Source organism: Paenirhodobacter sp. (assembly GCF_041916475.1).
In the GTDB taxonomy this organism is placed as follows: Bacteria; Pseudomonadota; Alphaproteobacteria; order Rhodobacterales; family Rhodobacteraceae; genus Rhodobacter.
In genome coordinates this window covers 1-51,191 of record NZ_JAYRZN010000030.1, presented here as the reverse complement: position 1 = coordinate 51,191, position 51,191 = coordinate 1, and the positions used below count along the sequence as shown (strand labels likewise).

Below are 51,191 nucleotides of genomic sequence, written 5' to 3'. Positions count from 1 at the left end.
CAATAGTCCCATGTGGATCACTCCGTTGCCCCCGCCGCTCACCGCTTTGGGGGAAGGTTCACATGGCTCAGTTCTCAGTGAAAATTATGCGCCCAACCGGCTCAGTTCTGGGTGAAAATCAACAGAAGCGTGCCCGCGCCGAGGGATGGGAGCACCGCGTGGGCATGTCCCGGCCGCGTAAGGCGGTTGGCGGCGGGCTGGAGTTTTCGATCGAGCTGCTGCCCGCCGAGGCAAAAGCCGAAATCGTGCGGCGCGAGGGCGTGAACATCGAAGTTGACGAGGGGGCGGTGGCCGCTCTCACCTTGCGCGCCACTGACCCTCTTTCGGCAGCGGAGCGCGAGCGGAGGGATGCGCGCCTGCACGTCCTGGCCATGTTCGATGCCTTCCGCCGGGAAAAAGCGCTGACGGTGCGTGATGCCCGCACATTGTTCCCGGAAGCCTGGAACGCTGGCCAGATGCCAGTGCCGGGCTGGGTGAAACTGGCCATTCCGACCACTTCAAAGAAGGTTCTTGACAGCTGGCGTGCGATGCTCCGCGAGAAGGGTGCCGATGCGCTCGGTGTCGATCGCCGCGGGCGCCCTGCGATTTTGGACAAGGCGGCGGATGGCAGGGCCAGAACTGTCGCTCTGGCAGCTATCGCAAAGCAGGAATTCCTGCCCGCCAAGGATTTGGGCGCCTATCTGCAAAATCGGTTCGGCGACGACCTGCCCGGAAGTTTGAGCCTGCGCACGGTGCAGCGCGCCCGCGCGCAGCTCGAGGCGCGAAACCGCAACGTACTGATGAAGCTGCGCGACCCCGACGGGTATCGCTCCAAGATCGAGTTTGCGGCCACCAATGCCACTTTCGCGGCGGGCCTGAATGACCTGTGGGAGTTCGATGCGTCGCCTGCGGACGTCATGCTGAAGGGCAAGAGGCGCCACTCGATCTATCTGTCGATCGACATCTGGTCCCGCCGGGTGAAGATCACGGTTACGGAAACGCCGCGGGCCGATGCGGTGGCAGATCTGACCCGGAAGTGCATTCTTTCATGGGGCGTCCCGAGCCGGATCAAGACCGACCAGGGCAGCGACTTCAAAGCGAAGGCGACGGCGCGCCTGATGACCGCGCTCGGTATCGAGCACGAGATCTGCGACGCCTATGATCCGACCTCGAAGGGGACTGTCGAACGCGCGATCAAGACCTTCCAGCATGACCTCGCGATCTGCCCTGGCTTCATCGGCCACAATGTTGCCGACCGGAAGAAAATCGAGAGCCGCAAGGCGTTCTCGCGCCGTCTTGGCATGGACGACGAGCAGCTGTTCGACGTGGACATGGAGCTGGCGGAGTTTCAGGACTGGTGCGACACATGGGCCGACGAAATCTACGGCCAGCGGCAGCACGAGGGCCTGCGTCGCACCACGCCATTCTTGAAGGCGGCGAGCTGGCAAGGCGAGGTGAAGCGCATCTCGGCGCCGGAAGCGTTGAATGTCCTTCTCGCACCGATCGTCGGCAAAGACGGGATCCGCACCGTCACCAAGAAGGGCATCGCGATCGGCCGCGAGCATTACCAGACTGCGGCCGCCTTCCCGGGTGATGAGGTGTTCGTGCGTCAGGATCCCACGGACCTCGGCCGCGCACTTGTCTTTGCGATCGACGGCGAAACCTACCTTGGCGAGGCGATCTGCCCGCCTCTGGCAGGCCTCGACCCGATCGAGGTCACCGCCCGGGTGAAAGCCGCGCAGAAGGCGCACGAAAAAGCAGGCGTCGCCGAGTTGCGCAAGGAGATGCGCGCAATTGGCCCGCGCGATTTCATGGACGCGACGCTCGCGCAGGCGCGGAAGAAAGCGGCTTCGCTTACCTATCTGGAGCGCCCGGCCGCACCTTACACCACGCCTGCGATCGAGGCGGCGCAAGAGGCCGTCAAAGCCGGGCAGCCTGACGTCCCCGCCTACACGCCCGAGCAGCGCGCTCAGGTTTCGGCGGCGGTCGTGCCGCTGCCGGCCAAGCGGCCAGCAGCCCAGACGACCCCCGAGCAACGGTTCCGGCGCGCGCTGGATATCGAGGCGCGGATCGAGCGCGGTGAGCCGGTCAGCATCGACGATGAGGTGTTCCTGCGCGGGTACCGGCCCAGCTCCGAATACAAGGGCTGGCTGCGCGTCTTCGAACAACGAGGCCCGGGAATGTTCGCGGGCTGAGGGGTGCCGCCCCGGAGGATGGACCCCTCCGGAGCGACGAATGTCAACGAGAAGTCAACGAGGAGAGCATGGCAGATAGAGAGAATGCAGGCAACGGTATCGCGGCGCTGCGCAATGTGATGTCCATGGTGACGCTGGTGCAGAGGGTGATCGACCGCGCCGAGTCGCTGCCGGGGATGGCGACCTATTACGGGCCGTCTGGCTACGGCAAATCGTCCGCGGCAGCCTATGCGGCCAACGTGTTCAACGCGATCCATATCGAGACCCGCTCGACCTGGACGAAGAAGACGTTCTGCGAGGTTCTGATCCGGGAGATGGGGCTGCCGCCGATGCGGACAGTTGCGACCATGGTCGAGGAGATCTCGAAGGAGCTGCGCAAGTCTGGGCGCCCGCTGCTGATCGACGAAGCCGACACGGCCGTTGACCGCGGCTTCCTCGAGATGATCCGGGACATCTATGAGATCTCGGACGGCGCGGTCATCCTGATCGGCGAGGAGGATCTGCCGACCAAGCTGACCCGCTCCGAGCGTATCCATGGCCGGATGCTTGACTGGGTGGCGGCCGAACCGGCGGTGATCGACGATGTCGACCACCTCTCGCCCTATTATGCCGACGGGATCGAGATCGATGCCGCGCTGAAGGAGCAGTTGCTGACCGAATCCGGGCATTCGATCCGCCGGATCTGCGTCAATCTGGCGTCGCTGCGGGAGCACAGCCTCACCCACGGCCTGAGCCGGATCACGAAGAAAGACTGGGGGGCCTCGGGCAGGCACTTCTTCTCGGGCAAGCCGCCCCGCCCGCGGGGGCTGAAATGAGCCGTGTCGCCGGGGTGCGCCCGGCCGATATCGCGCGCGACAACCGCCAGACCATCTGGGACGCCCTGCGCAAGAGCGATGGCGCCTGGATGACGCTGTCCGACCTTTCGGAGGCGGTTGGCGTGCATCGCAGGACGGCGATGGATTACCTCACCTGCCTCACGGCCGGCGGCCTGATCGAGAGCCGGAGACCCGAGGGCGGCGCCGCCGCGCTGGAGGCGCGCCTGCTGCGCGACGTGGGCTATCACGCCCCGCGGCTGCGCAAGGATGGCTCGGCTGTGACGCAGGGCGCGGGCGTCACCAATATGTGGCGCACGATGCGGATGCTCGGGACGTTTGGGGCGGTCGAGGTTTCGTTGCATTCGACCACGCCGACGGTCACCGTCCCGGTTGAGACCGCCCAGTCCTACTGCAGCATGTTGCTGGCGACGGGCTATCTGCGCGTGGTGACCAAGGCCGACCCGGTGAAAGGGCGCAAGGCGGTCTACCGGCTGATCCGCGATGACGGCCCGAAGGCGCCGATGATCCAGCGCGTAAAGCAGGTTTACGACCCGAATACACGCAAGGTGTATCGGAAGGCAGGTCAGGAATGATGACGCCGATCGATATCGCCCGCGCAGCCTGGGATCCGCTTCCCGACTGGATCGAGGTGCTCGCCGGAAAGTGCGCGGAAATGAGCCAGCGTCAGGTGGCCGAGCGCATCGGTTATTCGGGCGGCATGGTCAGCCAGCTGCTGCGCAACCGTTACCGGGGCAATCTGGCCGCGATCGAGGACGCCGTGCGCGGCGCCTGGATGGGGGCAACGGTGCTCTGCCCGGTGATGGGCATCATCCCGACCGACACCTGTCAGGACTGGCAGCGGAAATCCCGAGAGTTCGTGCCGAGCAACCGCTTGCGCGCGCGGATGCAGACCGCCTGCATCCGCTGCCCGCGGTGCAAGAAGGAGGGTTCGTAATGTCCCGTAAGACGCTCGTCGAGCAGCTCGACGAAATCCAGTTCTCGCAAGAGGCCCTCGATCTGGCCCATGAACTGTCCCGCTATACTGCGACTGATGAAAAGGGCGTGGTCGTGCTGACGGCCGCTGCACTCCTTCTGGCTGGCGAATGCCCCGGGCGCTTTGGCACTCCGGCAAAAGAGCTAGACCGGCTGGCGGGAGAGTTCTGGGCGTTGATCTACCGCATGCACGCCGAGCTTGAGGAGAGCCTTGGCTCCCGGCCGCTGCTGCGCGTCGTGGGCGGCACAGACATGATCGGCGGTGCGGCATGATCCCCGCGCATCTGATCATCCAGGCCGTCTGCGAATTCCATGGGGTGCAGCTTGCGGATCTGACCGGCGCGGGCCGCGCGCCGCAGATCTGCTGGCCGCGCCACGAGCTGGTCTACATGCTGCGCGGCAATGCCGGGCTCTCACTCTCCGAGGTCGGACGCCTCGTCGGCGATCGCGATGCGAAGACGGTGCAGAACAGCCTGAACCAGGTGACGCGCCGGATTGGCGAGGATCTGGACTATCGCGCCCATGTGCAGCGCCTCAATCAGTTCGTCCTCGCATTTGAGGACCGGCCATCCGCTGCAGCGGCCATCGACCGCGCCCGCCGCGTGATCAGCGCGCCGGCCGCCCCCCTCGAACATGCGCAGGGCTGCGCCATCGCGCTGCTCGCCGCCGCCTCGATCCTATCCTCGCCGGCATTGACCGACGGCGAGGCCCGCCGTGCCGCCCTGCAGGCGCTCGGCCATTCCGCCATCTGACAAGGATTTTCGATATGAACGCCCAGGACGAAAAAATGTGGAAGGACAGCGAGGGGCGCATGGTGCCCGCCTCGCTCGTCAAGCCCGCCGACAAGATGAAGGACGAAGTGGCGCGCAGCCTGCTGCCGCGCGCCCGTGAAATCCGCGACATCATGGCGGGCTTCAAAGCCGATGCCATGGCCGAAATGTTCGCGGCCAAGGATCTGATCTTCGAGCAGTACGGCGCGAAGATTGGCGGCAAGAAAGGCAATTTCAGCATCACATCCTATGATGGGACGCTGGAGGTCGAGGTGTCGGTAGCCGATCGCATCACCTTCGGCCCCGAGCTGCAGGCCGCGAAGGCGCTGATCGACGAGTGCATCGCGTCCTGGTCGCCGGGTGCCAACGACAACATGATCGCCCTCGTCGATCATGCCTTCCAGGTGAATAAGTCGGGCCGCATCGATACCGGCCGTGTCCTCGGCCTGCGCAAGCTGGAAATGAAGGATGCCAACGGGGGGCCGGATGCGAAGTGGCAGGCAGCGATGCAGGCGATTTCCGACGCGGTCAAGGTGCATGGCACCGCCACCTACATCCGGTTTTACGAGGCGGACGAAGCCGGAAACCGGAATGCCGTCGTTCTCGATTTCGCCAAGCTGTGAAGAGGTAATCATGACCTATCGTCATTTCGACCTCGCCGAAGTCGAGCGCCACATTCGCGATGCCGCTGAACGGGGGCTCATGCAGGCGATGCAGTCTGCAAAGACCGACGCCGCTCGCCACGGCTATGAACTTCAGCTGCAGATGTTCGAAGCGCAAACAGCGATGCAGCTTCAGGTTTTCGCCATGGTCAACCAAGGCGAAAGCGCGGACATGATCGCCCAGACGGTCGGGATATGTATCAGCAACCTGATTTGCGTTGCGATTTCCGTTTCGGATCAGCGTCACCACACCGCCTCGGTGATTGGTGGGGTCATCAGCGATGCCTTCGAAACCCTCGCGGGAAACGGCGACGGCAGCATCAATTTCGCCGAAGCAAAAATCACGCCTACTCAGGGAGGCCGGGCATGATCTCTGCTGTCCTGCGCTTCCTGCGGAACATGTACGCCGCCTTCGCGCTCCGCATCGACCGCGAAATGGAGCTCGCCGAGCAAGGCGCGGCGATCCTCGACAGTGGCCGCGAGCCCGAGACGGACGAGGAGCGCCGCGCGGTCGATGCCTATTGGGACCGGGTGCTGTGATGTGCCGGGCCACCATTTATGCGTTTGCGGTGGGCGCGGCATGCGCGGTGTCGGTGGCGATCGCCGCCTCCGGCCTGCTTGGCGCCACGGTGCAGGACCCGGAGCGCCCGGGCCTGCTTGATGCAGACGGCCGCCTGCTGGGCGACCGCGATCATGTGACCCTCACGCCCTGGCCGACGCCGCCAGAGGACCGCGAGCCGCTTTACATCGTCGCGGTCGATGGGGCCGAGCGTGGCTTCGCGCGGGGCGGCGATCAGTGCTGGACGGGCAAGTACGGCGGCAGGGTCGTGGCCTGCGAGGGCGATACGGCCAGCGCCGTTGCCAATGTGCTGCGCCTCGAGCCTGAAAAGGAGCAATATGCAGAAAATGCAAAGAACCCTCTGCCGGACTGGGCGGGCACGCCGCTGCCGACCACGGTGATCGGCGACACCATCCATGTGACCGTCCCCGCGCCCCCGCCGCTTCCCGATCCCAACCTCCCGGCCGTCAGTCTCGCCTCCGGGCGCGAATACCTGGCCGGGGCGCTGATGCTGATGGGGCTCGCCGCCCTGGTGTCGAAATGGAGGAACGTGTGATGACGAGAACAGCCACGATGCCCGGCGCCGTCGAGGTCTGCCCCATCTGCGACATTGCGGGCTGCCGCCACATTCGCGAGCGGCAGGCACAGTCCGGGCGGCCGACGAAGCCGGGCTTCTACTGGGGCCGCTGGCACACGCCCGCACCCGGCACCGCCGACGACGGCGAGATGTGCGGCGGCACCGAGTGGGAGGTGCATAGCGTCTTCCACGACGGGTTTGGCGGCCCTGACGACGAGCTCCTTGCTTTCGTTCCGGGGGTCGAGAAATCCCAGCCGCTCGATGCGTTCGAGTGGGGGGCGGAGGTGGTGCGGAGATGAGTGGGTGGTTTTATCTCACAGGCGACCCGAATGCAGAGCTGCGCCTGAAATCCTTCAGTGGCGTCTCGAAGAATGGCAAGCATGTGATCCGGATCGATATCGAGGCGTCGGATGCGTTCCGCTTCGGTCATGCGCTCGAGCAGCTTGGAGAGGTCCAGGCGGGGCAGAAGCCGCGCAAGGCTCCGGCCGCAAAGAAGCCTGCGAAGGCCCCGTTGCTGGCGCTTCCCGCGCCCAGGCTGGCCTTGCCGGAGCCTGAGGATGAGTGATGTCCGAAAAATGGCGATGCCGACTGTTCTGGGGCAACCCGTACACATCCCCGCCGGCGGGAATGCCGCGTATCGTCATGACACTCCTAACCGATCGCCCGCATCCAATTCCTTCAGAAATCGAACAGATGAGCATGCCCGGAACGGATTATGCGCCGGGATCAGGCTGGACCATCGGCTGGGAGCGCATCGATCAGCGCCCTATCCGCAGATGGAGCCAGGAGGCGCGCGCTCGTGTTCGTCAGAACAACCTTCGCCGCCGGATCGAAAAGAGGTTTCCGCTCTTCGCCGAAGATTTCATCGCCGAGGAGCTTGCCCGTCGCCCTCAGTATTACGCAGGTTCAAATGACTGCCAACCGTAACCTCCAGCGCATGATCCACGCCGGCTGCAAGAAGCTCGGCCTCGACGATGATACCCGCCGCGATCTTCAGCTGGTCGCGACGGGCAAATCCAGCATGGCCGACATGACCGAGGCCGAGCTGAAGAAGGTCGTTGAAGCCCTGAAACAACGGGGCTTCAAGGCGGGTTTCAAGGGCGGTGAAAAGGGGCGCCGGAAGGCCGCGCCGCGCGCGGATCTGCGGTTCGTCCATGTGCTGTGGCGCCTGCTTGGTGAGGCTGGCGCAATCCGCGAGCCCGGCCGGGAGGGGCTGAACGCGTTCATCCGGTCGCGCTTCGAGGGGCACTGGTCCTTCGTGCCGATCGACGTGGACGCGCTGCGCGATCCGGCGCAGATCAACGATGTCTCTCGCGCCCTTCAGGACATGTGCCGCCGCGCCAAGGTGCCCCTGAAATGACCCGCAGCCCCATCATCACCGATCATGCCATGCTGCGGTACCTCGAACGGGTGATCGGCATCGATGTCGATCTGCACCGGCGCGCCGTCGAGGCCATCGTGGCGCAGGGCGTCGCGCGTGGCGCCTGCGCGGTGGTCGTGGGCGGGCACCGCTATGCCATCATCGATTGCCATGTCGTCACCGTGAAGCCGGTCAGGACGGAGGTTCCCAGAGGCTGGGCGCGCCCGGTGGATGAGCGGGAGGCGCGCCGCGATGATGGCTTCTGACTGGCCCTTCGAGGGGCTCATACCCATGAAATACGGCGCGATCCTCGCCGATCCGCCCTGGGCCTATGCGATGCGCTCCGCGAAAGGCCATGCGAAATCGCCGGAGGCGCATTATGCCACCATGTCGGCAGAGGCGCTGCGCGCGCTGCCGGTGGCGCAGCTGGCGGGGCCGGACTGCCTGCTGTTCCTGTGGTCGACATGGCCGCATCTGGGCCAGGCCTTTGAGCTGCTGCAGGCATGGGGCTTTACCTATGTGACCGGAGGGGCATGGCTGAAGCGCACGCAGCACTGGAACGTCGGATTCGGCACCGGCTACGTCCTGCGCTCCGCCACGGAGCCGTTCCTCGTCGGCAAGATCAATGCGCCGGAGATCGCCTCGCGCTCGGAGCGCAACGCCATCGTGGCGCCCGAGGACGTGCCGGATTCGATCGAGGCCGTGCGGCGCGAACATTCGCGCAAGCCGGTCCAGATGCGGGAGATGATCGCCCGCTTGCTGCCGCGCGCGCATTGCTGCGAGCTGTTCGCGCGGGAGCCGTGGCCGGGCCATGACGTCTGGGGCAACGAGACGGGCAAATTCGCGGAGGCGCTGGCATGACGGAGATTCGCCCGCCCGCGCATATCGCGCCCTATGTCGAGGCTCTGGGCCGGGATCTGGCGATCCGGTTCCTGCTGGAGTTCGGCGGGGCCGAGCTCTACATCCCCGCCGCGCCGAAAGGTCGCTCGCGCCTAATCGAAGTCATTGGCCGGGAGGGCGCACTGGCGCTGGCCCAGATCGCCCACAGGCTGCCGAAGCGGGTGCCAACGGCGAAGCCCTGGATTGCACTGTGCCTGCGGGCGGAGGGCCAGAGCGTCGCCGGCATCGCCCGGCAGCTGCACGCCAGCGACGTCTCCGTGCGCAAGTGGCTCAAGCGCCTGCCTGTGGCGGCGAAGGAGGATCCGCGGCAGATGCGGCTGTTTTAGCGGCATGAGCGGACCACTATTGTGGCGAATTTCGGCAAAAAAATGCAGGGCAGGCCGATATTTGGTTTTTATTTATGTTCGTTCAGCCTATCTGGCGGCATCCTCGTGGTGTGAGGCTTCAGCGGAAAACAAGATTCCAGCATCGACATAGTGGAGACCGGCGGAATGAGCGTACTTTTCACGATCGGCTATGAGGGCACCGATATTGATCGGTTCATCAAAACGCTGAAGGAAGTGGGGGTGCAGCAACTTGTGGATGTCAGGGCCGTTACGGTGTCGCGCAAGAAGGGGTTCTCGAAGCGCGGTCTCGCTGCGCGGCTTGAAGAAGAGGGTATTAGCTATCTTCACTTGGTTGACCTCGGCGACCCTAAGCCGGGTCGAGAAGCAGCTCGAGCTGGAAAAATGGAAGAATTCCGGCGTATCTATACCGCGCATCTCAGCGGGCAGGAGGCCCAGGCTGCGCTTCATGAGCTTACCTTGTATGCCGCACTACGCGCTACATGCTTGCTATGTTACGAGCGGAATCCTGTCGAGTGCCATAGATCGATAGTTGCGGCTGAGGTTTGTGAGGCTCTAGGGTGGGAACAATTTCCACTCTATGCCGACGATCCGAGCCGATATGTCCGTAACTCCAAAGACCTCCCGCGTTTTTATCCTCGTCAAGGCGTTGCCGCGGCCGAGTAACAAGCACAGCGAGACGGTCTGTTGTGCGGGCATAGATGCGTACGGGCAGTTTCGGCGTCTGTATCCCGTCCGATTCCGTCAGCTCAAGGAAGGCTCATCCTTCAAGCGATGGGATGAGGTCGAGTTCGGGTATCGCCGCCCTACCACAGACACGCGAAGCGAAAGTTGCCACGTCTTCGAAGACACGATCCGGTTGACCGGGAGTGTGCTTAAGAGATCTGAGCGCGCAAAGGTTTTGCATCCGCTCGTCGTTGGTTCCGCAAACGTTCTTGCAGACACCAAACGTTCGCTTGGCATTGTCCAACCACGATCCACAAAGTTCTTCTGGCGTAAGAAGTCATCCTCACAGATAGAAGCAGAGCGAGCTGCCTACTCAGCAGCTGCGCTTCAAACCTCTATGTTCGATGCCGAGCTCGATGCTATCGAGCCCACGCCATATACTTTTCAGTTCAAATTTTCTGATGACGGCGGTATCCATCACTGCAGTTGCGCGGATTGGGAGCCGCACGCGACCTTTTTTCGTCAACGTCAAGCGACATCCGAAGCCGAAGCCCTTCAGTTTCTTTCGGATAAGTTCAATGATGAATACCCGAAGAAGGGCATGCTATTCGCCTTGGGGAACATGCAAAAGCGCCCAAAAATCTGGCAACTTCTGGGCGTTCTCCGGGTTGACCCGCTTACTCAAGGGTCACTTTTTTAATGTCTATCACCTAGCTAACCTATCCACCCACTGCATGCCGCTTGGCACGGGTTTTTGCGCGCGACACCCTGCCGGGCGAATCCACACTCAAATCCGAATAGCTAAAATGCACATGACCCGCGCAGATGTTCCTGTTAAGTTCCTTATCGGTAACGTCAGGACATCCCCATGCATAACACCTTTGAGCCGGTCTCCCCGACCGCTCCTGTCGCCCCATGGCTGGGCGGCAAACGCAACCTCGCCAAGCGGATATGCGCAATCCTAGATGGGACGCCATGCGCCGCCTACGCCGAGCCTTTCGTGGGCATGGGAGGCATCTTCCTGCGCCGTCAGGCCCGGCCGAGGGCCGAGGTCATCAATGATCGCGGGCGCGACATCGCCAACCTGTTCCGCATACTACAGCGGCACTATCCACAGTTCCTGGACACGCTGCGGTTCCAGCTGACCACGCGCGCCGAATTCGAGCGCCTGGTGGCCACCAATCCCGACACGCTGACCGACCTCGAGCGCGCGGGTCGGTTCCTCTACCTCCAGCGCACGGCCTTCGGCGGCAAGGTCAGCGGACGCAACTTCGGCGTGGACCGGGGGCGCGGCGGGCGCTTCAACCTTACCACGCTGGAGCCCATGCTGGAGGACCTGCACAGCCGTTTAGCCGGGGTGGTGATCGAGTGTCTGGATTGGGCGGACTTCATCCCGCGCTATGATGGTGAGGGCACGCTCTTCTATCTCGATCCGCCTTATTGGGGCTGCGAGGCTGACTATGGCAAGGCCATGTTCAGCCGGGCAGACTTCGGCAGGCTTGCCGAGGCGCTGCGAGGGATCAAGGGGCGCTTCCTCCTCTCGATCAATGACGTGCCCGAGATCCGGGAGACCTTTTCCGGGTTCCAGCTGACCGAGGTTCGCACGAGCTACAGCATATCGAAGGGCTCAGATTCGCCGGGCGCACGGGCCGAGTTGCTCATCGCGAACTGGTCTGTCGATGGCGCGAAGCATGCCCCGTGAAGATATGCGCCGCATGCATGCCTCTTGGCCCCCTTTTTTTGTCGTTTTGGCCCCTTATTTTTGGCGCGCTACAATTCGCGACACGCTGCGATCGACCACTTCAAAGACAGGCCCTGACTTGTCGCTGCGCGTCGTATTCGAGCTCAAAATATGAGGCGATACGCTGTCAGGCATAATCGCCAAGCTATATATTTCAACTTGATTTCAAGGATTTATGGCGGAGACGAAGGGATTCGAACCCTCGAGACCCTTCCGGGCCTGCACCCTTAGCAGGGGTGTGCCTTCGACCACTCGGCCACGTCTCCGCTGACCCGTATATTGGGCTGCGGCACGGGGAACAAGGGAAATTTCCATGCCGGAACCGATACAAGGAAAATCGCCTCGTGATCCGGTGACCTGCCACTGGTCTTTCATCCAGCCGCGACCGGAGCCGGTAGCTGATTTACGCCTTTCGGCGTGGGATGAGCAATCGCCCGGCGCGCGGAACCCTCATCGCGTGCAGCGGGTCGGGCGATTGCGGTTGTCAGGTGCCGGGCGAAGCCTGCGGGGGTCTGGTAGCCGAGGGCCGAGTGGGGCCGGACCCGGAAGCCAATAGCTCGCGGTCGCCACTTCGCGGCGCAGATCCCCGACAGGAACCAGCGCGCCGCCGTCATCCTCATGCAGCCAGCGCCCGCCCGCGTTAAGCTCGACCTTGTGTCGCGCTTCCATGATGCAGCCGCAATGCGGGCAGAACATATGCACCCGGGCCGCACGCTCTTCCGGCGTTCCGTGCTCGGGATAGGCCAGTTGCTCCACTTCGGGGCGGAACGGATCGCCACAATCCGGGCACGTCCAGTAGAGCCGCCCCCGCGATCCCGCATTGTAAATCGCCACGATGCCTTCGCACGGCGGCGCCTCATGCGGGCTCGAAGCCACCCAATCGTCATTGAGGGGCGGAAAGCGCGGCGAGCTTTCAACAATCGTCATCGCCCGCGACCCGGCGTCTTCCGTCCGCTTGCGCATCAGGGGGAACGCCTCGCCATCCCCCTCAATATCCCGCTTGAAGGCATCGTAATCGGTGCCGATGCAGAGCGCGATTGACCTTTGCGCCAGCTTCGATTTCACCGGCCAGTCAATCGTTAACCGGGTTCCGCCCTTGAAACGCTTCGTGAAAATGTTGTCCGCCCCGCGCCCGGCCGCCAGCCTTGCGGCAAGCTCGGGCGAATTTGCCACCAGCGGGTCAAGCGTGCCCTCGGACCATTCTTTCGCCGCATCCTTCGACGGGCTGAACACCGCGACCACGCGCGGTTGCGCAAGGATCGCGTGAACCAGCGGCGCAATCACCAGCCCCTCGGATTTCGAGCTTCGGGCCGGGCCGACGAAAGCCACACTGTCAAAGCGCCGCGATCCGGTCATATCCATCGGCTCGGCCATGTATGGCGCCACGTCCGGCCGCCACGGCACCCACCGCCCGCCGACACGGATATTCCGGCGGGGTGCGGTTTCCGAGACCGTCACCCGGGAAACCGGAGCCAACACCGGCAGCGCCTCGCGGATCACCTCTTCGGGGCGGCGGAATGGCGGCAGGGGTTCGACATGGAAAAGGGCTTCACCCTTCGCATTCGTCCCCAGCGTCTTCATCGCCAATCACCTTCCGCACAGCCAGGCGCGCGCCGCGCATCGTGTCGTCACAGGCCCGCACCACGACTTCAACCGCGCGCGCATCCAGCCCCAATTCTCGCGCCAGCCGGTCGGGCAGCGCGTCGTTTGCGTCTCGGATCGCGGCGAAGACCTCTTCAAAGGCCACCACCATGTCCGCAGCGCGCACAAGCTCGCGCCGCTCGCGGGCGGCGGCGGTGCGCTGCATTTCCAATTCGATCAATCGCCGCTGATCGGCCAGCGACATGCCGCCGCCAGATCCGCCCGCCGTTTCGCCGCCCAGAAGGGCCATTTGTAACTGAGCCGCAGCCGCATCCCCCGCAGCCCGCGCCCCTTGCTCTTCGGCCCGCATTCGCTCGACCCACGCATATGCGACGGACAGGCGGAACCTGTAGGAACGGCCATTCGTCCCCTCTTCCTCGAAGGGCAGACCTTTGCGAAGCCATGCGCTGATCGTCGTGGCGGTCGTGTTAAGCCCAACCTCAAGCTGCGCCTTGTTGACAATCGCATCGGTCGCCCCCGGCGGCAACGGATAGGTTGCGACCATCGCCGCTTCCTCTTCCGTCAGGGGGCGCAGTCCGTCCCCGTCCTGCATGGTGGCAACCCTTTGATTTGACGATGTAACAACAACCAGAACCGAAAGCGAGCGGCGCGGGCCGGGCAAAAGACACACACGAAACGGGGTGCGAATTACCCGCGTGGCCCTGACGCTGGAAGAACCTAACCCCGGGGGGCCAGAGCGGCCGATATGGCTCGGGCGAGCGCGCCGGGCAGGCGGTCGGCGGCGAGGCGCGAGACGGTTTCCCCGAAATTCAACGGCCGGTCGCGGTATGCGGCCTTCGGCTCGAAGGCGAGCAGCATCTTGAGGCCGGAGCGGCGCTTGCCGCCCGTGCGCTGATAGATCCCGCCCGGCAGGTGCGAGCCGGGCCGCGTGGCAAATGTATCCTTCCGGGCCAGCGCATTCTTGACCGCCGCCCGCGCCATGTTGCCAGCCGCATTGCGGCGGATCTTCACTGGAACGGGGATTGCCTTGCCCTTCGGCGTGCGCGTGCCGCCGGTTTCCTGCCATATCAGGTAAGCGGCCTGCCGATCCTTCACGAAGACGGATGCGGACAGGTTGCGCTTGCTCGACAGCTTTATGCCCATGCCGTTGCGCGTAAAGGCCACGGGCCGGTCAAGCACCTGCGACATGCGGCGCTTCATGTGCAGCGACAGGCCCTTGACTATATCGTTCAGCGCGACAGACACCGCAAAGGGCAGGTGTTCGCGCTGCACATCTGTCAGGGCCTTTCGCGCCTCTTCGACATTGTGCCGCACATCAAGCCGCATCGCGCCCCCGGAAATGCAAACGCCCAGCCATGAAGGCCGGGCGTGGATAGTGACGTGGTGGCGATCTGATTTCTTCGCCCACCTCTCGACTATGGCGAAACTTATATCCGCCCCCCGGCGCCGCTGCCCGATTTTCTGCCAGCGTTCGGAGCGGTGACGTAACCGCAATGGAATGCGAGGCGGGCAGCGCAGGCGACGATTGCCACGGAAAGGTCATCCTTGGCGGCCTCGCCGGAGACGCCAACGCGCGCGAGGATCTGCGCCCGGCTCATTCCCTCCACGGCCACCCAATCGGCCAGATCCGTGAACCGAACCGGAACGCCCGCGCGGCGGCGCAGGGCGGCGCTTGTCGCACGGGCCGGGAAGAGGACCGCCACGCCATCGGCCAGCGCCTCGCGCATGTGCCGCAGGCGTTCGGCGGCCATCAGCTTCGCCGCGCTCGGGCTCGCGCTCGACGGGGCGCCACGGCCGCCACCTTCCGGCACGGAAGACCCGCCCGAGGCAAGCACGCCCTCGACCGCCTCGGCGTAATCCAGAAGCGCGGCACGGCCAGCGGGCGGAACCATCCGCAGAAGCGGTGGCTGCGCGGTGCGCCAGACCCGGGCGCGGCGAGCGATCATGCGGCCATCCTTGCCCGTGGTGAAAAGGCCATCCTCGCCGCGCTCATACTCCACCACGGCATCGGGCTGCACGGCGCCACGGGCAAGCGGCGCCGTGCCGAAGATCCGCGCGCGCTTTGCGCCGGGCTTGTCGGTAGCGGTCAGCAGGTGGCGGCCGGTCGTTTCCCATTCAAACGGGGCGCCGGGCAGGGTGACGGGCTTTTGGGTCGAGCGCTTTGCCATGTCTTCGGTCCTTTCGTGGTTCCGTCCGGGGTGGGGTGAACCGCCCCAAGGTTCAGAATGTTTTTTTCGGTATATGATTTTTTCCATATGCCTTAAGCACTTCACCCCCTTCACCCCGTAAGTGATATGTATAAAAAACAACTAGTTACGGGATATTCTTGCGGAATTTCGGGGTGACTTCGGGGTGAGCGGGGTGCGGTCCGGCGTCATTGAAACCGGCGTTTCCCCCTCACTTCTCGCAGTCGCGGCATCGCCGCGTCCAAATTCCCCCCTTCCCCCGGGGTGATTTGCGCATCTTTCGCAACGCCACCTCACCCCGGGGCGCGGAGCGGAAGGGCTGTGAGGCAGGTCAAAACGGCGGGGCATTGCTGCGAGGTGAGGGAAGGTCTTCGCCCGTGGCAGCGACCACAAGCTCGGCCGCATCATCCGCCCACCGGATGCCCTTCCAATGGCTGCGGCCCTTGATAGGCCCACGCTCTAATCCGGCCTTAACCATGCCGTCGCCGAAATTCTTCATGTTCCAAAGCGCGCGGCCCTCCTGATCGCACCATTTTTCGTAAACGTCATATGCGGCCTTGACCGAAATCCGGCCGTTCACGTCCGGCACCGTCATCTGATCAAGGAATGTGCGCACCGGGTCCGCGCCCTCGAAGACCGTTGACTTGATGTGTTCCATTGCCTCGGGAGGGTCGATTTCCTCGCCCCGGGCCACGAAGTCGCGATAGCCGTCAATCGCCCAATTCAGGATGCCAGAGGCCTCGCGTTGAAGCGCGGCCATCACGTCCGAGGGCTTCCGGCGTTGCTCGACCGGCAGCTTTCGTAATTCGACCTCGAAGGGGATAATCACCAGCCGCCGCCGCGACCCGCCGTCCGCATCCTTGATCTTCGGCATTTTGTTGCACGAAATGAACGGAATGGCGTTCGGCCGCCAGTCGAAAGGCTCATTGTGCAGGGCGCGGGATTGCCGAATGTCGCACCCGGTCAAGCCCTTGATCTTCGTCATATCGAGGATTTGCGTGGGCTTCGGTTCCGTCGCCAGAAGCACGCGCGCGCCGGGCAGCTTCACTTCATCCGGGTTTGCCGCGTTCGACATGAGGTTGCCAAGGTCCAGGAACATTTCCACCCGGCAGGTTGCGGAATATCCGTCGCGGTCCCCGAAGACCATTGCCAGCGCGTTTTGAAAGGTCGATTTTCCGTTGCCGCCCGAGGCGCCGCGCATCAAGACGGCGATCTGCGCCGCGTCACAGCCCCGCAAGGCGGCGCCGACGATCCGCTTCACGCAGGCGCGAATGGCCGCATCCGGCAGGATCAATTCCATGAAGGCTTCCCATTCCGGGCATTTTGCGGCCGGGTCATAGGGCACGCCCGCGACCCGTGACGGCAGCTTTGCGCGGTCGACTGGCCGCAACCATGACCGCCGCGCGGCCAATTCCTCGGCATCATCGCAGGCTTCGGGGCGATCCCATGCGGCCACCGCCTTAAGGTCGATCTGGCCATTCGGCACCACGAAGGCGTGCGGGTCCGCACGCGCCCGCTCAGCGGCGGCGAGCCGGGCGGGTGAAGTCGTTAACTTGTGGCCGGAGAGATCCGCGCGGGCGTGACGCTAGAGAGCGATCAATGCCAGAGCCTCGCGTCTCCCCGCCAGATAGCCGCCATCACCATAGCTCGGGCGGTCATACTTGTGCCCCAGAATGTCAGCCCTAACCCGATCATCAACCCTGGCGGCAAGCAGGGCGTTCTCAACGTAATGCCGTAGCGAATAGGCCGTGTGTTCTGGCGTTTGCTTCAGCCCATTGTTGCGCAGATATTTGTTGACCAGATTTGACCAGCTTCCGGCCTTGTGCCGGTACTTCTGAACCCCGCCCCGGGCGACGATCCGGCGCGCGGCATCCAGGGACACCCCCAGAAGCGGAATGTCGCGCCGCGTGTGCTGGACCTTCAATTGCCGTCCGTTTGGCGCGACCCGATGGAACGGGATTTCGGCACCAATGCAGAAATCGGAAAGCGGTGCATCGGTGATCTCGGACGGCCGCAGCCCCGTGTTGACCATCATAAGCAGCACGTCCGCCGCCTCAGCGTTCAGGCTCGACAGCGCCCCGGCCGCGAGGAGCTTGCCGGACACCCATTCGCGCGAGAATGCGGGCACCTCGCGCTCGCTTCCGCCTTCAAGGTGCAACTTCGCGAACGGGTTGGTCAGGTCCAGCCCCTTAAGCTCTGTCCAGGTCGAGAACATTTCCGAAAGGTGCCCAAAGTCCTTGTTCGCGCTTCCGGCCTGCATCCCGGCCTCCACGCGATCAGACCACCATTTGCGAAACGTCAGGGCGTCGGCTCGCGTGATTTCGTCAACGCGCATCGGAATGGGTTTCTTGTCCGCGCCCTTTGCGGCCACAACATCAAGGAAATGCGCAACCGCGCGATCCCGGGGGAGGCGCCATTTGCGCTTCTGCATTTCGGATTTTTGAAGGTGCCGTGTCGCGGTCATGTCGAAGTATTCCGCCGCCATCTGTTGAAGGTCCGGCAGCGCTTCGGGAACCTGCCCGGTGAGGGCGTCTTGCGTCATGGGGCTGACAAGGCCGCCGTCAGATCTGGCAAGGGCCAGAACGCGCGCAACCAGATCACTCACATCACCGTCAACAAGCTTCGCCATCGGCACATAGGCGAAGCCATGTGCGGCCGCGATCTGGCAGGCCGCTTCGTAATGCACGCGGGCGGCGGCGCTGTCCCCGGCCTCTAGTGCGGCCCATTCCGCCATGCGCTGCGCCTCGACCTGCGGAGCCTTCCGGCGCGCTTCGCGCTCGCTATCCGTGTGCAGCGCAACGCGCACCTGCGAGACCGGCTTGCCGTCTGCGCCCAGCACAATCCCGAGGAACCGTTTCGGAACCCGCTTGACCCAATAGTATCGCCCGCGATCCTTCGTAATGCCCACGCGTCCCCCGCAGCCAGATCGGCGGCGAGGCGCGAGAGTGGACGGGCTTTTACCGGAAGATTGCGACAAGACCGGCAGCCGCCTCGACCCAGCCTTGCGCCAGAGCCGCCATAAAACAGAACCCTGCCGCAAAAATCGCGGCTTCCGTCACGCGTGCCAGCATCCCCGCCTTGCGCCCGCCATTCGCTGGCGGTGGGGGGCAGAATGCCCGCCGACCCGCAAGCGGGATGACTTCGGCGCACCTGACGTTGCGGATATTGTTGCGGGATTTTGCGGAGGACCGCAAGTCGCCGTCTCGCCTGATTTCAGTATTGTGTTGAAATATAAGGATATTTTTTGACCGAACATCAGCCTTTCGGCGATAGAGTGGCGGAGAGACAGGGATTCGAACCCTGGGACCCCGCAAAGGGTCAACGGTTTTCGAGACCGCCCCGTTCGACCGCTCCGGCACCTCTCCGCATCGGTGGTCTTTGGTGAGCCGGGGTTTAGCGTGCCGCGCCATGGCTTGCAACCGGTTTTTCCACTTTGCCTTGGCCTTTGGGAGCGAATTCGATGTAAGGAAATGAGAACGGCCGCGGTCTTGCATGCGGCGCCTCAATTTCGGTTCACCGTCATGTCTCTGAACTCCCGTCTGACATGCCTGTTGTTTGGCTGTTGGGCCCTCGTCGCCGGGCCTGCTTTGGCCGATCCGGTCCGCATTGCGCATCTGTTGCGGGTGCAGGACCTGTTCCCGATCCTGCAGAAGGAGGGCGGCACCTATGGGAGTGATCTGCTGAAGGAAATGTCGGGAATGGATCCCGACGCGGCCTGGGGTGCAGAGGTGGCGAAGATCCACGACCCGGAACAGCTGATGCCGGCCTTTCGGGAGGATTTTGGCCGCGCGCTCACGGGGGCCGATGAACCGGCGATCGAGGCATGGCTGGATACGCCTCTTGGTCGGCGTGTCGTCGGGCTGGAGCTGCAGACGCGCGAAGCGCTGCTCGACCCGGCCCTGGAAGACCGCGCCATTCAGGCGGCTGAGGAGGCCGATGCGGCCGACGATCCGCGGCTGGCCGCCGTGCGTCGTGTCATCGCCGCCTCTGATCTCGTCGAGACCAACGTGATCGGCGGGCTCAATGCCAATCTGGCATTCTACCGGGCCATGGCTGCGGGCAATGCTTTCCCCTACGAGGTGACCGAGGCCGATATGCTCGCCGATGTCGCGGCGCAAGAAGAGGATATTCGCGCCGATGTCACCGCCTGGCTGGAGGGGTATCTCTTCGCGGCCTACGGTGCGCTCAGCCTCGACGAACTGCAGCAGCTGGCGCAGTTCAATGCCTCCGCGGCGGGGCAGGAGCTGCTGCGGGCGGAATTCACCGCCTTCGACCGGATCTACGAATCGACCTCCGCCGCTTTGGGCGCGGCTCTCGCCCGGCGGTTGACCTCGGCCGATCTCTGAGCACCGGTCGCGCCGGATCGCGTTTGGTAAACACGGCGTGACACTGATTTGAACCGGAATTCAACCGCCCCTCCGGGCAGGGCCCGGAGCGGCAATCTGTGCTGGCCGAAACCGGAGGCCGTTTTCGAACTGCCTGTTCACGCGGCATCGGGCGGCCCGGGCCGCTCCCCAAACCGGGCATTGATCGTGCCGCTCCAGCCCATAGATGTCGTCTCACAGGCAACGGCCTGCAGCTTGCGACCGCAGGCTGATCCAGAGGTCGATCCAGTGCGGAAGGAGTTCCGCCCGGTCTCGAAAGGAGAAAGAGAATGAAACGGATTCTGATGGCAGCGAGCGCCTTGGTTGTGGTCGGTGGAGCCGCCTTCGCGGGTGGCTATACCGCTCCGGTGACCGAGGCTCCGGTTCCGACCCCTGTCGCCCCGATGCCCGCGGCGAATGCCAACTGGGATGGCTTCTATCTCGGTGCTCAGCTGGGCTACGGCGACCCGAATGGTGAGCTGAAGACCGATGGCGCCTTCGGCGGCCTGCATGCGGGCTACATGAAGGATTATGGCAGCTGGGTTCTGGGCGGCGAGCTGGCCACCTCGGCCGCAGACATGAAGACCCGCGATGTCGGCAAGGTGAAGAACTTCACCGATCTGAAGGTCCTTGCAGGTATCCCCTCCGGCAAGTGGCTGACCTACGGTACCCTGGGCGCGTCCTACATCAAGGGCGACCTGAACGGCGAGAGCATCTCGGATACCGTGCCGCTGGTCGGCGTGGGCGTCAAATATCAGGTCAACGACCAGTGGATCGTCGGCGCCGAGGCGGATTACCGCAAGGGCAGCAGCTTCGACGGCACCGATGGCTCGATCAACCTGCCGACCATCGGCGCGACGGCGTCCTACCGGTTCTGATCCGGATTTCATCGGAGAATACCCCATGGCGGCCGGGCGTATCTGCGCCCGGCCGTATTATTTGCGGCATTTGCCCAGTTTTCCGGGCTTCGTCCGGCCGATTTTCGGGGCTGTCGGAAAGGCTGTTGCATAGCGCGGCATTCGCCGTAACGCTGGTTCCCGCTATCTACCCGCGGAGCCCGAAAATGGACGACATAGACCGGCAGATCTGCATGCTTCTGTCGGAGGACGCACGGCAATCGCTTGCGCAACTGGGAGGGCAGGTGGGCCTCTCCACCTCGGCGGTGAACGACCGCCTGCGCCGGCTGATGCAGAGCGGGGCGATCCGGCGCATGCGCGCCGATGTCGACCCTACGGCCGTGGATCAGCCGGTCACGGCCTTTGTCTGGCTGCTGCTGGCCCAGGGCGCAGATGAGGCCCGGTTCCGCTTGGAGATCGGCGCGCTGGCCGAGGTCACCGCCTGCCACCATGTCACCGGCCCCTGGTCGTACCTGATCCAGATCCGCGTCGCGAGCCTCGCCGCGGTGGAGGAGTTCCTGTCGCGGATGAAGGCGGAAGGCTGGGTCGGGCGCTCCGAGACAATGCTGACGCTCACGGCGGTGGTCGAGCCCCCGTTCCGTTTCCGGGGGTAGGGATGGTGTTTCTGAAGGCGGTTCTGCTGGGGCTCGCGGTCGCGGCGCCTCTCGGGCCGATCGGGGCATTGTGTATCCGGCGCACGCTCGCACATGGGTTCCGCGCCGGTCTGGCCGGGGGCTTCGGCACCGCTGTCGCGGATGCGGCCTATGCCGCTGCGGCGGCGGCCGGTCTCGCGGCATTTTCGGGCGCGCTGGCGGCGGTGAGCGGGCCCGCGATGGGGCTCGGCGACCTCGCGCTCCTCGCGCTGGCCTGGCGCGGCTGGCCGCGCGCGGCCGCAGCGATCCGCCCGGCCGAAGCGCCAGACAGCCGCAGCGCCGCCGCCACCGCCGCGACGACCTTCGCCCTGGCCATCGCGAACCCGGCCATGCTCCTTAGCTTCGCCGCGATCTTCGCAGGGCTGGGCCTGACGGAGGGGCAGGGCGGGGTGGTGGTGCTGGGGGTCTTCACCGGCTCGATGCTCTGGTGGGTGCTGCTGGCGGGGGTGGTCAGCCTGCTGCACCGCAGCCTGCCCCTGGGCTTCGCGCTCTGGGCGGCGCGCGGCTCCAGCCTGATGATGGCGGCCTTCGGCTGCTGGGCGCTGCTCTCAGCCGTCCGGGGGTAAGAGGCCGAGCCCGCGCAGATAGATCCCGATCCCGGATTCGAGCAGGTCCTCCGGCGCATAGGGGGCCTGCGTGCCGGGCGCGCGGGCATAGAGCTCCACCACGCCGTGGCTCATGGCCCGGATATGGGCCGCGACCATGGAGGCGGGCGGGCGCCGCCCCTCGGGGATATGGCGCGAAAGCGCCTCGGTCGCGCGCAGGATCACCCGCTCCGCGCGGTCTGCCGCCTGTGCCAGCTCCGGCGAGCGGTTGACCGCGATGCCGCTTTCGAACATCGCGACGTAATGGCCCGGGAACTTGCGCGCGAAGGCCAGATAGGCCCGCCCCGTCGCGCCGAAGGCCGCAAGCGCCGAGGGCTGGCCGCCGCTCCAGGCATGCTCCATCACGTCGCCGAAGATCAGAAACCCCTGCCGGGCGCATTCCGCGATCAGATCCTCGCGCCCGGCGAAGTGGCGATACACCGCCGCCGGGGTCACGCCCGCATCCTTCGCCGCTTCGCTCAGGGTGAAGCCGGTGGGCCCGTGCTCTTCGATGCGCTTCAGCGCGGCCTCCACCAGCGCCTGGCGCAGGTTGCCGTGATGGTAGCCCGCCTTCGCCATTCAGCCCGCCTCAGCCATTCAGCACGTCGAGGCCGCCGCAGATGCTGTCGTCGATCTTGCCGATCGTCGCCTTGTCCTTGCGCACATAATCGACCGAGCGCAGGATCGTCTGGATCGCCGCGATCCGGGCGCGGTTCTTGTCGTCGGAGCGGATCACCGTCCAGGGCGCGTGCTTGGTATGCGAGCGCTCCAGCGTTTCGCGGATCGCGGCGGTATAGTCGTCCCAGCGGCGCAGGCCCTCGACGTCGATCTGGCTCAGCTTCCACTGCTTCAGCGGGTCGCGCTCCCGGTCCAGGAAGCGTTTCAGCTGCTCGGCCCGGTCCACCGAGAGCCACAGCTTCACCAGGATCAGCCCCTCATCGACCAGCATCTTCTCGAAATCCGGCACCTGGTCGAAGAAGCGCGTGCGTTGCTGCGGCGTGCAGAAGCCGAAGACATGCTCCACGACGCCGCGGTTGTACCAGGAGCGGTCGAACATCGCGATCTCGCCCGCGGCCGGCAGCCAGTCGACGTAGCGCTGGAAATACCATTGCGTCGCCTCGCGTTCGCTGGGCTTGGGCAGCGCCACCACATAGGCCGCGCGCGGGTTCAGGTTCTCCCGGAGCCGGTCGATGCAGCCGCCCTTTCCGGCGGCATCGCGGCCCTCGAACACCACGGCGAGGCGCTTGCCGGTGGCGCGCAGGTCCCAGAGCATTTTCACCAGCTCGACCTGAAGGCGCTCCATATGCGCCTCATAGTCCTTCTTCTTCATCTCCTCCCGGTAGGGGTAGGATTTCGAGAGGATCTCGTCCTTGCCCGCGCCCTCGATCGCCTTGCGGATCGCATCGGGCGCCTCGCCAAAGAGATAGCGGGTGATATCGCCGACGAAGGGAATTCCCTCCTGCGCGGCCTCTACGACGCTTTCCGGCGGCGTCTCCTCGGTCTTGTCCTTCTTGCCCATCCGCGATCCCCCTGAAGCTCCCCGCACTATAGGGCCGCGCGGGGAGGCTGCAAGCGGCGCTCAGGTCCCGATGCTGGCGAGGTCGTAGGGCGTGCCCTGATAGATCTCGTTGATCCAGTTGCCGTAGAGCAGATGCGCATGGCTGCGCCAGCGGTTCGTCGGCATCCGGGTGGGGTCGTCATCGGGGTAATAGTTCCGCGGCACGTTGATCGCCTTTCCGGCGGCCACGTCGCGGTCGTATTCCTCTTTCAGCGTCGCGGAATCGTATTCGAAGTGGTTGAAGACATAGAGCGCATGGTGGCGGTCGTCCTCGATCAGGCAGGGCCCGGTCTCCGCCGAGGCGATCAGCGTCACCAGCCCGGCGCGGTCCACCTCGTCCTGATGGATCTCGGTCCAGCGGCTCACCGGCACCAGCACGTCATCCGAGAACCCGCGCAGATAGGGTGAGGCCGGCTGCAGGCTCTGATGGCGGAAACAGCCGAAGGCCTTCGCCTCCAGCAGGTGCTTCTGGATGCCATGGAAATGATAGGCCATTGCCATGCCGCCCCAGCACACGCCGAAGGTCGAGAACACATGGCTCTGCGTCCAGTCGAAGATCCGGGTGATCTCGTCCCAGTAGGTGACCTCCTCGAAGGGCATGGTCTCGATCGGCGCGCCGGTGATGATCAGCCCGTCGAATTTCTCGCCCGAGGCCTCGACCTCGGCGAAGGGCCGGTAGAAGGCCTCCATATGCTCGGCGGCGGTGTTGCGGGTCTGATGCTCGGTCATGCGGATCAGCTGGAAGTCGATCTGCAGCGGCGTCGCCCCGATCAGCCGGGCGAACTGGTTCTCCGTCTGGATCTTCTTCGGCATCAGGTTCAGAAGCCCGATCCGCAAGGGCCGGATGTCCTGCATGGCCGCCCGCCCCGGCGACATGACCATGACGCCTTCATTCGTGAGAATGTCGAAGGCGGGCAGGGTCTGGGGCAGGGTGATCGGCATGGATCTTCTCCGGGTTTACGCGGGCAGGGCCGCGGCGATCAGCGATGTAAAGTCTTTTTCATCGCGTACAAGTGCGACATCCTCGGCACGGACCTTGATGCCCCAGTTGCGCGCCATGGCATCATAGCGCGGCTGGCGGTGATCCAGCGCCTGGCGATAGGTCCAGCGCACGAAATCATCCGGGTCGACTTCGGCCTCCGAAAGGGCCCGCTCCGTGCGGTAGCGCGCCCACATCCGCTCGAGGAAGGCAGGCTGATAATACATCGGCTTCGGTGCGCGGTCGAAGCGGCGCACGAGTTCGTCAGTATGGGCCTCCGAGCCTTCGATCCAGACCATCAGCAGATGCGACGACAGCTCCCGCAGGATCGGGTCGTTGCGGTCCTCCGGGTCCACCACCTCGCAGATCGAGCCACCGGAATCGCAGACGAAATGGGGGATGCCGTAAATGTCCTCGGCGCGGTCGATGAAATGCGTGCTGTCGAGGAGCGCGGACGTCTCTGCGATGCGGTGCTGCTCCTGGCGGCGCTGATATTCGGCAAAGGCCAGCCCGCCCCGCTCCGGCTTGCCGGGCTTGCCGAGATAGGTTGAGAGCGGCGCCAGATTGTCGAAGGTGATGTTGGAGGCGATATAGACCGAATCCGACATGAGCAATTCGCGCAGGAACGGGTTTTTCATCGCCTCGCGCTTGAAATTGTCGGCGATGTATTCGCCCATGTAGCGCGTGCCGATCCGGTAATCGACCGAATAGTGGAACCAGCCCGAAGGGGCGGCGCGCAGCATCGAGGCGAGGTAGGTCTTGCCCAGCCCCGACATGCCGAACATCAGCACCCGCCGCCGGTTCGCCGCCAGCCATTCCGCCCTGTTGTAGATCATTCCTGCCCCCGGCTTCCGGTTTTGCCCGCTTTAGCGTGTGGCGGGCAGCGCGTCACGGGGTTTCGGCCCGCCGTTGAGGATCACGAGCCCCGCCGCGATCACCACGAAGCCCAGCAGCTCGGCCACCGTCAGCCGTTCACCAAGCGTGAGCGCCCCGGCGAGGATCGCGATCGGCGGGATGATCAGCGTGACGAGCGAGGTATTTCCGGCCCCGGCGCGCGCCAGGATCCGGAAATACAGCAGATAGGCCGATGCGGTGCAGCCGAGCGTCAGCCACAGCAGCGCCGGGCCGACCTGGCCCAGAGCCGCGGATTGCGGCACGCCCTCGGTCAGGAGCGCGATCGGGATCTGCCAGGCGGCGGCGCCGGTGAGCATGCCTGCGGCGGCCACATCGGGGACGAGCTTGCCCACATTGATCCGGGTGTAGACCGAGCCGAACGCATAACAGACCGAGGAAGCGATGATGGCGAACTGCCCGAGCGAGGTGAGATCCAGCCCGGCAAGTGCCGTCGGCCCGATCGCGGCGATTACGCCGAGAAAGCCCACCGTCACCCCGATCGCCTTGCGCGGCGTCAGCCGTTCGTCGCGCAGGATCAGCGCCGCCACCGCGACGCCAAAGACCGCGGCGCCCGCGTTCAGGATGCCGGTGAGGCCCGAGGGGATGTATTGCTGCCCCCAGGAGATCAGGCTGAACGGCAGTGCGCAGTTGAGCCCGCCGCTGATCAGGAAATGCGGGATAAGCATCGGGTCGCGCGGCACCGGGCGCCGGGCCAGCAAGACCACCAGCCAGATCACCGCCGCGGCGCCCGTCACGCGGACGGCGACGATGCTGAGCGGGCCGATGCCCGCCAGCGCGAAGCGGATGCTGAGGAAGGACGTTCCCCAAAGCAGCGCGAGCACCGCCATCAGGCCCCAGACGGCGGGGGTCATGGATTTTGTCATCGGGGCGGCAGGGGGCATGGCGACTCTCGGCTGGATCTGGCGCGACCCTAGCCGCGGGGGCGGGCTCAGGCCAGATCGATCCTGTATCGCATACAATGGCCGCTGGAAGGATGGCCCCGCCGGAGGCAGGGCCATTGCTCAGAAGGTGAAGCCCACCCGGACCCCGGCCGCGACGGCATAGTTGTCGCTGAAATCCGCCCGCGCGGTGCCGGCCGTCTGGGCATAGGCATCGCCCAGCCACAGATACCGCACGCCGGTGGTGATCTTCATGTTGCCGCGGGTATAGACGGCCGCGATGCCGATCCCCTTGTAGCCCTGCACCGGGCTGAAAGGCGTGACCAGATCGTCGCCGGTGACCGTCTCCCAGGTGGCGAAGATCGAGCCGGACCAGCTGTCGTTGAATTTGTGCCCGATCCCCAGCGTGTAGGTGGTGCTGTTGTCTATCTCCACCAGGCTGCGGTTGGTCTGGCCGTAGAACCAGTCCGGCTTGATCTGGAACTGGCTCCAGTGCACCCAGCGGACGGAGCCATACACCAGCCAGTCCGGGGCCACCCCGGTCTGGAAGTCGAGCGTCACCGCCTCGGGCGTATCGACCTCGGTCGTGCCGCCGGAGGCCACCGGCGTCGCCCCCATCCGCTCGTTGGTGTCGAATTCATGGGTGATCTTGGATTGGTAGGTCAGCGCCACGCGCAGCGCGATGTCGGGCCGCTCATAGGCAATCCCGCCGACATAGCCCATCGCCCAGTCGTTCTTGAAGCTGGCATTATACCCCGCCACCGGCCCATAGGCCGCGCCACCCAGCTGCACGAAGGCCGAGGCATCGGTCATCCGGATCCCGCCATGCACCGACCAGTTGCCGTCGATCCGGTAGCGCAGCAGCGCGGTATAGCCTTCGGACTGCTCATTGGCCTCGGTCCCGGCTAGCCAGCTCGACCCGTTCAGCCCGTAGGCCACATCGGCCCCGTAGAAATGGTCGTAGATCAGCGCGATCGACCATTTGTCGTTGAATTCGTGCTTGTAGGATATCCCCGGCAGGTAATGGTTGCGCGCGATCCCCCCGGTTTCCGCGCCCGAATTCGGCACGAAGGGGTTGCTGAGCCCCGTCCCCTTCACCGAAGGGCGCACACGGCCGTAGGACAGCTCCAGATAGTTCGTCCCCTGCTCGAACAGGATGCCGACGGATTGCGTAGACCGTTCGATGCCTCCCGCATGAGATGCACCAACGCTGAGGGCGAGCAGACCCGCCCCCGTCACAAGATGTTTCATATCTCCTCCCCAAGAGATGTAAACTCCTCCTGCCAAGACGCTAACATGACGCGCGCGTAAATCAAACACTCCGCCCGCGTGACGTCGCGTAGGGAGAGGGGCGCGGATTTGCCGCGCTTCCCTGTCGCTGCGGAATTCGGCACTCTGGGGCCGTACAACTGGGAGCCCGAGATGAGATTTGCGCCGATGAAGGCCACGCCGCGCGGGCTGTGGCGCCGCACACCGCCGGCGATTTTCGCGCCGACGCTCGGCCTGCTGGGGCTTGGCCTCGGCTGGCGCCGCGCAGCAGGGGCCTATGGGCTGCCGCCGGGCCTTCCGGAAATGGCGCTCGGGGCGGTGGTTCTGCTCGCGGCCTTCGCGCTGCTGGCCTATGCGGGCAAGGGGCTGCGGCGCCCGGGCGTGGTGCTGGAGGATCTGCGCATCCTGCCGGGGCGCGCGGGGCTTTCAGCCGGGGTGCTGTGCCTCTATCTCATGGCGCTGGCCCTGGGGCCGCTGGCGGGCGGGGCTGCGCGCGGGCTTCTGGCCGCGGGCATGGTGGCGCAGCTGGCGCTGAGCGCGGCCGTGCTGCGGGTGCTCGCGACCGGCCCCGCCGCGCAGCGCCGGGTCAGCCCGGACTGGCACCTGCTGCTGAGCGGCTGGATCGTGGCGGCCATGGCTGCGCAGGGGCTCGGGCTGCCCGGGCTGGCGCTGCCGCTGTTCTGGGTGAGCCTCCTCTGTGCGGCGGGGATCTGGCTCGCCTCCATTGCCCAATTCGCCCGCGAAGGCGTGCCCGCGCCGCTGCGGCCGCTGCTGGCGATCCATCTGTCGCCGATGGCGCTCCTCGGGACGGTGGCACAGGGCTTCGGTGCCACGGGGATCGCGCTGAGCTTCGGCGCGCTGAGCGCGGTCCTCGCGCTGGCGCTGCTCCTTTCGGCACGCTGGCTCACTGCGGCGGGGTTCACGGCGCTCTGGGGCGCGTTCACCTTCCCGCTCGCGGCCACGGCGGGGCTCTGGATTGCGCTCGGCTGGGCGGTCCCGGGGGCAATCGCGCTTTCGGGGGCCACGCTCGCCATCGTGCCCATCGCCTTTCGCATCTACAAACTGTGGGCTGGCGGCCAACTTGCCGTGAAGACTAACGCCGCCATCGCGTGACCCCTTGCATTTCCCGCCCAAGGGTGAAACAGGGGCGTGCCAAACGTATCCTGTCAGGAGATTCCGATGCAGATTCGCGAGGCGCTCACCTTCGACGATGTCCTTCTGGTTCCCGCAGCATCCTCGGTGCTGCCGTCGGAGGCCGATGTTTCGACCTGGGTCACCCGGTCGATCCGCCTGAATATCCCGCTTCTATCCTCCGCCATGGACACGGTGACGGAAAGTTCGATGGCCATCGCCATGGCCCAGGCCGGCGGCATGGGGGTCATCCACCGCAACCTCAGCATCGAGCAGCAGGCCGATGAGGTCAGCCGCGTGAAGCGCTTCGAGAGCGGGATCGTCTACAACCCGATCACCCTCAGCCCCGATCAGACCCTGGCCGATGCCAAGGCGCTGGTCGCGCGCTACAACGTTTCGGGCTTTCCGGTGGTGGATGCTTCGGGCCGGGTGGTGGGGATCGTCACCAACCGCGACATGCGCTTTGCCTCCGATGACCGCACCCCGGTCAAGGTGATGATGACCTCGGACAACCTCGCGGTTCTGCACGAGCCCGCGGACCGCGACGAGGCGATGCAGCTGATGAAGGCGCGCCGGATCGAGAAGCTCCTGGTGGTGGATGGGGCGGGCAAGCTCACCGGCCTGCTGACGCTGAAGGACAGCGAGAAATCGGTGCTGCACCCGCTCGCCACGAAGGACGACAAGGGCCGCCTGCGGGCCGCCGCCGCCTCCACCGTGGGCGATGCGGGCTATGAGCGCAGCTGCGCGCTGGTGGATGCCGGCTGCGACCTGATCGTGATCGACACCGCGCATGGCCATTCGGCGGGCGTTGCGGTGGCCGTGGAGCGGATCAAGAAATACCGCAGCGATGTGCAGGTCGTGGCAGGGAACGTGGCGACGGGCGCGGCCACCAAGGCGCTGATCGATGCGGGCGCGGATGCGGTGAAGGTGGGCATCGGCCCCGGCTCGATCTGCACCACCCGGATCGTCGCGGGTGTGGGCGTGCCGCAGCTGACTGCGATCATGGATGCCGTGTCGGGCGCGGGCGATGTGCCGGTGATCGCCGATGGCGGTATCAAGTTCTCGGGCGATTTCGCCAAGGCGATCGCGGCGGGTGCCAGCTGCGCCATGGTCGGCTCGGCGGTTTCGGGCACCGATGAGGCCCCGGGCGAGGTGATCCTGTATCAGGGCCGCTCCTACAAGTCCTATCGCGGCATGGGCTCGCTGGGCGCCATGGCGCGCGGCTCCGCCGACCGCTATTTCCAGAAGGACGCCGCTTCGGACAAGCTGGTACCCGAAGGGATCGAAGGGCAGGTGCCCTACAAGGGCGCCGTGGCCACCGTGCTGCATCAGATGGTCGGCGGGCTGCGCGCGGCCATGGGCTATACCGGCAATGCCACGGTCGCCCAGATGCGCGGCGGCTGCCAGATGGTCAAGATCACTGGTGCGGGGCTGAAGGAAAGCCACGTCCATGACGTGCAGATCACCCGCGAAAGCCCGAACTACCGTATCGGCTGATAGGATTGCCCGGGGGCCAGCAGGCCCCCGGAGCCATTTCAGCGCCTGCGCCGGAGGGCCGCGGCTGCGCCGAGCGCCGTTGCCAGCAGCCCGCCTGCGGCAGGAAGCGGCACCACCGGCGGATCCGTCTGTTCGATCAGCTGCGCGGTTCCGCCCGCGGCGAAGGTGTTGCTGCAGACATGGGTGCTGCAGGAGAACGAACTCCAGCGATAGGTATAGACAATCGGGCCGTTATTCTCGGATTGGCCGAACGCATCGAACCAGATCGCAGGTGCGGGGGTATCGCTGATCGCCGTGGACAGGAGTGTCCCGAGAAGGAACGCTTCCGGCCCGAAGGATCCGGCCGTGCGGAAATACAGCTGCCACGCGCCGCTCGACGGCACATCATAGCTGATCCCGTTCACGGCGAGGCTGATGCCGGAGACAAGGCCGTTCGCGGCGGCGTCGGGCACGCTCACGGTGCCGAACCAGTCTGGCCCGGCGTCGCCAAGGCCGGTCTGGGTGAGTTCGAGCGTGAACGTCGCGGCGAGGAGCGGGGACGCGGCGCAGGCCGAGAACAGGGCCGCGGCAAGGGTCCGTAAAGCTGGGCGCATCTGGAGAACCTTTACTGAGGATATCGTTACAGCGCGCCCCTTCGTGCGGCCGCTCTTTCTGTCAAGCGCGTATGAAAATACCCCCCGGAGATGCTCCGGGGGGTGCCTGTTTCCAGGGCAGGGGCGGGCTGAACCTCAGCCCCGTGCCAGATTGCGCAGCACGTAGTGCAGCACGCCGCCGTTCTTGAGGTACTCGATCTCGACCTCGGTATCGATCCGGCTCTTGATCTGGATCGTCTTCACCGAGCCATCCGCAAATTTGATGGTGCAGGGCACCAGCGACAGCGGCTTGATCTCGCCTTCCAGGCCTTCGATGGTGACAACCTCGTCCCCCTTCAGGCCGAGCGTCTTGCGGTTCTCGCCCGGCAGGAACTCGAACGGGATGACCCCCATGCCGATCAGGTTCGACCGGTGGATCCGCTCGAAGCTCTCGGCGATCACGGCCTTCACGCCGAGCAGGTTGGTGCCCTTCGCCGCCCAGTCGCGCGACGAGCCCGCGCCATATTCAATGCCGCCGAAGATCACCAGCGGGATACCCGCCTCCTGATATTCCATTGAGGCGTCGAAGATGGTGGTCTGTTCGCCGTTCGGCCCCTTCGTGAAGCCGCCCTCGACGCCATCCAGCATCTCGTTCTTGATGCGGATGTTCGCGAAGGTGCCGCGCATCATCACTTCATGGTTGCCGCGGCGCGAGCCGTAGCTGTTGAAGTCCTTCGGCGCCACGCCGCGCTCGGTCAGGTATTTCCCGGCCGGGGTGGTCGGCTTGAAGGAGCCTGCGGGGCTGATGTGGTCGGTGGTGATCATGTCGCCCAGGATCGCCAGCACGCGGGCGTCCTTCACGTTCTTGATCACGCCCGGCTCCGCCGACATGCCTTTGAAATAGGGCGGGTTCTGGATGTAGGTCGAGCTCGCCGGCCAGTCATAGGTCTCGCCGCCCGCGACATCGACCGCCTGCCAATTGGCATCGCCCTTGAACACGTCCGCGTATTTTTCCAGGAAGGCTTCGCGGGTCACGACCTTGTTCACCAGATCGGCGATCTCGCGGTCGCTCGGCCAGATGTCCTTCAGGTAGACCGGCTTGCCGTCCTTCGAGGTGGCGATCGGGTCATTGGTGAGGTCGATGTTCATGTCGCCCGCGATGGCATAGGCCACCACCAGCGGCGGCGAGGCGAGGTAGTTCGCGCGCACATCGGGCGAGATCCGGCCTTCGAAGTTGCGGTTGCCCGAGAGCACCGCGGTCGCGATCAGGTCGTTGTCATTGATCGCCTTCGAGATCGCCGGATCGCCGAGCGGGCCGGAGTTGCCGATGCAGGTGGTGCAGCCGAAGCCGACCAGGTTGAAGCCGAGCGCGTCCAGGTCCTCCTGCAGGCCCGCGGCCTTCAGGTATTCCTCAACCACCTGCGATCCGGGGGCGAGCGAGGTCTTCACCCAGGGCTTGCGGGTCAGGCCGAGCGCGCGCGCCTTGCGTGCCACCAGGCCCGCGCCGATGAGGACGTAGGGGTTCGAGGTGTTGGTGCACGAGGTGATCGCCGCGATCACCACCGAGCCGTCGTTGATGGTGTAATCCTTGCCCTCGACCGGAACGGTCTTGCACACGCTGATCGGCTTCGTCGCGACCGGGCCCTCATCGGCCATGTCCTTCGCATCGGACGAGATGTCGATGCCACGGTAGCCGGCGACGACATTGCTGAAGGCGGCGGAGGCGGAGCTCAGCGGCAGGTAGTCCTGCGGACGCTTCGGGCCCGAGATCGCCGGGACGATCGTGGTCATGTCCAGCTCGAGATGCGACGAATAGATCGGCGCATAATCGGCATCGCGCCAGAAGCCGTTTTCCTTCGCATAGGCTTCGACCAGCGCGATACGGTCCTCGTGGCGGCCGGTCTGGCGCAGGTAGCGCAGGGTTTCCGCGTCGATCGGGAAGAAGCCGCAGGTGGCGCCGTATTCGGGGGCCATGTTGGCGATGGTGGCGCGCTGCGCGAGCGGCAGCTTGTCGAGGCCCGGGCCGTAGAATTCCACGAATTTGTTGACCACGCCATGCTTGCGCAGCATCTGCACGACCTTCAGCACCAGATCGGTGCCGGTGGTGCCTTCCACCATTTCGCCGGTCAGCTTGAAGCCGACGACTTCGGGGATCAGCATCGACACCGGCTGGCCCAGCATCGCGGCCTCGGCCTCGATCCCGCCGACGCCCCAGCCGAGCACGGCCGCGCCGTTCACCATGGTGGTGTGGCTGTCGGTGCCGACGAGCGTATCCGGATAGGCGACGGTCTCCCCCGACTGGTCGGTATCGGTCCAGACGGTCTGGGCCAGGTATTCCAGGTTCACCTGGTGGCAGATGCCGGTGCCGGGCGGCACCACGCGGAAGTTCTCGAATGCGCCCTGGCCCCATTTCAGGAACTGGTAGCGCTCCATGTTGCGCTCGTATTCCAGCTCCACGTTGCGCTGGAAAGCGCGCGGGTTGCCGAAATCGTCGATCATGACCGAGTGGTCGATGACCAGGTCCACCGGGACCAGCGGGTTGATTTTCTGGGCGTTGCCGCCGAGGCCCTTGATCCCGTCGCGCATCGCGGCGAGGTCGACCACGGCCGGAACGCCGGTGAAATCCTGCATCAGCACGCGGGCCGGGCGGTAGGCGATTTCGCGCGGGTTCCTGCCGCCGAGCACCGCCCATTCGCCGAAGGCCTTGATGTCATCGACCGAAACCGAGAACCCGCCATCCTCGAAGCGCAGCAGGTTTTCCAGCACGACCTTCAGCGAAGCGGGCAGCTTCGAGAAATCGCCGAGCCCCGCCTCTTGAGCTGCCGGAATGGAGAAGTAGGAATAGGACTTGCCGCCCACTGTGAGCTGGCGGCGGGTCTTGGCAGTGTCCTTGCCGGTGACGATGGACATCGTGGCCTCCCGTGGCTTGAGGGTGTCGCTGGGAATTACTTGCCCCATCATGCGGAGTCGTTCAAGAGGGTGGGGTAAAATTTGTATACCATTGCATACTGCCTTCGCACTTCTGTCGCACTCTCTTCCACAGGTGAGCGCGAACGGCGGCGGCATGCGCACCCCGGCCCTGCGGGCGCGACGCGATTGGGGGGCTTTCGCCCCTCCGCGTATCCCCGCTTGCCCAAATGCCGGAAAAAATCGCAAAACCTTGATTGGCAAACCGGGCCTTCGCGCCGTAGGTATGGGCCGCTATGGAAAGGGGCGCAATGAGACCGGCACGCGCGATCATCGGCACTGCCCTCGGAGGCTGGCTGGCTCTTGGCCTCGTGTTCGGGGGGAGCGTCCCGGCTGTGGCGCAGCAGGCGGCGGGGGCCGGGCCGGGCCCGGCTGCGGGCATCAGCGGCCCCCCGGGGCCGGGCGGGGCCGATGTGCCCGGGACCATGTCGCGCCATTCTCTCATCGAAAGCCTCGATACGGCGCTGCGCAATGCGCTCTCGGGGCGCGCGGCCACGGAGACAGCGCCCGAGCCGGCCGGAGCGATGCCGCTCGCCGCGCGCGATGCCCCGGCTCCGGGCCGCGGGCCGATCGTGGTCGAATTGTTCACGTCGCAGGGCTGCGCCTCCTGTCCGGCCGCCGATGAGATGTTCGTGCGGTTCGCGCAGCGCCCCGATGTCATCGCGCTGTCGCTGCATGTGGATTACTGGGATTATCTCGGCTGGGAGGACCCCTTCGCCCAGCCCGCCTTCACCGCCCGCCAGAAGGCCTATGCCCGCGCGGCCGGGAGCAAATCTATCTTCACCCCGCAGATTCTGGTGGAGGGGAGCGGCTCCATCGTTGGCGGCGATGAGCCCGCGCTCGATGCCCTGGTGGCGCAGCAGCAGGCCCGCCCGACCCCGGTCAGCATGACCGTCGCCGGCAGCAAGGGGCAATATGTGCTTGAACTGCGGGCCGATCCGCCGCTGCCGCAAGGCGCCGTCGTGCAGATCGTGCGCTACATGCCGCAGGCCCGGGTCGAGATCCTGCGCGGCGAGAACGCGGGCCTCGTGGTGGATTATGCCAATGTCGTCACCGCCTGGCATGCCGTTGCCGAATGGGATGGCCGCACCCCCACCCGCCTCAATGCCCGCATCGACGGCGACGAACCCGCGGTGGTGATCGTGCAGACGGCGCTCCCGGGCAAATCCGCGCCGCTGCCGGGGCCGATCGTGGCCGCCGCGCGGCTGGACTGATCAGCCGCCCTTCACATCCTTCCAGCGCCGGTGCACCCAGAGCCATTGCTCCATATGGGCGCGCACCTGCACCTCCAGGTGGTCGTTCAGGGCCTGGGTCATGGTTTCGGCATCGCTGTGCGGCACCGGCGCCTCGATCAGGATGCGGAACGAGAGCCCGTCCGGCTGCCGGATCGCGTGGATCGGGATCAGGTCGCAGTCGAGCTTCAGCGCCATCTCCGCGGCGGAGGTGGGCGTGCGGGCGGGCAGGCCGAAGAAGGTCAGCGCGGCGCCCTTGCGGAAATACTGATCGAAGCCGAAGGCGACCATGCCGCCCGAACGCAGGAAGCGCAGCATGTCGCGCAGGTCGCGGTCGCGGGCGAACAGGGGCTTTGCGATGCTGGAAATCGCCTCGACGTAATGGTTGTTGAACAGGGTGTTGTTCATCGGCCGGTAAATCGCGCCGACCGGATAGCCCTGGCCGGTCAGGGCGCCGCGCCAGGCATCATAATTGCCGAAATGGCCGGGCGCGAGGATCACCGGGCGGTGCGCCGCGCGCGCGGCCTCCAGCGCCGCCACGCCGGGGCCTTCGAGCGGAAGATCGCGGACGCGGTCCAGGAATTCCTTGCCGGAATAGATCTCGGCGATGGAGCGGCCCATGTTGTCGGGCACGGCGCGCACCAGCGCCTCCACCCGCTCGCGCGGCATGTCGGGGAAGGTCAGCGCCAGATTGCGCCGGATCCGGCGCCGATAGCCCGCCACCGGAGCCAGCAGGCGCGAGACCACCCAGCCCACCATCGGAATGCGCCGCTCATAGGGCAGCGCCCGCGCAACCGCCATCATCGCCCGGAAGGCGGCATCCGAAACGCGGTCGGTCAGGCTTGGCGGGGGAGGGGTTTCGGTCATCGGCTCAGGCGGCTTTCCGTTCTCGATACCAGACATAGATCCCGGCCCCCACGATCACAAGCGCCCCGATCACCGTCCACTGATCCGGCAGATGGCCGAAGAAGACCCAGCCCCAGAATCCGGAGAACACGAGCCCGAAATAGCCGATCGGGGCCAGCGCCCCGGCCTCGGCGAGGCTGAAAGCGCGGATCACCAGGACCTGGCCGATGGTGCCCAGCACACCGATGGCGAGGAACACCGGCAGATCCCACAGCGCGACCTCCTTCCAGACGAAGGGCAGGACGAGCGAGCTCAGCACCGTGCCCACGCTCGCCGACCAGATGATCGAGGTCGCGAGCGCATCCTGACGCACCATCCGGGTGAGCAGATTGCCCACCGTATAGCTGAGCGCGGAGCCCACCACCACGAGCCCCATCGGGTCGAAGGCGGAGAGGCCCGGCCGCAGGATGATCAGCGCACCGAGGAAAGCCACGGCGATGCCGATGATCCGGCGCGGGCCGATATGCTCGCCCAGAAACAGCGCCGCGCCGAGCGTGATCAGCACCGGGTTCAGGTCGAACAGGATCGCGGCCTCGGCGAGGCCCATGCTCTGGATCGCGATGAAATACAGGGTGATCGTGATCACCTGCATGATCCCGCGGCCGAATTGCAGATGCGGCTGGCGCGAGCGGAACAGCGGCAAGAACCGCCCCCGGAACACCAGCGACACCAGCGCGAGGTTGATCGCGAAACGGGCCCAGATCATCTGCGCCGGATGGTAGCGCTCGGTCAGCAGCTTCGCGCAGGCATCCATCAGCGTGAAGGCCGCGAGCGCGGCGATGAGCAGCACGATCCCGAGGCTCGCGGCCTTGCCATGGCCCGAGAGAAACGAGGGGGCCTCGCCGGCCGTGCCGGAGGCCCCCTCGGAGTGACGGTTTTCAGGCGTCAAAGCAGGCTCTTGACCTTCTCGGCGACCGCCTCCGCGGTGATACCGAACTCCTGGTAGAGCCGCTCTGCCGGGGCAGAGGCGCCAAAGCCTGTCATGCCGACGAAGCCCGCCTTCTTCTCCGTGCCGCGCTCGCCCAGCAGCCAGCGGTCCCACGGCTGCTGCACGGCGGCTTCGACCGCCACGCGCACCGCGCCCGGCGGCAGGATCTTGCGCCGGTAGGCCTCGTCCTGCGCCGCGAACAGCTCCATGCAGGGCATGGAGACGACGCGGGTGCCGATCGCCTGCGCCTGCAGGATGTCGCGCGCTTTCAGCGCGATTTCCACTTCGGAGCCGGTGGCCATCAGGATCGCCTGGCGCTTGCCCGCGGCTTCCTCGATCACATAGGCGCCCTTGGCGGAGAGGTTGGCATTGGTGTGCGCCTTGCGCAGCGTCGGCAGGTTCTGGCGGCTCAGCACCAGCACCGAGGGGGTCTTCTCCGACGACAGCGCCAGCTCCCAGGCCTCGGCCGTCTCGACCACATCGGCCGGGCGGAAGGTCCAGGTGTTGGGCGTCGCGCGGCAGATCGCCAAATGCTCCACCGGCTGGTGCGTCGGGCCGTCTTCGCCGAGGCCGATGCTGTCATGGGTCATGACATAGACCGCCGGAACCCCCATCAGCGCCGAAAGCCGCATCGCGCCGCGGGCATAATCGGTGAAGCAGAAGAAGGTGCCGCCATAGGGGCGCACGCCGCCATGCAGATAGAGCCCGTTCATCGCCGCTGCCATGCCGTGCTCGCGGATGCCATAGCGGACATAGCGGCCTTTGCGGTTCTCGGGCGTGAAATCGCCGAGGCCCGGGGTCAGGGTCAGGTTCGAGCCGGTAAGGTCGGCCGAGCCGCCGATGGTCTCGGGCACCACCGGGTTCACCGCGGCCAGCACCATTTCCGAGGCCTTGCGGGTCGCGACCTTGGGGACGGCTTCGGATTGCGCCTTCTTGAAGGCGCGGATCGCGGAGGCGAGCTTCTTCGTCACCCCGCCCGAGACCTGGCGCTCGAATTCGGCCTTCTTGGCCGGGCTCAGCGCATCGAGGCGGGCCTGCCATTCGGTGCGCTCCGCAGCCCCTTGGCCGCCGATCGCTTCCCATTCCGCCTTGATATCAGCCGGGATTTCGAACGGGCCATGGTCCCAGCCATAGATTGCCTTGGTGGCGGAAATTTCCGCATCGCCCAGCGGCGAGCCATGCACCGAATAGCTGTCGGCCTTGTTCGGTGAGCCGAAGCCGATGATGGTCTTGCAATCGACCATGACCGGACCCTTGGCCTTCCGGGCCTCCGTCAGCGCGCGGTCGATATCGGCCGGGTCGTGGCCGTCGCAGGCCAGAACCGTCCAGCCCGCGGCCTCGAAGCGCTTGTGCTGGTCGGTGATGTCGGAGACCGTGACGCGGCCGTCGATGGTGATGTTGTTGTTATCCCAGAGCACGATCAGGTTATCGAGCTCCTGCTTGCCGGCAAGGCCGATCGCCTCGTGGCTGATGCCTTCCATCAGGCAGCCGTCGCCCGCGATCACCCAGATCTTGTGATCCACGACCTTCTTGCCGAAGCGCGCGGCCATGGATTTTTCCGCGATGGCCATGCCGACGGCGGTGGAAATGCCCTGGCCCAGCGGGCCGGTGGTGGTCTCCACGCCCTCCAGATGGCCGTATTCCGGGTGGCCGGCCATGCGCGAGCCCCATTGCCGGAAGGATTTTACCTGATCGAGCGTCGCCTGCTCATAGCCGGTGAGATGCAGCAGCGCATAGAGCAGCATCGAGGCGTGGCCGGCCGAAAGGATGAACCGGTCGCGGTCCGCCCAATGCGGCGCCTTGGCGTCGAATTTCAGGTGGTTGCGGTAAAGGACCGTCGCCACATCGGCGAGGCCCATCGGCGCGCCAGGGTGGCCCGAGTTCGCGGCCTGCACCGCATCCATCGCCAGCGCGCGGATCGCGGTGGCCAGTTTCCAGTGGTCGGGATGGGTGGCGCGGAGCGTGGCGATGTCCAAGAGCCTCTCCTTCGAATGTGCTATGGTGGCGATAACGACGCGCCTTCTGATAGCAGGGATCGGGGCAAGATCAAGCGCACAGCCCAAGTGCTTGATGCAAAAGGGTGGGCGCCCCCAACGCCTCGGGTTAGACTGGGCCAAACGCGGGCAGGGGCGCGATTCGCCCGCCGCAGGAAGAGACAGAGGGCAGATGACGGGGATGGATGAGGCCGGGGTTGACCTGAGCTTGGTCGACGAATTCGAGCGCCGGATATCCTTTGCATTGCAACGGATCGACCGTGGCGTCACGGCGCTGCAGGCGCGCGCGGCGGCGCCGGCGCGCTCCGAGGGACCCGAGAACCCGATCTGGGCGGAATTCGCGGCGCGCGACCGGGCGGAGCTGAACCGTCTGCGGGCGGTGCTTGAGACGGAGCAGGCGGAGAAGGCGCAGCTTTCGGAGCGGGTGCAGCTGCTGAGCGAAACGCAGGAAACCACGCTGGCCGCGATGGAAGCGCGTCTGGTTGAGGCAACCGGGGCGCTGGAGGCGGCGCAGGCGGAGGTGACGCGCCTGAAGCAGGCCAATGCCGATCTGAGCGATGCGAACCGGGCGCTGCTGGAAGCCGGGGGCGATCTGGCGCCGCATCTGGTGAACGCGGCCCTGCAGGCGGAGGTCGAGGGGCTGCGGGCCGAGCGGGCGCTGCAGCTTGCCGAGCTCGAGGAAATTCTGGCCGGGCTCGACCCGCTGATCGAGCGCCACGCGCAACCGGGGGTGAGCGATGCCTGATTTGCTGATCACGATCGGAGGGCGCGATTTCGAGGTCTCCTGCCAGGAGGGTGAGGAGCATTTCCTGCGCACCGCTGCGGCGATGCTGGATCAGGAGGCGAGCGCGCTGGCCAGCCAGATCGGGCGCCTGCCCGAGGTGCGGCTGCTGCTGATGGCGGGGCTGATGGTCGCCGACAAGGCGGCGGGCACCCAGGACCAGCTGCGCCAGCTGCAGCTCCGGCTCGACGATATCGAGGCGCAGATGGGCGATGCGCAATCGGTCATCGAGGCGGCGCGGGCGGAGGCGCGGGCCGAAACGCTGGCGGAGGTCGCGGCGGATCAGGCCCTTGACCATGCCGAGATTGCGCGGGCCGAAGCGAAGGAAATCCGCGCCCGGGCGCGCGCCGAGGCGGAGGCGATCCTGCTTCGGGCTGCCGAGCAGGCGGATGCCGAGAGCGGGGCCAACCTCGCCATGGTCGAGGCCGCGCGCAGCGAGGCAGAAGGGATCCGTGCCGAAGCCCTGCGCCAAGCGGAGGCCGTGCGCTTCGAGGTGGAAGAGCTGCTGTCGCAGGCCCAGGCCGAGGCGGATCTGGCGCGCTCCGATGCCGAAGCGCAGGCCGGGCAGGTGGCACAGGCTGAGCATGCACGCAAAGAAGCGTTGGCGGCTGCCGAGGCTTTGGGCTTGGAGGCTTCGGCCGCCCGGGCTGAGGCGGAAGCGCTGCTGGCGCAGGCGCGTGGCGAAGCCGAAACTGTACGTCTGGGCGCCGAAGCGCTGAGCGCGCGGGAGGCTGAGCTGGCCGAGCGCGTGGCGGAGGCGGAAGCCCTGCATGCGGGCGCTGAGGCGGCCGATACGCTCCGGGCCGAAGCGGCCGAGGCTTTGGGCTTGGAGGCTTCGGCCGCCCGGGCTGAGGCGGAAGCGCTGCTGGCGCAGGCGCGTGGCGAAGCCGAAGCTGTACGTCTGGGTGCCGAGGCACTGAGTGCGCGGGAGGCCGCGCTGGCCGAGCGCGTGGCGGAGGCGGAGGCCCTGCATGCGGGCGCTGAGGCGGCCGATACGCTCCGGGCCGAAGCGGCCGAGGCTGCTCGCTTAGAGGCTGAGGCTGCGCGGGCTGAGGCGGAAACGCTGCTGGCGCAGGCGCGCGGGGAGGCCGAAGCGGTGCGCCTGGAGGCCGAAGCGCTGAGCGCGCGGGAGGCCGCGCTGGCCGAGCGCGTGGCGGAGGCGGAGCGGGTCCACGAGGATGCACCGGCGCGGAGCGAGATCCCCGTTCTGCCCGAAGAACTCCTCGCGATTCTCGATGCGCTGGCCCAGAAGGCGGAGGCGCTTGCCGATCGCGTCGAGGAGGCCAGCTGAGGAGCCGGGGCCGCGAGGCCCCGGAGCAGCGCTCTGGCCTATTCGGCCGCCTTCATCTCGAAGCCCTTGGCGATCTGATCGGCAGGGGCAATCGGATACTCCCCGGAGAAGCAGGCGTCGCAATATTGCGGGCAATCGTTGTTGCGCCCGTTGGCCTCGCCCGCCGCGCGGTAAAGCCCGTCGAGCGAGATGAACTTCAGGCTGTCCACCCCGATCCAGTCGCGCATCTCGTCTTCGCTCATGCGCGCGGCGAGGAGCTTGTTGCGGTCGGGCGTGTCGACGCCATAGAAACAGGGCCAGGCCGTCGGCGGCGAGGCGATCCGGAAATGCACCTCGGCGGCGCCGGCTTCCAGGATCATCTCCTTGATCTTGCGCGATGTGGTGCCGCGCACGACCGAATCGTCCACCAGAATGACGCGCTTGCCCTTCACCAGGGAGCGGTTCACGTTCAGCTTCAGCCGCACACCCATGTTGCGGATCTGCTCGGTCGGCTCGATGAAGGTCCGGCCCATGTACTGGTTGCGGGTGATCCCGAGCGCGAAGGGAATGCCCGATTCCTGGCTGAAGCCGATTGCGGCCGGCGTGCCCGAATCCGGCACCGGGCAGACGAGATCCGCCTCCACCGGCGCTTCGCGCGCGAGTTCGACCCCGATCTGGCGGCGGGTCTCATAGACCGAGCGGCCGCCGATGATGCTGTCGGGGCGGGAGAAATAGACGTGCTCGAAGATGCAGAAGCGTGCCTTGGCGTGGTGGAAGGGGCGGGAGCTTTCGATCTTCCCATCCTGGATGATCACCATCTCGCCCGCGTCGATCTCGCGCACGAATTCGGCGCCGATGATGTCCAGCCCGCAAGTCTCGGAGGAGAGCACATAGCCGTTGTCGCCGATCCGGCCGAGCACGAGCGGGCGCACGCCCAGCGGATCGCGCACACCGATCAGCTTCGTGCGCGTCATCGCCACCACCGAGAACGCGCCCTCGACCCGGCGCAGCGCATCGGCGATGCGGTCGGCATGGGTCTTCTGGAACGAACGCGCCATCAGGTGGATGATGCATTCCGAATCCGAGGAGGACTGGAAGATCGCCCCGTGTTCGATCAGCTCGCGGCGCAGCGCTTCGGCATTGGTCAGGTTGCCGTTATGCGCAATCGCAGCGCCCCCCATGGAGAATTCGCCGAAGAAGGGCTGCACGTCCCGGATGACGGCGGCCTTCTTGCCTGCCGTCGAATAGCGCACATGCCCGATCGCGAGCGGGCCGGGCAGCGTCTCCATCAGCGAGGCTTTGGTGAAATTGTCGCGCACATAGCCGAAGCGGTGGGCCGAATTGAAGCCGTGCTCCGGATCGTGGGCGACGATGCCGCCCGCTTCCTGCCCGCGGTGCTGCAGCGCGTGCAGCCCGAGCGCCACGAAATTCGCCGCATCGTTCACGCCGATGACGCCGAAGATGCCGCACTCTTCCTTGAGCTTGTCGTCATCGAAGGGATGCGAAAACAGAACGGGGCTGGCCGGCTGGGTCATGGGGAGCGTCCTTATCCGGGGGGCTTGCGCGGCACATTTAGTGCGAAACGGGAAGGCTGTTAAGCCCTCCCGCCGCGATATCCGTCATTTCGCTGTCACTATTTGCTGCACGCGGGCTGTGCGCACCCGCTCAGTTCGCCGCCGGGGTTTCCGCGGCAGGGGCTTCGGCCGGTGCGGGGCAGCTCGCGACCAGCGCCTCGTAGCGGCTGACGATCCAGCCGGGGGCATCGGTGGGGACCTGCGCCTCCAGCTTGTCGCTCAGGCCGGCAAAGATCCGGGCGGAGCGGGACTCATCGACGATGGGCAGGGTATTTTCGGTGACGACGCGGTCATAGAGCACGAAGGCCACGGCCACGAGGATGACCCCGCGGGCAACGCCGAACAGGAAGCCCAGCCCCTGATCCAGCCCGCCGAGCGCGGAGCGCTGGATCACCGAGGAGAACAACGGGGTGATGACCGAGAACACCACCAGCGCCAGCGCGAAGACGGCGGCGAAGCCGCCGATGGTGGCCAGTTCGCAGCTGTCTCCCAGGAACTTGTTCAGGAACGGCAGCTGCGCGATCAGCGGCCGGGCTGCGGGCGCGAACATATAGGCGACGACGGCCGCAGCGATCCAGCCGACGATGGCCAGCCCCTCGCGCACGAACCCGCGGCTGTAGGCGAGGATCGCCGACAGGATGATGACGACTGCCACGATGGCATCAACGATGGTAAAGCCTTCCATGGTCCCTGCGCTTGCCTGTCGGACGCTAACCTGCGCCGAACATGTCCCCAACGAACGTCACGAGATCGGGCAGCTTGCGCAGCCGCATCCCGTCGCCCCCTTCGACCTTGGTCCCCCGGGGCGCAATCGCCTGTGTGAAACCAAGTTTTGCCGCTTCTTTCAACCTGTTTTCGGCCTGACCCACCGGCCGCAGCGCGGCAGATAGCGAGATTTCTCCGAAAATCACCATGTCGGCGGGGAGCGCCACGTCTTCGCGCGCGCTCAGGAGGGCCGCAGCGGCGGCGAGATCGGCGGCGGGTTCGGTGACCCGCATCCCCCCGGCGACGTTCAGGAACACGTCAAGCCCGGCGAAGGGAATGCCGCAGCGGCTCTCCAGAACGGCGAGGATGGTGGAGATCCGGCCGCTGTCGAGCCCCACGACGGTGCGCCGCGGCGAGGCGAGGGTAGAGGGGGCGACCAGCGCCTGGATTTCGGTGAGCACCGGGCGGGTGCCCTCGATGCCCGCGAAAACGGCCGAGCCCGGCGCGGGCTCGCCGCGCTCCGACAGGAACAGCGCCGAAGGGTTGGCCACTTCGGCCAGCCCCGCGCCGGTCATCTCGAACACGCCGATCTCCGAGGCCGGGCCGAAGCGGTTCTTCACCGCGCGCAGGATGCGGAACTGGTGGCCGCGCTCGCCCTCGAAATACAGCACCGTATCGACCATGTGCTCGACCACGCGGGGCCCCGCGATCTGGCCTTCCTTGGTGACATGGCCGACGATGATCACCGAGACGCCCCGGGTCTTGGCGAAGGTGACGAGCTCATGCGCGGCCGCGCGCACCTGCGCCACGGAGCCGGGCGCGCTCTCGACCATGTCGGCCCAGACGGTCTGGATCGAATCGATCACCACCAGATCGGGCTTCTCGGCCTCCAGTGTGGTCAGGATGTCGCGCAGGTTGGTTTCGGCGCCAAGCCCCACCGGCGCATCCGAAAGGCCGAGCCGCCCGGCGCGCATCCGCACCTGCTCGGCCGCTTCCTCGCCGGAGATATAGAGTGCCTTCAGCCCGCGTCGGGCAAAGGCCGCCACCGCCTGCAAAAGCAGCGTGGATTTGCCGATGCCGGGATCGCCGCCCACCAGGATCGCCGAAGCCGGGACCAGCCCGCCCCCCAGAACCCGGTCGAATTCCTCCATACCGGAGCGGGTGCGCGGCGGCGGTGCCTCATGGCTCGAGAGGGTGGAGAGCGCGATCCGCTTGCCCTTGGCGGCGCCCAGCGAGCGCGAGGCCGGCCCCGAGGACAGCGGCGCCTCCTCGATGATGGTGTTCCACGCCCCGCAGGCCTCGCATTTGCCGGACCATTTGCGATGGGTGGCGCCGCAGGCGGTGCAGGTGAACTGGGCCGCGGCCTTGGCCATCAGCGCAGCGCGGTGATCGGGCCTTCGGCGCGGCCGTGGATGAACTGGCTGACATGCGCGTCATCCGTCGTATCCAGCTCCGCCACCGTGCCCTGCCAGCGCACCACGCCCTCATGCAGCATCGCGACCCGGTCGGCGATGGCGCGCACCGAGGTCATGTCATGGGTGATGGTGATCGCAGTCGCGCCCATTTCGGTGACGATGCCGCGGATCAGGTCGTTGATGACGCCCGACATGATCGGGTCGAGCCCGGTCGTCGGTTCATCGAAGAAGATCACCCGCGGTTCGGCGGCAATGGCGCGGGCGAGGCCCACGCGCTTCTGCATCCCGCCCGAAAGCTCCGCCGGGAACAGGTCGGCGACCTCGGGGCCGAGGCCCACGCGCTTCAGCTTTTCGACCGCGATGTCGCGGGCTTCCTTGCGCGGGCGCCGCTTCGGGCCGCGCAGCAGGCGGAAGGCCACGTTCTGCCAGACGGTGAGGCTGTCGAACAGCGCCGCGCCCTGGAACAGCATGCCGAAATGCGCCAGAAATTCCTCGCGCTCGGCATCGGCGGGCTTGCCGTCGATGGTGATCGTGCCGCCATCGGGGCGCACGAGGCCGAGGATGCATTTCAGCAGTACCGATTTCCCGGTGCCCGAGCCCCCGATCACGACGAGGCTCTGCCCGTCCGGCACGGTGAGCGAAACATCCCGCAGGACGACCTTCTTGCCGAAGGATTTGTGCAGGTGGCTGATCTCGATCATGAGGAGAAGAACACCTCCGTCAGCAGGTAGTTCGCCGCCAGGATCAGGACCGAGGCCGCGACGACGGCGCTCTTGGTGGCGCGGCCGACGCCCTGGGCGCCGCGTTCGGAATTCATCCCGTAATAGCAGCCCATCAGCGCGATGATGAAGCCGAACACCGCGCCCTTCACCAGGCCCGAGCCCACGTCCCAGAACTCCAGATAGGCCCAGGTGTTCTTGATATAGGTCGCGGAATTGAAATTCAGCCGCTCGGTGCCCACGAGCCAGCCGCCCATGATGCCGATCACGTCGCCGACGCCCACCAGCACCGGGACCGAGATCACCGCCGCCGCGATCCGCGGCACGGCGAGGTATTTCATCGGATCGGTCGAGAGCGTGGTGAGCGCGTCGATCTGTTCCGTCACCTTCATCGTGCCGATTTCGGCCGCGATGGAGGAGGCTACGCGAGCGGCCACCATCAGCCCGCCCAGCACCGGCCCGAGCTCGCGGGTCATGCCGATGGCGACGATTGAGGGCACCACGGATTCGGCCGAGAACCGCGCGCCCCCGGCATAGATCTGCAGCGCCAGCGCCGCCCCGGTGAAGATCGCGGTCATCCCTACCACGGGCAGCGACAGCCAGCCGATCTGCAGCACGGCGATGCCGAATTCACGCAGGTAGAACGGCGGGCGCAGGAAATGCGACACCACGTTCGCCGCGAACAGCGCGACGCTGCCCGCCCCGGCGAGGCCGGCCAGAACGAGCCGTCCGATGGCGGCGAGCGGGCGCGCGATCACGGATTGCCCCCGCAATAGTGGCGGGCATAGCGGCGGCCGAGCGAGGTCAGGACTTCATAGCCGATGGTGCCGATCAGATCGGCGATCGCATCGACGCCCTGACGGTGATTGAGCAGGTCGAGCTCCTTCGGCACGGCGTCCAGATCTGTGATGTCGACCGTGATCAGATCCATCGAGACGCGGCCCACGACCGGGCAGGGGGTATCACCGAACCAGACGGTGGCGACATTGCCAAGCCGGCGCGAGAGGCCGTCGGCGTAGCCTGCGGCGACGGTCGCGATGCGGCTCGGGCGGCGCGCCGTCCAGGCGGCGGAATAGCCCACCGTTTCGCCCGGGCGCACGTCGCGCACCTGCACCACCGGCAGAGACAGCGTCACCACCGGCTGCGCGCCGGCAAAGGGCAGGCCGCCGTACATGCCCACACCCGGGCGCACGACGTCGAAATGGAACTCGCGGCCGAGCAGGATCCCGCCTGTGGCCGAGAGTGAGCGCGGCACGCTCATGCCCTCGGTCATCCGACGGAACTCGGCCAGCTGCGCGGCATTCGCCGGATGGGCGGGCTCGTCCGAGCAATACAGGTGGCTCATGATCAGCTTGGGCCCGGCATGCAGCACGGCGGGCGCGGCGGTGATCCAGTCCTCGGGCTCGAAGCCGAGCCGGTTCATGCCTGTGTCGAGCTGGATGCCGAAGGGCGCGCCGGGCAGCGCCTCGAAATGGCGGGTGAGCTGCTCGGGCGAATTCAGCACCGGCACCAGGCCGAGGTCGCCGATCATTTCGGTGTCGCCTGCGCAATGGCCGGAAAAGATGAAGATCTCCGGCCCTTCGCCGATCGCCTGGCGGACGGCGGCGCCTTCTTCGGTGCAGGCGACGAAGAATTTGCGGCAGCCTGCGCGGGCGAGGGCCCGTGCGACGCGGTCCGCGCCGAGCCCATAGCTGTCGGCCTTGACTACGGCGCCCGACTCGGTCGCCGTACCCGTGAGCGCGTCGAGGGCGCGCCAGTTCGAAACGATGGCATCGAGGTCGATGCGGAGCGATGCAGTAGCCATGGCCCGTGTTCTTGGACGATGCCGCCCGAAGGTCAAGCGCAAAGCGCCTGTGGCTCCGGAGTTTGAAATGCCTTTTCATTTGCCGCAACGGCTTCGGGCCGGTATGCCGCCCGCGAAGGAGCCCCCGCATGACCCCAGCCGCCCGCCTTTCCGCCGCGATCCAGATCCTCGATACGATCGTGTCGGGCACGCCGGCCGAACAGGCGCTGACCAACTGGAGCCGCGCCAGCCGCTTCGCCGGATCGGGGGACCGTGCCGCGGTGCGCGATCATGTGTTCGATGCGCTGCGCTGCCGGGGCAGCTATGCCCGGCTGGGCGGCGGAGAGGGCGGGCGCGGGCTGGTGCTGGGGCTGTTGCGCGCGCAGCGGCTGGATCCGGCGCTGTTTTCCGGCGAGGGCCATGCGCCCGCGCCGCTCACGCCCGCGGAGCAGGCGCTGGTTGCCGGGCCGGTGGTGGAGGATGCGCTGGAGGACTGGCCGGGCTGGCTGCTGCCCCGGCTGCAGCAGGACCTCGGGCCGGATCTGGCGCCCGTGAGCGCGGCGATGCGGCTGCGCGCGCCGGTTTTCCTGCGCGTCAACCTGGCGCGCACCACGCTGGCACAGGCCCAGGAGCGGCTGGCGGAGGAGGGGATCGTGGCCCGCCCGCATCCCCTGGCGGGCAGCGCGCTGGAGGCGGTCGAAGGGGCGCGGCGGATTCAGGCATCGCGCGCTTATCTGGAAGGCCTTGTGGAGCTGCAGGATGTGGCGTCGCAGGCGGCCGTGGAGATGGTGCCGCTGCGCGCGGGCATGCGGGTGCTGGACTATTGTGCGGGCGGGGGCGGCAAGGCGCTGGCGCTGGCTGCGCGGGCGCCGGGCGCGCGCGTCACCGCGCACGACATAGATGCCGGCCGGATGCGCGATATTCCGGTGCGCGCGGCGCGGGCGGGGGCGCGCATTGCGCTGGCCCGGCCGGGGCAGCCGGAGGGCGGGCAGGACCTGGTTCTGGTCGATGCGCCCTGTTCCGGCTCCGGCACCTGGCGGCGGACACCGGATGCAAAATGGCGGCTGAGCGAGGAAGGGCTTGCGCGGCTCGTGGCATTGCAGCGGCAGATCCTGGAGCGCGCGGCGCCGCTCGTCGGGCAAGGCGGTGTCTTGGTCTATATGACCTGTTCGCTGTTTTCGTGCGAGAATATCGAGCAGGCGGAATGGTTTGAGGGGCTGGGGGGCTGGCGGCGGATGGCCCTGCGGCAGCTGACGCCGGTGGATGGCGGAGACGGTTTCTTCGTGGCGGTTTGGCAACGGGTTTGATTGCTGATCTGCGGATGTTAACCTCCGCTTAACGGTTTTGTCCCGGAATACGAAACATCGAATCTGAGGGGACCTGACGTGTCGCATTCCGACGTCCCATTGCCGAGCGCGAAACGCGATGGGGCCGCGCGGTCCTTGCCGGAGGCTTGGCTGCTCCTGACCGGGATCTGTCTGATGGCGGCTTCGAATGCCGTCGGAGACGGGCATGCGCAGGCCCTCTTATTGTCGGTCGGCGGCAGCCTGACCGTGCTCGCGGGGCTTCTGGTCGCGCTGCGCCGGGTCCGGCCGGTCGCGGATTTCCTGTTCCGCCTGCGCATGGCGCGCGGCTTCGCGCGCGATGGCGCGGCGACCTTCGGAAGCGACGCCACAGGGCGCGTCATCTATCAGAACGCGGCCGCCGTCCAGCGCTTCGGAGCCGTGACCGGGCGCCCGCTGGCCGAAGTTTTCTCGACCACTTTCGCGAGTCCGGTGACTGTCATGGCGCGGCTGATCGCGCGGGCGCAGGCGCGTGGCGCCGCACAGGAGGATATCAGTACGGCGCGCGGGGCGCTGCGTCTGGCGGCGCATCGTATCGGGGCGCGCGGCCTTGCCTGGCGCATCGAGGATGTGGCCGCAGGCGAAGCGCGGGAAGTCGGCGCGCTGCCGCAGTTGACGCTGTCGCGCACGGGGACGGTGCTGGCGATGAACCCCGCGCTGCGCGCCTTGGTCGGAGAGCGGGCGAATGCGCTGGAGGAGATCGTCACCGATCTGCCGCTGCGCCCGGGTGAGGAACACGAACTGATCGCGGCCACGGGGCGCCTTCGCTGCTTCGTGACCGAGGTCGAGGGGCCGGGGGATCGCCGCTCGGTGTTTCTGCTGCCGATCGCGGCGGGAAAGGCTGCATCGCATGACCCGACGGCCTTCGACAGCCTGCCGGTGGCGCTGATCCGCCTCACCGCGGAGGGGCGGGTGCGGGCCATCAACAATGCCGCGCGACTGCTTCTTGGGGAGGTTGCCGCAGGCGCGAGCCTTTCCGATGTTTTCGAGGGGCTTGGCCGTCCGGTCAGTGACTGGGTTAACGATGCACGGGCAGGGCGCACCGACCGGCGGCCGGAGACGCTGCGGGCACGCGGCCTCGATCATGAGGTTTTCGTCCATGTTTCTCTAAACCGTGTGGTCGAGGAGGGGCGGGCGGGGCTGATCGCGGTGCTCTCCGATGCCACCCAGCTGAAGACCCTGGAGGCGCAATTCGTCCAGAGCCAGAAAATGCAGGCCATCGGCCAGCTCGCTGGCGGCGTCGCGCATGACTTCAATAATCTGCTCACGGCGATTTCCGGGCACTGCGATCTCTTGATGCTGCGGCATGACAAGGGCGATCCGGATTACGCCGATCTCGACCAGATCAGCCAGAACGCGAATCGGGCGGCTGCGCTGGTGCGGCAGCTGCTGGCGTTCTCGCGAAAGCAGACCCTGAACCCGCAGGTCATCGACATGCGCGATACATTGTCCGATCTGACGCATCTGCTGAATCGGCTGGTCGGTGAAAAGGTCATTTTGACGCTCTCCCATGATCCGGACCTGAAGCCGATCCGCGCCGACAAACGGCAGATCGAGCAGGTCATCATGAACCTCGTCGTGAATGCCCGCGACGCCATGCCGGGGGGCGGCGAGATCCGCGTGGTCACGGAAAACCTCACGCTGGCTGAGGACCTTAAACGCGACAGGGCCTCGGTGCCGAAGGGCGATTATGTCCGCGTTCAGGTCACCGATGAGGGCACAGGTATCGCGCCGGACACGCTGACCAAGATCTTCGAGCCGTTCTTCACCACGAAGCGAACCGGAGAAGGCACGGGCCTCGGTCTTTCGACGGCCTATGGCATCGTGAAGCAGACCGGCGGCTACATCTTCTGTGATTCGGAACTGGGCCGGGGCTCCACCTTCACCATCCTTCTCCCGACGTATGAGCGGCTGGACGATGCGGAGCCGGAGCCGGTTCATGCCCCGGTGACGGAACCCATGCCTGAAAACACCAGCGCGACGATCCTTCTGGTCGAGGACGAGGCGCCGGTGCGGGCCTTCGCGTCTCGGGCGCTGCGCCTTCGCGGCTACAACGTGTTCGAAGCGGAAAATGCGGAGGAAGCGCTGCGGATTCTCGAAGACGCGTCGTTGGCCTTCGACATTTTCGTGAGCGATGTGATCATGCCCGGGCTGGACGGTCCGAGCTGGGTGAGCGAGGCGCGCAAGACACGTCCTGATACACCGGTCGTGTTCATCTCCGGCTATGCGGAGGATGTGTTCCGCGATGGGCTTCCGCCGATCCCGCACTCCGCGTTCCTGCCGAAACCCTTCTCGCTCAGCGAGTTGACGGCGACAGTGCAGAACACAATCGGGCGCTAGGCTCCAGACCCATTGATTTGGGTCCTTTGGCGTGATTCAGGCTCCGCAAGGAGACCTGATCGATGAGCAATCTTTACTGGCTGACCGACGCGCAGATGGAGCGGCTGAAGCCGTTCCTCCCCAAGAGCCATGGCAAGCCCCGCGTCGATGATCGCCGTGTCCTCAGCGGCATAATTTTCATCAATCGCAATGGGTTGCGCTGGTGTGACGCGCCGAAGGAATACGGTCCGGCGAAGACCCTCTACAACCGCTGGAAGCGCTGGAGCGACAACGGGGTCTTCGCCCGGATCATGGGGGCCTTGCCACTGAGCGCGCCGAACACAAGGCGATCATGATCGATGCGACGTATCTCAAGGCACACCGCACGGCATCGAGCCTGCGGGTCAAAAAGGGGGGCGACAGCGCCAGATCGGGCGAACCAAAGGCGGGATGAATACCAAGCTGTACGCCGTTGCCGATGCCAAGGGGCGGCCGATCGGGTTCTGCATGTCCGCCGGGCAGGTCAGCGATTATACCGGCGCGGCGGCGCTGCTGGGCAGCCTGCCGAAGGCGGGGTGGCTGCTCGCCGACAGAGGCTATGACGCTGACT

52 protein-coding genes, 2 tRNA genes and 5 pseudogenes are annotated in these 51,191 nt (G+C 66.1%); 33 read left to right on the top strand and 26 right to left on the bottom strand.

The genetic code is table 11. From position 1 onward, the window contains the following. Window positions 1-62 precede the first annotated feature (62 nt). The 20 genes from ACOMG5_RS13095 (at window position 63) to ACOMG5_RS13000 (ending at window position 11,522) form a co-directional block, all read left to right on the top strand. Window positions 63-2,174 carry a transposase gene (locus tag ACOMG5_RS13095; RefSeq protein ID WP_420344245.1) on the top strand — a complete coding sequence of 704 codons (2,112 nt, stop codon included), beginning with the start codon at window positions 63-65 and terminating at the stop codon, window positions 2,172-2,174. Window positions 2,175-2,242: 68 nt separating this feature from the next. Next, window positions 2,243-2,989, top strand: coding sequence for an AAA family ATPase (locus tag ACOMG5_RS13090; RefSeq protein WP_374652256.1), 747 nt, complete (start codon window positions 2,243-2,245; stop codon window positions 2,987-2,989). After that, a complete protein-coding gene (locus ACOMG5_RS13085) occupies window positions 2,986-3,582 on the top strand; it encodes a hypothetical protein (protein ID WP_374652258.1) in 597 nt (198 codons plus the stop codon). Before ACOMG5_RS13090 ends, ACOMG5_RS13085 begins: the two co-directional genes overlap by 4 nt. Then, the gene (locus ACOMG5_RS13080; RefSeq protein ID WP_374652260.1) at window positions 3,582-3,944 is read left to right on the top strand and encodes a helix-turn-helix domain-containing protein; all 363 of its coding nucleotides are present in this window, start codon (window positions 3,582-3,584) and stop codon (window positions 3,942-3,944) included. The genes ACOMG5_RS13085 and ACOMG5_RS13080 overlap by 1 nt, the downstream gene beginning before the upstream one ends. Then, entirely contained in the window at window positions 3,944-4,255 is a 312-nt protein-coding gene (locus ACOMG5_RS13075; RefSeq protein ID WP_374652262.1) for a hypothetical protein, read from the top strand. Before ACOMG5_RS13080 ends, ACOMG5_RS13075 begins: the two co-directional genes overlap by 1 nt. After that, a complete protein-coding gene (locus tag ACOMG5_RS13070; RefSeq protein WP_420344244.1) occupies window positions 4,252-4,734 on the top strand; it encodes a helix-turn-helix domain-containing protein in 483 nt (160 codons plus the stop codon). The genes ACOMG5_RS13075 and ACOMG5_RS13070 overlap by 4 nt, the downstream gene beginning before the upstream one ends. A gap of 14 nt (window positions 4,735-4,748) precedes the next feature. Continuing rightward, window positions 4,749-5,375: a DUF3164 family protein gene (locus ACOMG5_RS13065; RefSeq protein ID WP_420344243.1), complete on the top strand. Its 627-nt coding sequence runs from the start codon at window positions 4,749-4,751 to the stop codon at window positions 5,373-5,375. A gap of 10 nt (window positions 5,376-5,385) precedes the next feature. Then, window positions 5,386-5,784: a hypothetical protein gene (locus tag ACOMG5_RS13060; RefSeq protein WP_420344242.1), complete on the top strand. Its 399-nt coding sequence runs from the start codon at window positions 5,386-5,388 to the stop codon at window positions 5,782-5,784. Continuing rightward, a complete protein-coding gene (locus ACOMG5_RS13055) occupies window positions 5,781-5,954 on the top strand; it encodes a hypothetical protein (protein ID WP_420344241.1) in 174 nt (57 codons plus the stop codon). Before ACOMG5_RS13060 ends, ACOMG5_RS13055 begins: the two co-directional genes overlap by 4 nt. Continuing rightward, entirely contained in the window at window positions 5,954-6,529 is a 576-nt protein-coding gene (locus ACOMG5_RS13050) for a hypothetical protein (RefSeq protein WP_420344240.1), read from the top strand. Before ACOMG5_RS13055 ends, ACOMG5_RS13050 begins: the two co-directional genes overlap by 1 nt. After that, entirely contained in the window at window positions 6,526-6,849 is a 324-nt protein-coding gene (locus ACOMG5_RS13045) for a hypothetical protein (protein ID WP_420344239.1), read from the top strand. Before ACOMG5_RS13050 ends, ACOMG5_RS13045 begins: the two co-directional genes overlap by 4 nt. Continuing rightward, window positions 6,846-7,115, top strand: a complete 270-nt coding sequence (locus tag ACOMG5_RS13040; RefSeq protein WP_420344238.1) for a hypothetical protein — start codon at window positions 6,846-6,848, stop codon at window positions 7,113-7,115. The genes ACOMG5_RS13045 and ACOMG5_RS13040 overlap by 4 nt, the downstream gene beginning before the upstream one ends. Beyond that, complete coding sequence (locus ACOMG5_RS13035; protein ID WP_420344237.1) at window positions 7,115-7,477, top strand: hypothetical protein; 363 nt, start codon at window positions 7,115-7,117, stop codon at window positions 7,475-7,477. The genes ACOMG5_RS13040 and ACOMG5_RS13035 overlap by 1 nt, the downstream gene beginning before the upstream one ends. Beyond that, complete coding sequence (locus tag ACOMG5_RS13030; protein ID WP_420344236.1) at window positions 7,428-7,910, top strand: gp16 family protein; 483 nt, start codon at window positions 7,428-7,430, stop codon at window positions 7,908-7,910. The genes ACOMG5_RS13035 and ACOMG5_RS13030 overlap by 50 nt, the downstream gene beginning before the upstream one ends. Next, entirely contained in the window at window positions 7,907-8,176 is a 270-nt protein-coding gene (locus ACOMG5_RS13025; protein ID WP_420344235.1) for a hypothetical protein, read from the top strand. Before ACOMG5_RS13030 ends, ACOMG5_RS13025 begins: the two co-directional genes overlap by 4 nt. Next, the gene (locus ACOMG5_RS13020; RefSeq protein ID WP_420344234.1) at window positions 8,166-8,771 is read left to right on the top strand and encodes an MT-A70 family methyltransferase; all 606 of its coding nucleotides are present in this window, start codon (window positions 8,166-8,168) and stop codon (window positions 8,769-8,771) included. Before ACOMG5_RS13025 ends, ACOMG5_RS13020 begins: the two co-directional genes overlap by 11 nt. Then, window positions 8,768-9,136: a helix-turn-helix domain-containing protein gene (locus ACOMG5_RS13015; RefSeq protein WP_420344233.1), complete on the top strand. Its 369-nt coding sequence runs from the start codon at window positions 8,768-8,770 to the stop codon at window positions 9,134-9,136. Before ACOMG5_RS13020 ends, ACOMG5_RS13015 begins: the two co-directional genes overlap by 4 nt. Window positions 9,137-9,301: 165 nt before the next feature. Beyond that, entirely contained in the window at window positions 9,302-9,820 is a 519-nt protein-coding gene (locus ACOMG5_RS13010; protein ID WP_420344232.1) for a DUF488 family protein, read from the top strand. Further along, window positions 9,735-10,520, top strand: a complete 786-nt coding sequence (locus ACOMG5_RS13005; protein WP_420344231.1) for a hypothetical protein — start codon at window positions 9,735-9,737, stop codon at window positions 10,518-10,520. The genes ACOMG5_RS13010 and ACOMG5_RS13005 overlap by 86 nt, the downstream gene beginning before the upstream one ends. Window positions 10,521-10,688: 168 nt before the next feature. Beyond that, complete coding sequence (locus tag ACOMG5_RS13000) at window positions 10,689-11,522, top strand: DNA adenine methylase (RefSeq protein ID WP_420344230.1); 834 nt, start codon at window positions 10,689-10,691, stop codon at window positions 11,520-11,522. Window positions 11,523-11,737: 215 nt separating this feature from the next. On the opposite strand, the gene ACOMG5_RS12995 is transcribed toward ACOMG5_RS13000, so the two are convergent. The 8 genes and pseudogenes from ACOMG5_RS12995 to ACOMG5_RS12960 form a co-directional block, all read right to left on the bottom strand. Continuing rightward, window positions 11,738-11,827: transfer RNA gene (locus tag ACOMG5_RS12995), tRNA-Ser, on the bottom strand. A gap of 105 nt (window positions 11,828-11,932) precedes the next feature. Next, window positions 11,933-12,100: pseudogene (locus ACOMG5_RS12990) on the bottom strand (IS3 family transposase); the annotation flags it as partial. Between the two features lie 97 nt (window positions 12,101-12,197). Further along, window positions 12,198-13,142, bottom strand: a pseudogene (locus ACOMG5_RS12985) (phage terminase large subunit family protein); the annotation flags it as partial. Next, complete coding sequence (locus ACOMG5_RS12980; protein ID WP_420344229.1) at window positions 13,111-13,707, bottom strand: hypothetical protein; 597 nt, start codon at window positions 13,705-13,707, stop codon at window positions 13,111-13,113. The pseudogene ACOMG5_RS12985 and the gene ACOMG5_RS12980, both read right to left, overlap by 32 nt. Before the next feature lie 173 nt (window positions 13,708-13,880). Beyond that, window positions 13,881-14,489, bottom strand: coding sequence for a hypothetical protein (locus ACOMG5_RS12975; protein ID WP_420344228.1), 609 nt, complete (start codon window positions 14,487-14,489; stop codon window positions 13,881-13,883). Window positions 14,490-14,590: 101 nt separating this feature from the next. Then, entirely contained in the window at window positions 14,591-15,418 is an 828-nt protein-coding gene (locus ACOMG5_RS12970) for a hypothetical protein (RefSeq protein WP_420344227.1), read from the bottom strand. A 262-nt stretch (window positions 15,419-15,680) separates the two neighbouring features. Further along, a pseudogene (locus tag ACOMG5_RS12965) lies at window positions 15,681-16,856 on the bottom strand (DNA primase family protein); the annotation flags it as partial. 78 nt (window positions 16,857-16,934) lie between these two features. Continuing rightward, window positions 16,935-18,257 (bottom strand): DUF6538 domain-containing protein, encoded by a 1,323-nt coding sequence (locus ACOMG5_RS12960; protein WP_420344226.1) that lies wholly within the window; start codon window positions 18,255-18,257, stop codon window positions 16,935-16,937. Between the two features lie 37 nt (window positions 18,258-18,294). On the opposite strand from ACOMG5_RS12960, the gene ACOMG5_RS12955 reads away from it, so the two are divergent. Next, the gene (locus tag ACOMG5_RS12955) at window positions 18,295-18,597 is read left to right on the top strand and encodes a hypothetical protein (protein WP_420344225.1); all 303 of its coding nucleotides are present in this window, start codon (window positions 18,295-18,297) and stop codon (window positions 18,595-18,597) included. 27 nt (window positions 18,598-18,624) lie between these two features. Here ACOMG5_RS12955 and ACOMG5_RS12950 read toward each other — a convergent pair. Next, window positions 18,625-18,714 (bottom strand) — tRNA-Ser (locus ACOMG5_RS12950). 222 nt (window positions 18,715-18,936) lie between these two features. On the opposite strand from ACOMG5_RS12950, the gene ACOMG5_RS12945 reads away from it, so the two are divergent. The 4 genes from ACOMG5_RS12945 (at window position 18,937) to ACOMG5_RS12930 (ending at window position 21,828) form a co-directional block, all read left to right on the top strand. Continuing rightward, the gene (locus tag ACOMG5_RS12945; protein WP_420344224.1) at window positions 18,937-19,695 is read left to right on the top strand and encodes a hypothetical protein; all 759 of its coding nucleotides are present in this window, start codon (window positions 18,937-18,939) and stop codon (window positions 19,693-19,695) included. Window positions 19,696-20,003: 308 nt separating this feature from the next. Then, window positions 20,004-20,591 carry an outer membrane protein gene (locus ACOMG5_RS12940; RefSeq protein WP_420344223.1) on the top strand — a complete coding sequence of 196 codons (588 nt, stop codon included), beginning with the start codon at window positions 20,004-20,006 and terminating at the stop codon, window positions 20,589-20,591. A gap of 185 nt (window positions 20,592-20,776) precedes the next feature. Continuing rightward, on the top strand, window positions 20,777-21,223 hold the full coding sequence (locus ACOMG5_RS12935; protein ID WP_420344222.1) for an Lrp/AsnC family transcriptional regulator: 447 nt from the start codon (window positions 20,777-20,779) through the stop codon (window positions 21,221-21,223). 2 nt (window positions 21,224-21,225) lie between these two features. After that, entirely contained in the window at window positions 21,226-21,828 is a 603-nt protein-coding gene (locus tag ACOMG5_RS12930) for a LysE family transporter (RefSeq protein ID WP_420344221.1), read from the top strand. Here the strand turns inward: ACOMG5_RS12930 and ACOMG5_RS12925 are convergent. From ACOMG5_RS12925 to ACOMG5_RS12900, 6 genes are all read right to left on the bottom strand, one after another. Next, on the bottom strand, window positions 21,811-22,425 hold the full coding sequence (locus ACOMG5_RS12925; RefSeq protein ID WP_420344220.1) for a TetR/AcrR family transcriptional regulator: 615 nt from the start codon (window positions 22,423-22,425) through the stop codon (window positions 21,811-21,813). The two genes, ACOMG5_RS12930 and ACOMG5_RS12925, sit on opposite strands and share 18 nt — an antisense overlap. A gap of 10 nt (window positions 22,426-22,435) precedes the next feature. Next, window positions 22,436-23,365 carry a polyphosphate kinase 2 gene (gene ppk2 / locus ACOMG5_RS12920; protein ID WP_420344219.1) on the bottom strand — a complete coding sequence of 310 codons (930 nt, stop codon included), beginning with the start codon at window positions 23,363-23,365 and terminating at the stop codon, window positions 22,436-22,438. A 60-nt stretch (window positions 23,366-23,425) separates the two neighbouring features. Then, window positions 23,426-24,346 carry a homoserine O-succinyltransferase gene (locus ACOMG5_RS12915; RefSeq protein ID WP_420344218.1) on the bottom strand — a complete coding sequence of 307 codons (921 nt, stop codon included), beginning with the start codon at window positions 24,344-24,346 and terminating at the stop codon, window positions 23,426-23,428. A 15-nt stretch (window positions 24,347-24,361) separates the two neighbouring features. Then, complete coding sequence (locus ACOMG5_RS12910) at window positions 24,362-25,219, bottom strand: ATPase (protein WP_420344217.1); 858 nt, start codon at window positions 25,217-25,219, stop codon at window positions 24,362-24,364. Between the two features lie 30 nt (window positions 25,220-25,249). Next, complete coding sequence (locus tag ACOMG5_RS12905) at window positions 25,250-26,149, bottom strand: DMT family transporter (RefSeq protein WP_420344216.1); 900 nt, start codon at window positions 26,147-26,149, stop codon at window positions 25,250-25,252. Window positions 26,150-26,299: 150 nt separating this feature from the next. Beyond that, on the bottom strand, window positions 26,300-27,427 hold the full coding sequence (locus ACOMG5_RS12900) for an OmpP1/FadL family transporter (RefSeq protein WP_420344215.1): 1,128 nt from the start codon (window positions 27,425-27,427) through the stop codon (window positions 26,300-26,302). A gap of 171 nt (window positions 27,428-27,598) precedes the next feature. On the opposite strand from ACOMG5_RS12900, the gene ACOMG5_RS12895 reads away from it, so the two are divergent. Together ACOMG5_RS12895 and guaB are read left to right on the top strand one after the other, a co-directional pair. After that, entirely contained in the window at window positions 27,599-28,558 is a 960-nt protein-coding gene (locus ACOMG5_RS12895) for a tellurium resistance protein (RefSeq protein ID WP_420344214.1), read from the top strand. A 66-nt stretch (window positions 28,559-28,624) separates the two neighbouring features. Further along, window positions 28,625-30,073, top strand: coding sequence for an IMP dehydrogenase (guaB, locus tag ACOMG5_RS12890; protein ID WP_420344213.1), 1,449 nt, complete (start codon window positions 28,625-28,627; stop codon window positions 30,071-30,073). Between the two features lie 38 nt (window positions 30,074-30,111). On the opposite strand, the gene ACOMG5_RS12885 is transcribed toward guaB, so the two are convergent. Both ACOMG5_RS12885 and acnA read right to left on the bottom strand, forming a co-directional pair. After that, window positions 30,112-30,666 (bottom strand): VPLPA-CTERM sorting domain-containing protein, encoded by a 555-nt coding sequence (locus tag ACOMG5_RS12885; RefSeq protein WP_420344212.1) that lies wholly within the window; start codon window positions 30,664-30,666, stop codon window positions 30,112-30,114. A 135-nt stretch (window positions 30,667-30,801) separates the two neighbouring features. Next, window positions 30,802-33,555 (bottom strand): aconitate hydratase AcnA, encoded by a 2,754-nt coding sequence (gene acnA, locus ACOMG5_RS12880; RefSeq protein ID WP_420344211.1) that lies wholly within the window; start codon window positions 33,553-33,555, stop codon window positions 30,802-30,804. 308 nt (window positions 33,556-33,863) lie between these two features. On the opposite strand from acnA, the gene ACOMG5_RS12875 reads away from it, so the two are divergent. Beyond that, window positions 33,864-34,826, top strand: coding sequence for a DUF1223 domain-containing protein (locus ACOMG5_RS12875; protein ID WP_420344210.1), 963 nt, complete (start codon window positions 33,864-33,866; stop codon window positions 34,824-34,826). Here the strand turns inward: ACOMG5_RS12875 and ACOMG5_RS12870 are convergent, their stop codons facing one another. From ACOMG5_RS12870 to tkt, 3 genes are read right to left on the bottom strand one after another with little or no spacing between them, the layout of a single operon-like run. Beyond that, window positions 34,827-35,711, bottom strand: a complete 885-nt coding sequence (locus tag ACOMG5_RS12870; protein ID WP_420344209.1) for a lysophospholipid acyltransferase family protein — start codon at window positions 35,709-35,711, stop codon at window positions 34,827-34,829. A gap of 4 nt (window positions 35,712-35,715) precedes the next feature. Beyond that, a complete protein-coding gene (locus ACOMG5_RS12865) occupies window positions 35,716-36,639 on the bottom strand; it encodes a DMT family transporter (protein WP_420344208.1) in 924 nt (307 codons plus the stop codon). Next, on the bottom strand, window positions 36,636-38,654 hold the full coding sequence (tkt, locus tag ACOMG5_RS12860) for a transketolase (RefSeq protein WP_420344207.1): 2,019 nt from the start codon (window positions 38,652-38,654) through the stop codon (window positions 36,636-36,638). The genes ACOMG5_RS12865 and tkt overlap by 4 nt, the downstream gene beginning before the upstream one ends. A 190-nt stretch (window positions 38,655-38,844) precedes the next feature. Between tkt and ACOMG5_RS12855 the strand changes: the two genes are divergently transcribed. Both ACOMG5_RS12855 and ACOMG5_RS12850 read left to right on the top strand, forming a co-directional pair. Further along, on the top strand, window positions 38,845-39,417 hold the full coding sequence (locus tag ACOMG5_RS12855; RefSeq protein WP_420344206.1) for a hypothetical protein: 573 nt from the start codon (window positions 38,845-38,847) through the stop codon (window positions 39,415-39,417). Then, a pseudogene (locus ACOMG5_RS12850) lies at window positions 39,410-39,614 on the top strand (cell division protein ZapA); the annotation flags it as partial. The gene ACOMG5_RS12855 and the pseudogene ACOMG5_RS12850, both read left to right, overlap by 8 nt. 1,168 nt (window positions 39,615-40,782) lie before the next feature. Here ACOMG5_RS12850 and purF read toward each other — a convergent pair. From purF to alr, 6 genes are all read right to left on the bottom strand, one after another. Beyond that, a complete protein-coding gene (gene purF / locus ACOMG5_RS12845; RefSeq protein WP_420344205.1) occupies window positions 40,783-42,258 on the bottom strand; it encodes an amidophosphoribosyltransferase in 1,476 nt (491 codons plus the stop codon). Window positions 42,259-42,388: 130 nt separating this feature from the next. Next, window positions 42,389-42,982, bottom strand: a complete 594-nt coding sequence (locus ACOMG5_RS12840; RefSeq protein ID WP_420344204.1) for a CvpA family protein — start codon at window positions 42,980-42,982, stop codon at window positions 42,389-42,391. 25 nt (window positions 42,983-43,007) lie between these two features. Then, a complete protein-coding gene (gene radA, locus ACOMG5_RS12835) occupies window positions 43,008-44,375 on the bottom strand; it encodes a DNA repair protein RadA (RefSeq protein ID WP_420344203.1) in 1,368 nt (455 codons plus the stop codon). After that, window positions 44,375-45,118 carry an ABC transporter ATP-binding protein gene (locus ACOMG5_RS12830; protein WP_420344202.1) on the bottom strand — a complete coding sequence of 248 codons (744 nt, stop codon included), beginning with the start codon at window positions 45,116-45,118 and terminating at the stop codon, window positions 44,375-44,377. Before ACOMG5_RS12830 ends, radA begins: the two co-directional genes overlap by 1 nt. After that, complete coding sequence (locus tag ACOMG5_RS12825; protein WP_420344201.1) at window positions 45,115-45,894, bottom strand: MlaE family ABC transporter permease; 780 nt, start codon at window positions 45,892-45,894, stop codon at window positions 45,115-45,117. The genes ACOMG5_RS12830 and ACOMG5_RS12825 overlap by 4 nt, the downstream gene beginning before the upstream one ends. After that, window positions 45,891-46,940 (bottom strand): alanine racemase, encoded by a 1,050-nt coding sequence (alr, locus tag ACOMG5_RS12820; protein WP_420344200.1) that lies wholly within the window; start codon window positions 46,938-46,940, stop codon window positions 45,891-45,893. Before alr ends, ACOMG5_RS12825 begins: the two co-directional genes overlap by 4 nt. Before the next feature lie 128 nt (window positions 46,941-47,068). On the opposite strand from alr, the gene ACOMG5_RS12815 reads away from it, so the two are divergent. The 3 genes and pseudogenes from ACOMG5_RS12815 to ACOMG5_RS12805 form a co-directional block, all read left to right on the top strand. Further along, entirely contained in the window at window positions 47,069-48,226 is a 1,158-nt protein-coding gene (locus ACOMG5_RS12815; RefSeq protein WP_420344199.1) for an RsmB/NOP family class I SAM-dependent RNA methyltransferase, read from the top strand. 174 nt (window positions 48,227-48,400) lie between these two features. Then, window positions 48,401-50,602 carry an ATP-binding protein gene (locus tag ACOMG5_RS12810; RefSeq protein ID WP_420344198.1) on the top strand — a complete coding sequence of 734 codons (2,202 nt, stop codon included), beginning with the start codon at window positions 48,401-48,403 and terminating at the stop codon, window positions 50,600-50,602. 62 nt (window positions 50,603-50,664) lie between these two features. Beyond that, window positions 50,665-51,191 (top strand): annotated as a pseudogene (locus tag ACOMG5_RS12805) (IS5 family transposase); the annotation flags it as partial.

Coding starts and splice junctions, on each gene's coding strand:
- ACOMG5_RS13095 (WP_420344245.1), top strand. CDS start 63: ATGGCTCAGTTCTCAGTGAAAATTATGCGCCCAACCGGCTCAGTTCTG.
- ACOMG5_RS13090 (WP_374652256.1), top strand. CDS start 2,243: ATGGCAGATAGAGAGAATGCAGGCAACGGTATCGCGGCGCTGCGCAAT.
- ACOMG5_RS13085 (WP_374652258.1), top strand. CDS start 2,986: ATGAGCCGTGTCGCCGGGGTGCGCCCGGCCGATATCGCGCGCGACAAC.
- ACOMG5_RS13080 (WP_374652260.1), top strand. CDS start 3,582: ATGACGCCGATCGATATCGCCCGCGCAGCCTGGGATCCGCTTCCCGAC.
- ACOMG5_RS13075 (WP_374652262.1), top strand. CDS start 3,944: ATGTCCCGTAAGACGCTCGTCGAGCAGCTCGACGAAATCCAGTTCTCG.
- ACOMG5_RS13070 (WP_420344244.1), top strand. CDS start 4,252: ATGATCCCCGCGCATCTGATCATCCAGGCCGTCTGCGAATTCCATGGG.
- ACOMG5_RS13065 (WP_420344243.1), top strand. CDS start 4,749: ATGAACGCCCAGGACGAAAAAATGTGGAAGGACAGCGAGGGGCGCATG.
- ACOMG5_RS13060 (WP_420344242.1), top strand. CDS start 5,386: ATGACCTATCGTCATTTCGACCTCGCCGAAGTCGAGCGCCACATTCGC.
- ACOMG5_RS13055 (WP_420344241.1), top strand. CDS start 5,781: ATGATCTCTGCTGTCCTGCGCTTCCTGCGGAACATGTACGCCGCCTTC.
- ACOMG5_RS13050 (WP_420344240.1), top strand. CDS start 5,954: ATGTGCCGGGCCACCATTTATGCGTTTGCGGTGGGCGCGGCATGCGCG.
- ACOMG5_RS13040 (WP_420344238.1), top strand. CDS start 6,846: ATGAGTGGGTGGTTTTATCTCACAGGCGACCCGAATGCAGAGCTGCGC.
- ACOMG5_RS13035 (WP_420344237.1), top strand. CDS start 7,115: ATGTCCGAAAAATGGCGATGCCGACTGTTCTGGGGCAACCCGTACACA.
- ACOMG5_RS13025 (WP_420344235.1), top strand. CDS start 7,907: ATGACCCGCAGCCCCATCATCACCGATCATGCCATGCTGCGGTACCTC.
- ACOMG5_RS13020 (WP_420344234.1), top strand. CDS start 8,166: ATGGCTTCTGACTGGCCCTTCGAGGGGCTCATACCCATGAAATACGGC.
- ACOMG5_RS13015 (WP_420344233.1), top strand. CDS start 8,768: ATGACGGAGATTCGCCCGCCCGCGCATATCGCGCCCTATGTCGAGGCT.
- ACOMG5_RS13010 (WP_420344232.1), top strand. CDS start 9,302: ATGAGCGTACTTTTCACGATCGGCTATGAGGGCACCGATATTGATCGG.
- ACOMG5_RS13005 (WP_420344231.1), top strand. CDS start 9,735: ATGCCGACGATCCGAGCCGATATGTCCGTAACTCCAAAGACCTCCCGC.
- ACOMG5_RS13000 (WP_420344230.1), top strand. CDS start 10,689: ATGCATAACACCTTTGAGCCGGTCTCCCCGACCGCTCCTGTCGCCCCA.
- ACOMG5_RS12980 (WP_420344229.1), bottom strand. CDS start 13,707: ATGGTCGCAACCTATCCGTTGCCGCCGGGGGCGACCGATGCGATTGTC.
- ACOMG5_RS12975 (WP_420344228.1), bottom strand. CDS start 14,489: ATGCGGCTTGATGTGCGGCACAATGTCGAAGAGGCGCGAAAGGCCCTG.
- ACOMG5_RS12970 (WP_420344227.1), bottom strand. CDS start 15,418: ATGGAAAAAATCATATACCGAAAAAAACATTCTGAACCTTGGGGCGGT.
- ACOMG5_RS12940 (WP_420344223.1), top strand. CDS start 20,004: ATGAAACGGATTCTGATGGCAGCGAGCGCCTTGGTTGTGGTCGGTGGA.
- ACOMG5_RS12935 (WP_420344222.1), top strand. CDS start 20,777: ATGGACGACATAGACCGGCAGATCTGCATGCTTCTGTCGGAGGACGCA.
- ACOMG5_RS12930 (WP_420344221.1), top strand. CDS start 21,226: ATGGTGTTTCTGAAGGCGGTTCTGCTGGGGCTCGCGGTCGCGGCGCCT.
- ACOMG5_RS12925 (WP_420344220.1), bottom strand. CDS start 22,425: ATGGCGAAGGCGGGCTACCATCACGGCAACCTGCGCCAGGCGCTGGTG.
- ppk2 (WP_420344219.1), bottom strand. CDS start 23,365: ATGGGCAAGAAGGACAAGACCGAGGAGACGCCGCCGGAAAGCGTCGTA.
- ACOMG5_RS12915 (WP_420344218.1), bottom strand. CDS start 24,346: ATGCCGATCACCCTGCCCCAGACCCTGCCCGCCTTCGACATTCTCACG.
- ACOMG5_RS12910 (WP_420344217.1), bottom strand. CDS start 25,219: ATGATCTACAACAGGGCGGAATGGCTGGCGGCGAACCGGCGGCGGGTG.
- ACOMG5_RS12905 (WP_420344216.1), bottom strand. CDS start 26,149: ATGACCCCCGCCGTCTGGGGCCTGATGGCGGTGCTCGCGCTGCTTTGG.
- ACOMG5_RS12900 (WP_420344215.1), bottom strand. CDS start 27,427: ATGAAACATCTTGTGACGGGGGCGGGTCTGCTCGCCCTCAGCGTTGGT.
- ACOMG5_RS12895 (WP_420344214.1), top strand. CDS start 27,599: ATGAGATTTGCGCCGATGAAGGCCACGCCGCGCGGGCTGTGGCGCCGC.
- guaB (WP_420344213.1), top strand. CDS start 28,625: ATGCAGATTCGCGAGGCGCTCACCTTCGACGATGTCCTTCTGGTTCCC.
- ACOMG5_RS12885 (WP_420344212.1), bottom strand. CDS start 30,666: ATGCGCCCAGCTTTACGGACCCTTGCCGCGGCCCTGTTCTCGGCCTGC.
- acnA (WP_420344211.1), bottom strand. CDS start 33,555: ATGTCCATCGTCACCGGCAAGGACACTGCCAAGACCCGCCGCCAGCTC.
- ACOMG5_RS12875 (WP_420344210.1), top strand. CDS start 33,864: ATGAGACCGGCACGCGCGATCATCGGCACTGCCCTCGGAGGCTGGCTG.
- ACOMG5_RS12870 (WP_420344209.1), bottom strand. CDS start 35,711: ATGACCGAAACCCCTCCCCCGCCAAGCCTGACCGACCGCGTTTCGGAT.
- ACOMG5_RS12855 (WP_420344206.1), top strand. CDS start 38,845: ATGACGGGGATGGATGAGGCCGGGGTTGACCTGAGCTTGGTCGACGAA.
- purF (WP_420344205.1), bottom strand. CDS start 42,258: ATGACCCAGCCGGCCAGCCCCGTTCTGTTTTCGCATCCCTTCGATGAC.
- ACOMG5_RS12840 (WP_420344204.1), bottom strand. CDS start 42,982: ATGGAAGGCTTTACCATCGTTGATGCCATCGTGGCAGTCGTCATCATC.
- radA (WP_420344203.1), bottom strand. CDS start 44,375: ATGGCCAAGGCCGCGGCCCAGTTCACCTGCACCGCCTGCGGCGCCACC.
- ACOMG5_RS12830 (WP_420344202.1), bottom strand. CDS start 45,118: ATGATCGAGATCAGCCACCTGCACAAATCCTTCGGCAAGAAGGTCGTC.
- alr (WP_420344200.1), bottom strand. CDS start 46,940: ATGGCTACTGCATCGCTCCGCATCGACCTCGATGCCATCGTTTCGAAC.
- ACOMG5_RS12815 (WP_420344199.1), top strand. CDS start 47,069: ATGACCCCAGCCGCCCGCCTTTCCGCCGCGATCCAGATCCTCGATACG.
- ACOMG5_RS12810 (WP_420344198.1), top strand. CDS start 48,401: ATGGCGGCTTCGAATGCCGTCGGAGACGGGCATGCGCAGGCCCTCTTA.